General features: G+C 69.9%; 39 protein-coding genes (2 of these 39 cut by a window edge). 22 read left to right on the top strand and 17 right to left on the bottom strand.

What is annotated here, in order from left to right; all coding sequences use genetic code 11:
- The 7 genes from GF068_RS46885 to GF068_RS06045 all read left to right on the top strand — a co-directional run.
- Nucleotides 1-468, top strand: partial view of a CHAT domain-containing protein gene (locus GF068_RS46885; protein ID WP_153818276.1) — the 3' portion only. 2,868 nt of this gene lie to the left of the window's left edge; the window shows 468 of its 3,336 coding nt (coding positions 2,869-3,336); its start codon lies beyond the left edge, outside the window; the stop codon is at nucleotides 466-468.
- Between the two features lie 160 nt (nucleotides 469-628).
- Nucleotides 629-3,556, top strand: a complete 2,928-nt coding sequence (locus GF068_RS06070; protein ID WP_153818275.1) for a hypothetical protein — start codon at nucleotides 629-631, stop codon at nucleotides 3,554-3,556.
- Between the two features lie 104 nt (nucleotides 3,557-3,660).
- On the top strand, nucleotides 3,661-5,751 hold the full coding sequence (locus GF068_RS06065; RefSeq protein ID WP_153818274.1) for a S8/S53 family peptidase: 2,091 nt from the start codon (nucleotides 3,661-3,663) through the stop codon (nucleotides 5,749-5,751).
- A gap of 129 nt (nucleotides 5,752-5,880) precedes the next feature.
- Complete coding sequence (locus GF068_RS06060; protein ID WP_170319322.1) at nucleotides 5,881-7,572, top strand: ABC transporter ATP-binding protein; 1,692 nt, start codon at nucleotides 5,881-5,883, stop codon at nucleotides 7,570-7,572.
- Nucleotides 7,573-7,667: 95 nt separating this feature from the next.
- A complete protein-coding gene (locus tag GF068_RS06055) occupies nucleotides 7,668-7,871 on the top strand; it encodes a hypothetical protein (RefSeq protein WP_153818272.1) in 204 nt (67 codons plus the stop codon).
- 23 nt (nucleotides 7,872-7,894) lie between these two features.
- Nucleotides 7,895-8,878, top strand: a complete 984-nt coding sequence (locus GF068_RS06050) for an MvdC/MvdD family ATP grasp protein (RefSeq protein ID WP_153818271.1) — start codon at nucleotides 7,895-7,897, stop codon at nucleotides 8,876-8,878.
- On the top strand, nucleotides 8,875-9,873 hold the full coding sequence (locus tag GF068_RS06045) for an MvdC/MvdD family ATP grasp protein (protein WP_153818270.1): 999 nt from the start codon (nucleotides 8,875-8,877) through the stop codon (nucleotides 9,871-9,873). The genes GF068_RS06050 and GF068_RS06045 overlap by 4 nt, the downstream gene beginning before the upstream one ends.
- Here the strand turns inward: GF068_RS06045 and GF068_RS44155 are convergent.
- Nucleotides 9,857-12,601 carry an MGH1-like glycoside hydrolase domain-containing protein gene (locus GF068_RS44155; protein WP_153818269.1) on the bottom strand — a complete coding sequence of 915 codons (2,745 nt, stop codon included), beginning with the start codon at nucleotides 12,599-12,601 and terminating at the stop codon, nucleotides 9,857-9,859. The genes GF068_RS06045 and GF068_RS44155 overlap by 17 nt on opposite strands.
- 71 nt (nucleotides 12,602-12,672) lie before the next feature.
- Between GF068_RS44155 and GF068_RS06035 the strand changes: the two genes are divergently transcribed.
- Nucleotides 12,673-14,046: an MFS transporter gene (locus tag GF068_RS06035; RefSeq protein ID WP_153818268.1), complete on the top strand. Its 1,374-nt coding sequence runs from the start codon at nucleotides 12,673-12,675 to the stop codon at nucleotides 14,044-14,046.
- Nucleotides 14,047-14,052: 6 nt separating this feature from the next.
- Entirely contained in the window at nucleotides 14,053-15,063 is a 1,011-nt protein-coding gene (locus tag GF068_RS06030) for a D-alanine--D-alanine ligase family protein (RefSeq protein WP_153818267.1), read from the top strand.
- Here GF068_RS06030 and GF068_RS06025 read toward each other — a convergent pair.
- A complete protein-coding gene (locus GF068_RS06025) occupies nucleotides 15,026-16,063 on the bottom strand; it encodes an alpha/beta fold hydrolase (protein WP_153818266.1) in 1,038 nt (345 codons plus the stop codon). The two genes, GF068_RS06030 and GF068_RS06025, sit on opposite strands and share 38 nt — an antisense overlap.
- A 529-nt stretch (nucleotides 16,064-16,592) precedes the next feature.
- Nucleotides 16,593-16,724, bottom strand: coding sequence for a hypothetical protein (locus GF068_RS46110; RefSeq protein ID WP_275939084.1), 132 nt, complete (start codon nucleotides 16,722-16,724; stop codon nucleotides 16,593-16,595).
- Between the two features lie 41 nt (nucleotides 16,725-16,765).
- Between GF068_RS46110 and GF068_RS06020 the strand changes: the two genes are divergently transcribed.
- Both GF068_RS06020 and GF068_RS06015 read left to right on the top strand, forming a co-directional pair.
- Nucleotides 16,766-17,755, top strand: a complete 990-nt coding sequence (locus tag GF068_RS06020) for a hypothetical protein (protein WP_153818265.1) — start codon at nucleotides 16,766-16,768, stop codon at nucleotides 17,753-17,755.
- 65 nt (nucleotides 17,756-17,820) lie between these two features.
- The gene (locus GF068_RS06015; protein ID WP_153818264.1) at nucleotides 17,821-20,181 is read left to right on the top strand and encodes a hypothetical protein; all 2,361 of its coding nucleotides are present in this window, start codon (nucleotides 17,821-17,823) and stop codon (nucleotides 20,179-20,181) included.
- A 52-nt stretch (nucleotides 20,182-20,233) separates the two neighbouring features.
- Here GF068_RS06015 and GF068_RS44150 read toward each other — a convergent pair whose 3' ends face one another.
- Nucleotides 20,234-21,685: an SEC-C metal-binding domain-containing protein gene (locus GF068_RS44150; RefSeq protein WP_206079401.1), complete on the bottom strand. Its 1,452-nt coding sequence runs from the start codon at nucleotides 21,683-21,685 to the stop codon at nucleotides 20,234-20,236.
- Nucleotides 21,686-21,754: 69 nt separating this feature from the next.
- Complete coding sequence (locus GF068_RS44145; RefSeq protein WP_206079400.1) at nucleotides 21,755-23,260, bottom strand: YecA family protein; 1,506 nt, start codon at nucleotides 23,258-23,260, stop codon at nucleotides 21,755-21,757.
- 100 nt (nucleotides 23,261-23,360) lie between these two features.
- Between GF068_RS44145 and GF068_RS06000 the strand changes: the two genes are divergently transcribed.
- The 4 genes from GF068_RS06000 to GF068_RS05985 are packed head-to-tail and all read left to right on the top strand — an operon-like array spanning nucleotide 23,361 to nucleotide 28,248.
- Complete coding sequence (locus tag GF068_RS06000) at nucleotides 23,361-24,200, top strand: hypothetical protein (protein WP_153818263.1); 840 nt, start codon at nucleotides 23,361-23,363, stop codon at nucleotides 24,198-24,200.
- A 47-nt stretch (nucleotides 24,201-24,247) separates the two neighbouring features.
- A complete protein-coding gene (locus tag GF068_RS05995; RefSeq protein WP_153818262.1) occupies nucleotides 24,248-25,981 on the top strand; it encodes a hypothetical protein in 1,734 nt (577 codons plus the stop codon).
- A 45-nt stretch (nucleotides 25,982-26,026) separates the two neighbouring features.
- Nucleotides 26,027-26,599: a sigma-70 family RNA polymerase sigma factor gene (locus GF068_RS05990; RefSeq protein ID WP_153818261.1), complete on the top strand. Its 573-nt coding sequence runs from the start codon at nucleotides 26,027-26,029 to the stop codon at nucleotides 26,597-26,599.
- A 2-nt stretch (nucleotides 26,600-26,601) separates the two neighbouring features.
- On the top strand, nucleotides 26,602-28,248 hold the full coding sequence (locus GF068_RS05985; protein ID WP_170319321.1) for a serine/threonine-protein kinase: 1,647 nt from the start codon (nucleotides 26,602-26,604) through the stop codon (nucleotides 28,246-28,248).
- Here the strand turns inward: GF068_RS05985 and GF068_RS05980 are convergent, their stop codons facing one another.
- Nucleotides 28,249-31,413 carry a fused MFS/spermidine synthase gene (locus tag GF068_RS05980; protein WP_153818259.1) on the bottom strand — a complete coding sequence of 1,055 codons (3,165 nt, stop codon included), beginning with the start codon at nucleotides 31,411-31,413 and terminating at the stop codon, nucleotides 28,249-28,251. It abuts the gene before it with no gap.
- A gap of 127 nt (nucleotides 31,414-31,540) precedes the next feature.
- Here GF068_RS05980 and GF068_RS05975 point away from each other — a divergent pair, with 127 nt between their 5' ends.
- The gene (locus tag GF068_RS05975; protein ID WP_153818258.1) at nucleotides 31,541-32,521 is read left to right on the top strand and encodes a hypothetical protein; all 981 of its coding nucleotides are present in this window, start codon (nucleotides 31,541-31,543) and stop codon (nucleotides 32,519-32,521) included.
- Here the strand turns inward: GF068_RS05975 and GF068_RS05970 are convergent.
- Nucleotides 32,475-33,863 (bottom strand): dicarboxylate/amino acid:cation symporter, encoded by a 1,389-nt coding sequence (locus GF068_RS05970; protein ID WP_153818257.1) that lies wholly within the window; start codon nucleotides 33,861-33,863, stop codon nucleotides 32,475-32,477. The genes GF068_RS05975 and GF068_RS05970 overlap by 47 nt on opposite strands.
- A 256-nt stretch (nucleotides 33,864-34,119) precedes the next feature.
- On the opposite strand from GF068_RS05970, the gene GF068_RS05965 reads away from it, so the two are divergent.
- On the top strand, nucleotides 34,120-37,548 hold the full coding sequence (locus GF068_RS05965; RefSeq protein ID WP_170319320.1) for a WD40 repeat domain-containing serine/threonine protein kinase: 3,429 nt from the start codon (nucleotides 34,120-34,122) through the stop codon (nucleotides 37,546-37,548).
- 5 nt (nucleotides 37,549-37,553) lie between these two features.
- Here GF068_RS05965 and GF068_RS05960 read toward each other — a convergent pair whose 3' ends face one another.
- Both GF068_RS05960 and GF068_RS05955 read right to left on the bottom strand, forming a co-directional pair.
- Nucleotides 37,554-41,759, bottom strand: coding sequence for a GAF domain-containing protein (locus GF068_RS05960; protein ID WP_170319319.1), 4,206 nt, complete (start codon nucleotides 41,757-41,759; stop codon nucleotides 37,554-37,556).
- Between the two features lie 234 nt (nucleotides 41,760-41,993).
- On the bottom strand, nucleotides 41,994-43,670 hold the full coding sequence (locus GF068_RS05955) for a hypothetical protein (protein WP_153818254.1): 1,677 nt from the start codon (nucleotides 43,668-43,670) through the stop codon (nucleotides 41,994-41,996).
- 138 nt (nucleotides 43,671-43,808) lie between these two features.
- On the opposite strand from GF068_RS05955, the gene GF068_RS05950 reads away from it, so the two are divergent.
- The 4 genes from GF068_RS05950 to GF068_RS05935 all read left to right on the top strand — a co-directional run bounded on the left by GF068_RS05950 (nucleotide 43,809) and on the right by GF068_RS05935 (nucleotide 48,772).
- Nucleotides 43,809-45,251 carry a M16 family metallopeptidase gene (locus GF068_RS05950; RefSeq protein WP_153818253.1) on the top strand — a complete coding sequence of 481 codons (1,443 nt, stop codon included), beginning with the start codon at nucleotides 43,809-43,811 and terminating at the stop codon, nucleotides 45,249-45,251.
- A complete protein-coding gene (locus tag GF068_RS05945) occupies nucleotides 45,248-46,822 on the top strand; it encodes an insulinase family protein (RefSeq protein ID WP_153818252.1) in 1,575 nt (524 codons plus the stop codon). Before GF068_RS05950 ends, GF068_RS05945 begins: the two co-directional genes overlap by 4 nt.
- 12 nt (nucleotides 46,823-46,834) lie before the next feature.
- Nucleotides 46,835-47,758, top strand: a complete 924-nt coding sequence (locus GF068_RS05940; RefSeq protein WP_153818251.1) for a hypothetical protein — start codon at nucleotides 46,835-46,837, stop codon at nucleotides 47,756-47,758.
- A 234-nt stretch (nucleotides 47,759-47,992) separates the two neighbouring features.
- The gene (locus GF068_RS05935) at nucleotides 47,993-48,772 is read left to right on the top strand and encodes a YkgJ family cysteine cluster protein (RefSeq protein ID WP_170319318.1); all 780 of its coding nucleotides are present in this window, start codon (nucleotides 47,993-47,995) and stop codon (nucleotides 48,770-48,772) included.
- Between the two features lie 27 nt (nucleotides 48,773-48,799).
- Here the strand turns inward: GF068_RS05935 and GF068_RS05930 are convergent, their stop codons facing one another.
- From GF068_RS05930 to GF068_RS05905, 6 genes are all read right to left on the bottom strand, one after another.
- Complete coding sequence (locus tag GF068_RS05930; protein WP_153818249.1) at nucleotides 48,800-49,579, bottom strand: hypothetical protein; 780 nt, start codon at nucleotides 49,577-49,579, stop codon at nucleotides 48,800-48,802.
- Nucleotides 49,580-49,764: 185 nt separating this feature from the next.
- Entirely contained in the window at nucleotides 49,765-50,277 is a 513-nt protein-coding gene (locus GF068_RS05925; protein WP_153818248.1) for an SMI1/KNR4 family protein, read from the bottom strand.
- 24 nt (nucleotides 50,278-50,301) lie between these two features.
- Complete coding sequence (locus GF068_RS05920; RefSeq protein ID WP_153818247.1) at nucleotides 50,302-50,622, bottom strand: ribonuclease E inhibitor RraB; 321 nt, start codon at nucleotides 50,620-50,622, stop codon at nucleotides 50,302-50,304.
- Nucleotides 50,619-51,746 (bottom strand): hypothetical protein, encoded by a 1,128-nt coding sequence (locus GF068_RS05915; RefSeq protein ID WP_153818246.1) that lies wholly within the window; start codon nucleotides 51,744-51,746, stop codon nucleotides 50,619-50,621. Before GF068_RS05915 ends, GF068_RS05920 begins: the two co-directional genes overlap by 4 nt.
- 244 nt (nucleotides 51,747-51,990) lie before the next feature.
- Nucleotides 51,991-53,058 (bottom strand): tRNA (adenosine(37)-N6)-threonylcarbamoyltransferase complex transferase subunit TsaD, encoded by a 1,068-nt coding sequence (gene tsaD / locus GF068_RS05910; protein WP_153818245.1) that lies wholly within the window; start codon nucleotides 53,056-53,058, stop codon nucleotides 51,991-51,993.
- Nucleotides 53,046-53,597, bottom strand: a complete 552-nt coding sequence (locus GF068_RS05905; protein ID WP_240806610.1) for a hypothetical protein — start codon at nucleotides 53,595-53,597, stop codon at nucleotides 53,046-53,048. The genes tsaD and GF068_RS05905 overlap by 13 nt, the downstream gene beginning before the upstream one ends.
- A 99-nt stretch (nucleotides 53,598-53,696) precedes the next feature.
- On the opposite strand from GF068_RS05905, the gene GF068_RS05900 reads away from it, so the two are divergent.
- Nucleotides 53,697-55,274: a PAS domain S-box protein gene (locus GF068_RS05900; RefSeq protein ID WP_153818244.1), complete on the top strand. Its 1,578-nt coding sequence runs from the start codon at nucleotides 53,697-53,699 to the stop codon at nucleotides 55,272-55,274.
- Between the two features lie 28 nt (nucleotides 55,275-55,302).
- Here the strand turns inward: GF068_RS05900 and GF068_RS05895 are convergent, their stop codons facing one another.
- Together GF068_RS05895 and speA are read right to left on the bottom strand one after the other, a co-directional pair.
- Nucleotides 55,303-56,502, bottom strand: a complete 1,200-nt coding sequence (locus GF068_RS05895; RefSeq protein ID WP_153818243.1) for an MFS transporter — start codon at nucleotides 56,500-56,502, stop codon at nucleotides 55,303-55,305.
- A 125-nt stretch (nucleotides 56,503-56,627) separates the two neighbouring features.
- A protein-coding gene (gene speA / locus GF068_RS05890) for a biosynthetic arginine decarboxylase (RefSeq protein ID WP_240806609.1) crosses the window boundary here: on the bottom strand, nucleotides 56,628-57,671 show its 3' portion. It continues 891 nt past the right edge of the window; only the last 1,044 of its 1,935 coding nucleotides appear in the window; its start codon lies beyond the right edge, outside the window; the stop codon is at nucleotides 56,628-56,630.

Below are 57,671 nucleotides of genomic sequence, written 5' to 3'. Positions count from 1 at the left end.
GAGCTCCGGGGCCAGGCCGCGACCCACGACGCCGTTCGAGACGCGCTCGAAATGCCCTCCGTGCGCATCGTGCATTACGCCGGGCATGCCACGTTTGATGGGCCGGACGGGCTCGAGGCCTCGTTGCGCCTCGCCCGTCGGGGTCGTTTTTCGGTGGCCGACGTGATGGCCCTCTCGCGTGTCCCCGACGTCGTGGTCCTCGCCGGGTGTGACACCGCGCGCGCCGCCGCGTCCCTCGCCGAGAGCGGCGGGCTCGGCCTCGCACATGCTTTCCTCTTGAAGGGGGCGCGCGCCGCCCTCGCGACGCCGCGCCCGATGGGCGACGCCCTCGCCGAGCAGGCGACGCGCCTCCTTTATGCCGAGCCGATCGAGCGAGACCCTGCGACGGCCCTGCGCGCCGCCACGCGCGCCCTTCGCCTCGTGTCGCCCGAGCTCGACTGGGCCGCCTTGCGCCTGCTCGGCGAGTGAGCGGAGTCACGCGCCAAATTTTTTTCGGTCGTGTGTCCAATCGGGTGACCAGGGCGCGTAAGGCCCGCTGAACAACACGCCGCACGTTGCCTTGGGCGCGCACCGTAGGGTCTGGCGCTGCCCGTGGTCTTCGTTTGGCCTTTCTTCACGAGGTCGAGACATGGCTCGCACGTCGAATCGGACGATTTTGTCCACGCTCCTTGGTGGTTTTCTCCTTTTGCCCAGCGCGCCGGCCTTCGCGGACGTCGTGCTCGAACCGAACATCGTCAAAGGCCAGGCGCGATTCTCCAATACGAACCCCACCATCGTCGCGCTCCTCCAGCAGCTCGGGATGGGCTGGGCCAGGGTGGCCGCCACGAGCACCTCGCCCTCGGGGTACCAAAGCAACACGAACGCGACGCTCGGCACGCTCCTCTCGCGTAGCTTCGAGCTCTCCGCCGAGTCCGGCGCCGGTGGCCCCGGCGGCGTCACGTACAACCTGAGCGCGACGGGTTACCTCTATGCCGCGGCGCCGTATACCGCGACGGGGGAATACTGGTTCCAGACGGTCGGCGGCGTCGTCCTCCAGCCCGTCGCGCAGCAGCCCGGCGGGACCACGGCCGACATCGCCGATTGTATCGGCCTCGTGCACGTCCGGTTCGGCCTCGATCCGCAATGCGATACGCCCCTCGTCATCAATGATGGCAAGATCAACACGAGTTACGGAAAGAGCACCTTCCAGAACAGCTCCGAGCATTACATCCTCCAGCTCGGGGGCACGAGCGAGACGCGCTCGCTCTCCATCACGACGGGCAACGACCCCACGCAGAACACCATCACCTTCGAGTTCCCCCTCGACCTCCACCCGAGCTGCGACGAGATCCAGGAAATCTGCATCGACATGTCCCCGTACCAGGGCGGCGGCGGCGGCGCGCTCGGCGCGTTGACCGGTCCGTTCGACGTCCTCGGCGAGATCGAGCAGGATCAGACCCACATTCGCGCGAACTTCGGGCCTTCCGGGAACCTGCGTTACGGCGATTTCGTGCCCCCCGAGATGCCCGAGGCCTCGCCGGCGACGTGGTGGACCCTGCCGAACATGGTCCCCGGCGATTACTGGGGGTATGCCAGGGGCCTCGTCCGCACCGGCCGCCTTACCACGGAGCTCATCACCCCGCGCATGGGACCCGGCACCCCCGCGGGCCCCATGACCGTCCAGTCCGGCGTGACCTCCGACCTCCAGCAGAACATCGGCGGCCAGCTCCGGTATCCCTTCGTCATGAAGCCCGCCCGGTTCCACGGCGGGATCCTCCTCGCCGATCCTTTCGTCGCGGCCCATCCGGGCGCCTACAGCTCGCTCTCGGCCCTCTGGTTCTCCGCCGATCCTCCCTGGTCGAGCACGTATCCCGCGGGCACCACCATCCGGGCAGTCGACGTCGATACCTGGGGCGGCTACAGCACCACCTCGTTCGAGGGCAACTTCGATCCGGCCACCGGCGCGCTCTCCTCCGTCTACGAGCAGCTCGTCGTCAATACCTACGACATCCCCACGCAGTGGCGCCAGCAAGGCCTGATGCTCGGTTTCCACGATCCGGCGGCCCAGCGACAGGGCAACCTCACGCTGCAGCGTGACAGCACGGATCACCTCCTCGCCCCCGGTGACGCCGCGATCATCGATCATGCTTATTGCTTCAACGAGGTCGAGCTCCCTTACTCCATCACGAGCGGCCTGCTCTTCTATCCCCAGGCGGCGGTGACCGGCGGCCATAACGGCACCGACTGGCAGGGCAATGCCACGACGTACACGGCGTCCGGCAGTTTCTACGGGTGGCCGGAGACCCAGGCGACCGCCGCCACGAATGGCGTCGTGCGCCTCGCGCTCCCCCAGGGCACCTATACCCTCCAGCCCGGCGCGAGCGTCGTGTCCAGCTCCGGCGCGGTCAGCACCGCGACCTTCGCCCAGACGACGCTCGAGCTCGGCTGCGGCCAGCGCGTCAGCGTCTCCCCGGGCCTCAGCGTCTCGGCCCAGCTCCCCCTCTGCGCCACCTCGGCGGCGCCCGACATCACGGGCAGCGTCGCGAGCAGCGGCAACCCCGTCGATCGAATCTGGTACCAGCTCAACGGCGGCCCCGAGATCGACATCTGCGCCTCCGGTTGCGGCGCCGACCCGACGTTCTCCGCCCCCGTGAACCTCGCCGCCTGCGGCAATACGATCCAGGTCTTCGCCAGCTCGGGCGGACAGACCGCCTCGGTCACCACGCAGACGACCTGGGAAGATCCGGACGACGGCGTCGATTGTGACGGATCCTGCGAGCCGCCGCCCCCGCCGCCCGGCGACGCGTGCGCCACCGTCTCGACCTATCCGCTCGCCTGCTCGGGCGGGGACGGCGGATACGAGGTCACGATCAAGATCTCGAACGACACGGATCAGCCGATCGCCCACGTGCTCCTGCCCGATCCGCACGTCTCGCCGAACGTCGTCACCTTGCCCACGCCGCTCCAGCCCGGGGAGGGGACCACGGTCACGGTGAACGTCTCCGGCGTCAACCCCGGCGCGGGCTTCTGCCTCGACGTCGGGATGACGAATGCCTCGCACGAGGAGTGCTGCTCGCAATCGGTCTGCTTCGAGATCCCGGCCTGCTGCTTCTCCGTCGTCGGCGAGAAGACCTCGTGTATCCCGGGCGCGCCGGGCGGGGAGTTCAACTACTCCTTCAAATTCGAGAATCGCACGCTCGACACGATCGAGCACGTCTTCATCTTCCCGCCGAGCGGCGTCGCCGTCTGGCCGCAATACGTGGACGTCCCTCCCACGCCGCCCGGCGACATCGCGCACGTGGGTGGGCTCTCGTTCGCGGGCGCCACGCCCGGCGAGGAGCTCTGCGTCACCGTGGGCATCCACGACGAGGAGATGAACGAGTGCTGCGCCGAGGAAGTCTGCTTCACCGTGCCCGAGCCTTGTGGTGAGAATGGGCTCGTGGCGGAGGCCACGGCCAAGTCCATGCCCGCCGAGAGCTGCTCCGTCAGCGCGGCAGGCACGTCGCGCGGCTCACTCGCTGGCCTCGTCCTCGGGCTCGCGGCCGCGCTCGGGCTCGCGCGGCGCCGCCGCCGGTGAGGACGGGCGAATTTCCTGTCCAGTCCTCCTCGCGCACGGCGTAAGTTCCTCGGATCGTCCGAGCACCAGCGACATGGTGCTCGGGCGATCCCCGTGGAGGTCCCGTGTCCCGCTTCGTCTCCAGCACCCGCGTTCGCCTCACCGTGGTCGCCCTCGGCATCACGCTCTCGTCGGGCTTCGCCTGCGGCCCCACGTCGCCGCCGCCGCCGCCGTGTCCTCCCGCCGAGGACGACCCGGGCTGCACGGGTCATCGTTTTATTGCCGTCGTCAATCCGAGCGGCGATTGCCCCAAGGATCCCCTCGGCATCTGGACGGAGGCGAAGCTCTTCAAGGGCCCGGCGAGCGGCCCGCCGCCCGCCCTCGCGCGTTATTGCGTCTATGAATGGACCGGCGCCCGCGTCAACCCCGGCGCGACCCAATGCCTCACCTACGGCCCGAACGGGCCCGGAGAGGACGAGCTCCAGCAGCTCGACGCCGTCCTCGGCGCGGGCGCGGAGCTCGGCGAGGATTGTATCGACACCGCGCCGCTCGCCTTCGAGGACGACGCCGCGACCTGGGCGCGCAAGCAGCTCTTCCTCCGCGCGGGCGGCGTCGCCTCCTTGCCGCCGCCCGACGCCGATCCATCACTCCCGCGCCCGGCCCGGCTCGTCGCCGTCGATACCTCCCCCGACGCGCTGCTCGGCGGCATTGCGATCGGCCAGAGCCGCCACGGCGACGCTGTCGCGCACGTCGCCCGTGATCTCGCCTGCCCCAATGGCGAGGGCGCGCCTTGCGCGGCGCACGTCACGACCGCGCTCGGCTTGCCTCGCGTGGACCTCGCCAATCCGCTCGCCACCTCCCCGACGCAGGGCGGGTTCTTCGGCACCGAGGGCGACCTCGCGCAGGCCCTCGAGCGGCTCGTCCTCGCCTGGCGCGCCGAGATCCTGAACAACCAGGGCGATCCGCGCCTCGTCATCAACCTGAGCGTCGGCTGGGAGGACGATCGCCGCCGGGCGAACTGCGCGCCCCTCAACTATGCCGCGAACCCCGAATTGCTCGCGCCACCCGCGCGCGCCGTGCTCGACGCCATGCGGTATGCGACCTGCCACGGCGCCCTCCTCCTCGCGGCCGCCGGCAATGACACCGGCGGCATTTCGCCGAAGACCGGCCTCGTCTGCCCGGCGCGCTGGGAAGAACTCGCGGCCCCCGACCCCCAGACGTGCGACGCGCTCGTCGGCACCCCCTTCGCCGCCGCGTGGGCGGAGCTCTGGCCGACCTTCCCGCGTCGCCCCGCGCAGAACCAGGCCCCTTACGATCGAGTCGTGTATGCCGTCGGCGGCGTCGATTACGGCGACGAACCCCTCGTCCCTCCGCGCCCCCTCGCGCGCCCTCGCCTCGCGGCCCTCGGCCTGCTCGCGTCGGCCTGGGACACCTCCCCGAGCGCCTCGGCCACACCAAACACGAATGGCGTGCCCCCCGCGCCGCCGCCCTTCCTCACCGGCACCTCCATCTCCACGGCCGTCGCCAGCGGCATCGCCGCGTCCTTGTGGGCGTATTCCCCGACGCGCACCGCGCCCGAGATCCTCGACACCATCTATCAACGGGGCGTCTCGCTCCAGCAAAATGGCGCCGCCATCCCCGCCGACCCGGGCGCTTGTTCTGGCGCCCCCTCCTGCGACGTGCGCCGCCTCTCCCTCTGCCGCGCCCTCCAGCTCCCCTGCGACGACGCCGCGCCCGTGGGATCGCAGAATCAACCCCTGCAAAACCCACCTTTGACCCCGGCCCTCCTGAGCCTGCTCGACAGCGAATTCCAGGCCGCGCAAGCCTCGACCGTCTCCTTCCCCGACACCCAGCCCATCCCGCATTCTCGTTACGCCACCGTCGCCGCCTCTCCCTGGACCTTCCCGCAGCCCAACTGGCCGGCTTGCCCGGCGTGTGTGCTCCGTGTCGACGGCCCGAACAGCCTCATCCTCGAGGCCCGCCCCGGCCTCACGATGACGGATCTCACGCTCGTCCTCGTGGACCTCGGCGGCACCGTCCGCTCCGCCCGCGTCGCGGCCACCGCGGCGCGGAATGATTCGATGCGGATCACCCTCAACGGCCAGGCCGGCTTCGACGCCACGAGGACACGATTCGCTTGGATCGCGGGCGCGACCACCACGACGACCGGCACGAACGTCTCCGCCGTCCAGCAAATCGCCATCACCGGGCCCTGAAGCCCCCGCGCCAATGCCATGGGCACAGCCTCCTCTCCCGCGCCGCCTTCGCCCGGCTCTGCCCTTCGGTCTCGCCTCGTCCGCACCGCCGCGCTCGCCTTTCGCGCGAGCCCCTTTGCCCTCGCCGTCATGGTCCTCGCCGCCCTCGTCGCGGGCGCCGCGCCGACCGGCATGGCTTTTTATGCCCGCCGCGTCCTCGACGGCGTCGCCCGCGGCGATCGGCGCGTCGTCCTCGCCTCCATCCTCGTCGAGGCCGTCCTCCTCTTCCTCACCTATCTCGTCGGCGGCCTCCATCAATTCGCCTCCGCGCGCCTTCGCCTCGCGCTCGGCTTCCGCCTCCAGCGGGCGATCCTCGAGAAGGCGATCGGCGTCCCTTATGCCTGCTTCGAGGACGCCGGCTTTTACGACGCGCTCACGCGTGCGCGGCGCGAGGCCGTCTCCCGCCCGGTCGCGCTGCTCGCCGGCTTCTTCGCCATGGCCCAGGCCCTCGTCGTCCTCGCCGGCTCGGCCGTGCTCCTCTTTCAGTTCTCGCCCCTCTGCGCGCTCGCCATTCTCCTCGCCGCGCTCCCGAGCTTCCTCACCGAGACCCGCTTCGCCGCCGCGGTCTTCCGCCTCCAGAACCGGCGCGCCACCGAGGCGCGCGAGCAAGCCTATTTCGAGCAGGTCCTCACCCGCGACGACCACGCGAAAGAGGTGCGCCTCTTCGGCACGGGCCCCACCTTCCTCGCCCGCGCCGAGCGTGTCTTTTCGCTCGTCTTCGACGAAGACCAGTCCCTCGCGCGCAAGCGCCTCCTCGTCGGCCTCGGCGCCGACCTCGTCGCGCTTGGCCTCTTTTATTCCGTCTACGTCTACGTCGCCCTCCGCGCCCTCGCGCTTGAGCTCACCGTCGGGGATCTCGGCCTCGCGCTCGTCACGTTCAAGCAAGGCGACGGCGCGCTCAAGCAGGCCCTCGGCGGCTTGCGTGGTCTCTACATGGACCAGCAATACCTCGGAAACCTCTATGGCTTCCTCGATCTCCCCGTCCCCCCGCGCAAGGACCTTCTCCTCGCGGCGCCCGCGCGCGACGAGAAGGGGCTCCGCTTCGAGAACGTCGGCTTCACCTATCCGGGCTCCAAGCGGCCGGCCCTCGCCGGCGTCGACTTCTTCCTTCCCCCCGGCAAAAAGCTCGCCCTCGTCGGCGAGAATGGCTCCGGCAAATCGACCATCCTGAAGCTCGTCGCCGGCCTGTACGAGCCCACCACGGGGCGCGTCCTGCTCGACGGCAAAGACCTCGCCGCCTGGGATCCCGACGCCCTCCGGGCCCGCCTCGCCGTCGTCTTCCAGGATTTCGTCCGTTATCAGCTCACGGTCCGCGAGAACGTCGCGCCTCGCGCCGACGAGGCCCCCGTGTCCGACGAGAGAATGGCCCGCGCGCTCGCCCGCAGCGAGGCGTCCCCGGTCGTCGGCAGGCTCGCGGGCGGCCTCGAACAGCGGCTCGGCAAATGGTTCCCCGGCGGCGTCGAGCTCTCCGGCGGCGAATGGCAGAAGCTCGCCCTCGCGCGGGCCTTCCTCCGCGAAGACGCCGACCTCCTCCTCTTCGACGAGCCCACCGCGGCGATCGATCCTGCCGCCGAGGCCGCGCTCTTCGAACGCGTCCGCGCCGAGACCGAGGGTCGCATGGCCCTCCTCGTCTCGCATCGCTTCTCCACCGTCCGCCTCGCCGACGAGATCCTCGTCATGGAGGGCGGGCGCGCCATCGAGCGCGGCGACCACGAGGCCCTCCTCGCCGCGAAGGGCCGCTACGCGACCCTCTTCCACCTCCAGGCCTCCGGCTATCGCTGAAAAATTATCTCGGCGGCCTGTCCAGAACGACGGGCCGGGCGCGTAAGGCTGGGTGTCGAAGCGATTCGACGTGACCGGATCGAAGGAGAGACACCATGTCCCTGCCGAACGACGACGAAAACATGACCCCGCTCTTCGCCCACCTCCTCGTGGACGACCAGCCGAACCAGTCGACGGAGCTGAACACGAGCGGCGGCCCCGCGCCGACGTACCATTGCCTCGACAGCGAGTGCACGAAGAAGTACCCGTCCGACGACGACGACTGCTTCACGTACAAGCCGTACTGCGATTACGGCTGATCGCGTGAGGGCCTGGGAGGAGCGTGATTCTTTACCCGGACGAGGTGACGGTTTTGGTATCGAAGACGGTCCTCCTGCTCTCCCACGCGAAGGAGCCCTTCGTCACCGAGCGCGTCGCGGAGGAGCTACGCCTCCGCGGCGCGCGCCCCCTTCGCCTCGACACCGATCGCCTCTTCGAGGACGGCACCTTCGGCCTCTCCCTCGCCGCGGACGAGCCCGGCGCGGTATGGGCGCGCGGCGAGCACCTCCGGCCCGACTCCATCTGGCTCTGGCGCGCGTGGCCGCGCATCCAGGCGAAGGCAATGGCGGAGGCCGACCTCGCCGCCGTCAATCGCGAGGCGTTTACCCTCTTCTGGGGCGCGCTCTCGCTCCTCGAAGGGCGCTTCGTCGACCCGCCCGATCACGTCCGGGCCGCGGAGAACAAGCCTCTCCAGCTCCGGCTCGCGCGCGCGTGTGGCCTCCGGATCCCGGACACGCGATACACCTCGGACCCGGACGCCGTCCGCGCCCTCTTCGAGGCCCACGACGGGCGCGTCGTCTGCAAATTGCATTCGCCGCTCGAATACGGGATGCGATCGGCCCGCGCCTTCCCCACGCGCCGCCTTCGCCGCGACGACCTCGCCCGCCTCGACGCGCTCCGCCGCGGGCCGATGATCTTCCAGGAGGAGATCCCGAAGGCCCTCGAGCTCCGCGTCGCCTGGGCCGGCGGGGCCGCGTGGACGGGCGCGCTCGACGGGAAACAATGCGGCGCCGACTGGCGCTTCTCCGGGGCGGGAGCCTGGACGCCGCACGTCCTCGACGCGTCGATCAAAAAGAAACTCGCCGCGCTCATGCGCCGCCTCGGCCTCTCGCAGGGTTGCCTCGACCTCATCGTGACCCCGAGCGGCGAGACCGTGTTCCTCGAAGTCAACCCCACCGGCGAATGGGGCATGCTCGAAGCCGAGCTCGGCCTCCCCATCGCCGCCTCCATCGCAGAGACCCTCCTCCGGGAGAACGACGAACCATGAAAGTTCTCATCCTCACGCACAAGAATGACGCCCCTCCCTTCATCGAGCGCGTGGCCGACGAGGTACGTGGGCGCGGCGCCGAGCCCGTCGTCTTCTACCTCAGCGATTTTCCGGTGAAGGCGAGCATCACCTTCGGCCAGGAGCCGGAGGGCGAGGTGTTCCTCTTCAATGGCCACGCCATCGGCGCGGGCGACGCCATCTGGGGGCGCCGCTATCACAAGCCCGCCCTTTTGCCGGAGGCCATGCACCCGGGCCACAAGAAAATGGTCTTTGCCGAGACCGAGCGCTTCCTCCAGGGCGTGCTCGCCGCCTGCCCCGCCTTCAAGGTCGACCCCTACGCCCGCGTCCGCGGCAGCGACCACAAGCCATTGCACCAGCGCATCTTCCGCGAGGCCGGCATTCGTACGCCGCGCACCCTCGGCACGAACGACCCGGCCAAGGCGCGCGCCTTCCTCGCCTCGTGCCCCGGGGGCGCCATCGTCAAGATGCTCAGCCCCGAGCCCTTCGTGAAGGACGACGGCAAGCTCCAGGTCGTGATGACGACCGAGGTCGGCCCCGAGACGCTCGCGCGGCTCGAGCAGCTCCGCCTCTGCCCGATGTATTTCCAGGAGCGGGTCGAAAAAGCCTTCGAGGTGCGCGCCACGGTCTTCGGCAACAAGATCTTCGCCGCGCGGATCGACTCCCCGCGCTTCGAGGGCGCCGACGTCGACTGGCGGAACAAGGGGCTCGAGACGATCGACCAGTGGCGCCACCACGACCTGCCGCGGCACGTCGAGGAGGCGCTCGGTCGTTATCAGGACATGGTGGGCATGCAATACGGCGCCGCCGATTTCATCGTGACGCCCGAGGGGGACTACGTGCTGCTCGAGGTCAACCCGGCCGGCGAGTTCTTCTGGCTCGAGGCGAACCCGCCGCACCACCCCATGGTCGCCGCCCTCGTCGACGTCCTCGTCGGCGCGTCGGGCGCGCGCCGCGCCTTCACGGGCCCCCGATAGCGAGCACCTTCAGCTCCGCGATGTTCACCTTGTTGAACCGCCCGCCCTGGCCGCCCGTCCCGTTGTACGAGCTGAAATGCTCGAAGTCGCTCATGTTGCTCGACGCCGCGTCCTCCCGGATCACGATCGAATACGTCTTTCCAGCCACGAGATCCACCGGCACGAAGTTCGAATCGCGCCAGTCGTCCCATTTCGCGAGGTGCGGCATCGTGAGCTGCCCGCTCCCCACGAGCGTCGCCCCGTCCCAGACCTCGATCGCCTTCACGCCGCAGGTGATCCCCGTCGTGTAATCGCCGGCGCCGTTGCCCGCCGTCACCTGCAGGAGGTGCCTCCCCGATTGCTTCGCGCTCACGTTCGCCACCGTGATCGTGTGCCCGGGATCGCCCCAGTTCTCGTGATGCCAGCGGCCGTGGTTGAAGACGAGCGTCCCGCCGTTCGCCTGGAAGCTCGCCTGCGCGCCGAACGACTGGATCCGCCCATTGCTCGGCCCCCAGTAACACCACGGCCGCGCCCGCTGCGAGGCATTGCCCGACGCCTTGAACACGGCCTCCACCGTGTAGCAATACGTCCGCGTCGCGTGCTCCGCGCTGCCCGTGTCCACGTACGACGTCGTGCCCCCGGGCAAATCCTGCGCGATGCGTGTCCCGTCGCGATACACGCTCAGCGTCACGTCGTCCGCGTTCTCCGCCACGGAGAAGCTCACCTGCACGCGATCGTTCAGGAGGCCGACGCCCGTGATCGACGGCGCGCGGGGGCCGAAGACGTTTTTGTAATCGGCGATCGCCGCGTCGCCGAGCGACGTGATCCCCTTCGGCGACGGCGCCCCCGCGCCGAGCTCGATCTCGAAGACGTGTTCACCGGCGAGCGCCACCGCGTCGACGAAGCCCGTCCCCACCTCCTGCCCGTCGAGCCGCGCCGAGACGACGTCGAGCACGCCATTGTCCCCGGGCGCCGCCGCGGGCAATTTCACGCGCACCGAGAGCGTCCGCCCGCGGTACCGCAGGCCCGACAGCGTGATCTCGTCCATCCCCGCGAGCAGCGTATTCCTCATCTTTCGCGTGATCTTCGGCGCGAACCGGATCCCCGTCTGCGTCGCCTCCAGCCCGAAGATCACGTCGTGCACCACCCCGAGGAACCCCGCCACGCTCCAGAGCTGCCGCTGTGAATTGACCACGGGCCCGCTCATCGGCCCTTCGTCCTTCCAGTTCGCCCCCGTCACGGCCTCGAAGTTCTCCATGTTCGAGAGGTTCAGCGCCGCGCCCCGCACGAGCGAATGCACCGCGTGATCGATCGCGTCCGCGTTCTGCGCCTTCGCCGCCGCCTTCGCCCAGAACGCCGTCACGAACGGCCAGATCCCGCGGTTGTGGTAGATCCGCGTGTCCTGCTGCTGCGGCCAGATCACCGGCGCGCCCTTCGGCAGGTGCGGATATCGCGCCACGACCTCCTTCGCCTCGGCCTCCGTCGCCACGTCGAAGAGCACGGCGAACGACGACCCGAGCAGATCGTATTGCAGCGTCGGCGCTGGATCGAGGTACGTCGTCACGAACGTCGAATACATCTGCCGCTCGGGCAGGTAGAGCCGCGCCCGGATTGCGTCCTTCAGCGCCGCCGCCCACCCTGCGTATTTCTGGCTCGCCGCCGCGTCCCCCTTCTCGCTCGCGAGCTTCGAGGCCACGTCGAGCATCACGTAATGCCCGATGTTCGTCCCGAGCGCCTTGCTCATCCCGATCTGCGCCGTGTCGTTCGCGACCCACGCCGGATACGTCTGCTCGCGCCAGTCGAGGAACGACTGCTCGCCGCGATAAAGCCCGTCGGCCTTGTCCCACACGACGAGCCGATCGCGCTCGGCCGTGTTCACGATCGCCTCGTACGCGAGGTCCCGGAACGCCGTCCGCTCGTCCCCGGCGAGGTATTTCAGGAGCTCGAGGGCGCCCATCGCCCAGACCACGCGGTCCGACGAGATCGGATAACTCCCGCCCGTGCCCGTGTCCTGCACGATCTCGCGCTTCGTCCCGTCGCGCCGCGGGCTCGTCTTGAACTCCATCGAGTTCCGCGCCCGCGTCGGATCCAGCAGCGAGAGCCCGAGCGCCACCGCGTACGACGTATCCCGCGTCCAGACGTACTTCCAGAGCCTTCCCGTCTCGAAGCAGCCGCCCGGGGGGCAGGGGAGGGGGTTCCCGCCATTGAATGCGTAATCGCTGATCGCCGCGACCGAACACTCGCGCGACTCCTCCACGGCCAGCGCATACAACGCGTCGAGCATGTCGTGCCCGCTGCGCAGCACGGGTTGTCCAGGCTGCTCGGTATAGATCCGCGGGTTCGCGGGGTTATCGTCGCGCAGCGGCCCCGTGGTCGAGAGCGTGTACGTCCGCGCGCAGCTCGCCGCGTTCTCGACGACGACCTTCGCCTCGTTCGGCGCGTCGTACCACGTCCCCGTCCCGGACGCCGGTGTCCCCGCGGGCGGCAAACAATCAACGACGCTGCCGCCGCCGCTGCCGCCGCTGCCGCCGCCGCCGCCGCCGCTGCCGCTGCTGCTGCTGCTGCTGCCGCCGCTGCCGCCGTTGCCGCCGCTGCCGCTGCCGCTGCTCGCGCTGCTGCTGCTGCCTGCGCCTGTGCCGAGGGTCGTGCCCGAGGTCGTACCGCCCAATTCGTCACCTCCGCATCCGAGGGCCGCGAGCGCGGCGAGGGAGACGAAGCAAGAGCCCAGGGTGTTGCGAAGCACGTTCATGGGGAGAAAACACGTCGTGGTTTCGACCCACTTGTCAAGCCCGAACCGGTTCGGGGTATCGTGCTCGGCCGATGACCGCCCTCGCCGCCGCCGTCCCTCGGGCCAGGCTCTCGCTTTTCAGGAAGCTCGTCTACGCCGCGGGGAACACCGGGAACGTGCTCGGCTACCAGCTCGTCACGACCTACGTCCTGCGCCTCTACGCGCCGCCCGACGACAAGGGCACGGCCTTGATCCCCGCCTTCCTGGCCGGCGCGATCCCGACCTACCTCCTCCTCAACCTCGTCGCGCGTGGCTTCGATACCTTCTGGGATCCGATCGTCGCCAACTGGTCCGACCGCAGCCGCCACCGCCTCGGCCGCCGCCGCGCCTTCATGCTCGCGGGCGTCTTTCCCCTCGCGCTCACGGGGGGCCTCATCTTTTTCCCGCCCACGCCCGCCTCCTCGCTCCTCAACGTCGTCTGGCTCGGGGCCATGCTCACGGCCTATTACGCGATGTATTCGGTGTACGTCGCGCCGTACCTCGCGCTCCTGCCCGAGATCGCGCCCGACAAGCAGGAGAACACCTCGCTCTCCACCCTGCTCGCCGCCGCGGCCCTGCTCGGCGCGCTCTTCGTGATGGTCGTCGCCCCGGCCCTCTTCCTCGGCAAAGGCGGAGATGTTCGAGACGAGCTCCAGACGATGGCCGCGGCCCTCGCGATCCTCTCGTTCGTCCTGATGCTCCTGCCCGTCCTCTTCGTCGACGAGCGGCGCCTCTCGGTCCGTGGAGACGAGATCGAATCCGCGCCGAGCCACCTCGGCCTCGTCGCCTCGCTCCGGGCCACGTTCGCGGACCGCGCCTTTTTGCCCTACGTCTTCGGCTACACGTTTTATTTTTTCGCCTTCAACATGATCTCGACGGGCGTGCCCTTTTATGTCGAGGTCCTCATGGGCCGACCGCTCGCGGAGGTGGGCAAGCTGCTCGGCCCGATGTTCGGCGTGGCCGCGCTCGTGTTCCCGCTGCTCGGCGGCATCACGCGCCGCATCTCGAAGAAGGGCGCGATGATCGCCTCGGCCCTCCTGTTCGGCGTTCTCATGGCGCTCGTGCCCGTGGTCCGCGACGTGCGGATCGGCATGGCCGTCTTTGCGCTCGCGGGCGTGCCGATTGCCATCTTCATGGCCATCCCGAACGCCATCCTCGCGGACGTGTGCGAGGCGTCCACGCGGCGGACGGGCGAGCGGCGCGAGGCCATGTTCTTCGGGGCGCAGGGCTTCTTGCAGAAGATCTCGCTCGGCGTCTCGACGGGCGTGTTCCAGTGGGTGAAGGACGCGCTCGGCAGCTCGGCGGACAGGCCGCTCGGCGTGCAGGTCACGGGGCCCTTGGCGACCGTGATCCTGCTCTTCGCCGCGTTATCGTTCGCGAGGTATCCCGAGGCGCGGGTGACGAAGGACATGGAAGGGCAGGGCTGAACGAGCATGCGTATCTGCGTCCTCGTCTCGCCTTACGAGGCGGGCTCGTCGCCGGTCGCCGCGTACGACCCGCTCCCCGAGCCGCATCGATGGCTCTCGGGGCACGAGGTCGACACCATACCCTTGCGCAAGGGCGAGGCGGCGTCGAAGCTCCCGGCGCTCGTGGCGAAGGGATACGACGTCTTTCTCAACCTCTGCGACGGGACCTGGCTCGAGGACATCGCGGGCATCGAGGTCGTGCAAGAGCTCGAACGCCGCGCCTTGCCCTTCACCGGCGCGACGTCGCGCCTCTACGCGCTCACGAAGGCCGAGATGAAACAATCCGCCCTCGAGCTCGGGGTCCCCACGCCGGCGTTTGTCTTTGCCCGGAGCGACGAGGACATCGAGCGTGCGGCGCGCTGCTTGCCATTCCCGCTCATCGTCAAGCATTTCGACGGCAGCGGCAGCGTGGGCATGACGGCGGCGTCGCGCGTCCGGACGCCTGGCGAGCTCGCGACGCGGGCGCGTGAAATGTTATCGCTCGCCGGCGAGGCGCTGATCGAGGTGTTCATCGAGGGCGACGAATACACCGTCCTCGTGGCGGAGAACCCGGACGACCCCGCCGCGCCGCTCCTGTTCACGCCCTTCCGCTGCGCCTTCCCGGAGGGCGAGACGTTCAAGCATTTCGACCTGAAATGGGTGAACTACGCCGGGCTCGCATGGCGCCCGTGTGAAGACGAGGGCCTGGCGGAGCGGCTGAAGGAGCTCACGCGGCGGGTCTTCGTGGGGATCGGGGGCGTGAGTTACGCGCGTTGTGATTTCCGCGTGGATACCCGGGGGGAGGCGTGGTTCCTGGAGGTCAACACGAACTGCGGGATCTTTTATGCCCCGGGGGCGGAGGGCAGCGCGGACATGATCCTGCGGCACGATCCGATCGGGCATCGAGGGTTTCTGGAGCATGTGCTTCGGTGTGCGATCGGGCGGGGGGGGCGTGAGGGTGTCACTCCCCCTTTTCGAGCCGCCGCCTCGCTTCGGTGAGCGTCTCGCCGATGAGCTCGGCCACGCGCTCCGCGTGATCCCGCGTGGTGAGGATCGACATGTGGTCGGCGCCTTTGATGGACACGTGCCGGCCGCGCGTGGAGAGCGCCGCGATCTCCGCGTGCATTTGCCGGCCGAGGTCGAGGATCTCCCGGCTCATCCCCTGCATGGGCTCCGTCGCGCTCAGCACGAGGAGGGGTCGATCCCCCAGCGTTCGATTGGCGCGGGCGGCCTTCATCGTCGTGTCCCAGGCGGCGAGCTCTTCCCCGGAGGCGCCGAGGTGCTCGGGCGCGGAGGAGAACATGCATGCGGCGCGGTAATCGTCCTCGGGCAGGCCGGCGTTGAGGCGCCCGACCGCGTTCGTCAGGCGCATCAGACCGACGTAAGAGAATGCTGCGGAGGCTTTCATCACCCTCGCGACCCGTGCTTGCGACGCCCGCACCTCGGTGGGATAACGATCGAGCTGATCGGGGTGCGACGGGTCGACGAAAGCGAGGGCGACGACGTCTCCGGGATATCGCGCCGCGAAGATGCGGACGAGCGCGCCGCCCATCGAATGCCCGACCAGCATGTAGGGGCCCTCTTCGCCCGCGTTTTCGAGCAGCGCCCGTAATCGCGCGGAAGCGGCGGCGCCGTCATGCGTCGCGGCGTCTTCGCTCCAGCCGAGCCCGGCGCGGTCGTACGAACAGACGCGCGCGCGCTCGGCGAGCTTCGGCTGCACCCACGCCCATACCTGCGTGAAGCCCATCGCGCCCGCCTCGAGGACGACCGTCGGAGACCCCGCGCCCGTGCAATGGAGGTGCATCGCGGCGCCGTGGACGGTGATCATACGGCCCTTCGCGACGACGGCGCGGCGATCCAGCGACTGGCCGATCTGCTGGTACACCGCGCCGATCAGGGAGAGGGCGACGACGACACCGAGCACGGCCACGCCGAATTTGCGCGCGCGTCGCGCCATCGTCTTCCGGTTCGAGGTCTTGGGCGAGATGGGTGCACGCATCCGCACCCGAGACTCCCACGGGGCCGCGAGGACGATCAATGTTTTTCACGAGCGGCGAGGCCCCACGCAGGCCCCCCCTCCGACATCGATCGACCCTTCCTGCCCTCCCGCAGCTTCCACCCATTCGATCGATCTCGCCGCTGCACCCTCCGCCGGCTTGTTTTGGCTCCGCGCACGTACCCCCCGGGCCCACCTCCCGGGTGTCTCGACGAGGTGCATCCGCCGTCCGCACCCACCGCCGGGGTGTGTCGTCGAGGTGGATGCGCCACGCGCACCCCTCCGGAGGGTGTCGGGACGACGTGCATCGAAGGGCGCGAGCGTCTTTCAGGGCGCCTCGGCGAGGTGGACGTGAATCCGAGAGCCACCCCGAGGCGATTCGAGGCTGATCGATTCATGAAAGGCAACCACCCTCGGGGTGGGTTGCGGCGCCGAGGGACGCAGGGACGACTCTTTGCAGGGGCTCTTCGGCCGAGGTGTGTCGTGCAGCGGACCCGGGGCGGGGTCTTCGAAGGCCCTTCACGTCGGCCGATCAGGGGCTCTTCGGGCCGGCTTCGGCGGTCGAGCTCGTCGCAATGCCCGCCGGGGGGGTGGCGGGCGCGTCGGCCTTGTCCTTGGCGGGCTTCGTGCTCTCCCATTCGCGTACGTGGGGGTCTTCTGGCAAGGTCGTCCTCCATGCGAGCACGAAGGAGACGGCGCTGGGGCATGCTGGGCGGGCTGGTCGTGGGCTTCGTGGGGGCAGGTCTGACGATGGGGGCGTGCGGGGAGGGCGGGCCGGGGCCTGTCGACGCGTGCCAGGCGTCGGCGGAGGAGACGCCGGCCGAAGAGCCGTCGACCGGATGTGCGGAGGCGATGACGGAGCCGTGCAAGCGTTACTATCTCCCGCTTCTGGGCAATCCGACGATGAACCCAGAGCTACGCGCCAAGTACAAGGCCGCGTTTGGCTCGGCGTGTTACGTCGCCGCGGACGGGAACTCCACCTTCAACTGCTTCTACAAGGAGGCAGACGTGGCGGGGCCGAAGAAGGACGGGAAGGGGCAAGCGTGCCAGGACGCGAAGAAAATCGGAGAAGTGTCGGGACTCGCCCTATACGACCAGGACGAGAAGTACACGTGCGCGAAGGACGAGGCCACGGGGGACTACTGGCTGCAAGTCGGCTCGGACTCCGCGAACAGGATCTACATCAAGCTCGGGGACGCGCCTCTGGAGACGTCGCTCGTCGATGTCGACGGCGTCCCGACGGAGATCAATGGCCCCTACCGCAATTTGGTCGAGGTGACGAGCGTCGAACCGGGGAAAGAGTTCTACTGCACCAGCGGTCAACCCGGCCTCGACGGCGGTACCCTCGACCAGCGGGAGTGGATCCTGCAGGTCAACCGCAACGCGAACGGAGGCAAGATTCGCTCCGATCTCGCTGGCTTCACGTATCCTTGTAAGAAGGGCTGTCCACAGCTCTGCACCGAGCCGGAATTCCTCAACGAGCCACCCCCCCCAGATGTCGGGGTCTATGACCCCAACGCAGCGCGGGTGCACCACGTCGTGCGCAAGAAGGACCTTCGCAGCTGCGACTGGGGCACGAACGCATACAAAAATGCGGCCGTCATTTCGGACAAGCTCAACATTCAACTCAAGAACTACTACCCGTCGGCTAACGAGATTAACCAAATCAACAAGGTTGCGCCTCACTCCCCGTGACGGGTCGGGTGCTCGTTTGTCACGAGCACGTTGACGCCAAGACCAATGTGGTCTAGGCAAGCCAGATGATCGAGCGGGTCATCCCTCGTTTTGGACGCCTCGTTTTCGACCAAGACGCCATCGTGCGCGCCGCGCTGCGCGCCTACGTCGAAACCTCCCTTTATCGCATCGCGCGATTCGAGTTCCCAGCCTACGATTGGGCGGGGTGGATGGGCGACATCGAGCGGGGCACCTTGTTCTACATCCGCGATTGGCGCGACTGGGTGGTCGTGGCGTGGACCGAGGCAGGCATCGTGGGCCTCGCGTACGATGGCTGGGGTTCGATCCAGCACCGCACCCTTTCGGCCGACGCGGTGACGGGTGGCCCGGACGACGTGCGCTGGGCCTTGCCAGGGCTTCCCGAAGAGCTGGAGCCCGCGCTCGTGCTCGCCACCAGCACGCTCGGCGTGGGATGCGACCATGGGGAGAGAAGTGTGGGTAGCGGCTTCTGGCTTTCCGGCGGTCGCATTGCAGGCAGGTTCTTCGAGGACCCGGACGATGGCGGAGCCTCGTGGCTCGCCGCGTGGGGCTTGCTCCACAAGGGGCGGCTGCTGCCGCGGTATTGTCATCCACGCCCTGGGAAGATCGTGGTCAACCACGCCCGCCCGCAAGATGCCCCCGCCCACGCGATCATGGACGCCGTGGTCGATCGGAGGCTGAAAGGCCCCACGGAGTTCACGCCCGCCGAAATCGAGATGCTCCTTCTCCCCGCGCCCGATCCCAAGCGCGTGCTCGACGCTCAGCGCAGCCTTCAGGAGGTCGGCATCACCTGGCCCGGCTCGCCCGCACTCCCCCCCGAGAAGCGGCAGCCATGGTTCAACGGCTTCACGGCCCATGAATACGTGGGGCCGCCGCACTTCACGCAATATTTCGGCCCCGTCGCCTTCAACCGCGACGCCATCGTCCGCGCCGCATTGCGCGCCTACGTCGAGACCATTCTCGCGCCGCTCGACCCGCTCGCGCGCCACGTGCTCACGGCCTGCGTCGTGCCGAAATGGACGGGCGACCTTCAGCGGGGCGCTTTCTTCAACGGCGACGGCTGCGGTGATTACGACGTCGTCGCGTGGACCGAAGCAGGCGTCGTCGGCCTCGCGTACAAGCGCGGCGCTGTTCCCGGTGAGCAACTCGGCGCGCTCTTGCCAGGCCTCCCCGATGAGCTCTTGCCCGCCCTCGAAATGGCCGCCGGGCTGCTCGAAAGGGGAGCGCAGGGGGAAAAGCTCGCGACGATCGGCTTCTGGCTTTCCGGCGATCACACCGGGGGCACGCTCTTCGACGACCCGACCTTGCCGGGCGCACGCCGGCTCGTCGCATGGGGCGCGCTCGACCGTCTCGTCCCGTGGGGCACGCAGGACGAGACGGGAAAAGGGCGGCTCCCGCTGCTGGGTGATCGAGACATCGCGGCGCTCGCCGTGATGCTCGCCCGCACGATGGCCTCCCCCATTCACGCGCTCATCGACGCGGTGACCGACCGCGCCCTGAAAGGCCCCACGGAGCTCTTGCCCGACGAGCTCGCGACGCTTTTTCCCACGCCACCCGAGCCCGAGGAACGGCTCTCGGCGCAAAGGATGCTTCAGAAGGTGGGCATCACCTGGCCCGGAATGCCCGAGATGCCCGAGGTGCCGCAAGGCGCGGGCCGCTCTCCGTTCTTGGCTTCGCCCAGGGCGATTGGGCGGTGCCATCCCCTCGGATACCTCGTCTTCGACCGGGATGCCATCGTCCGTGCTGCGTTTCGCGCCTACGTCGAGGTCACCTTGGCATATCTCGATCCGCGCCAGTGCCATCCAATACCACCCGACTGCGGCCGAACGTGGACGGGCGATCTCCAGCGGGGAGCGCTCGCCGGCAGGACGACCGTCGCGTGGAGCGAGGCGGGCGTCGTGGCCATCGTGTTCGAGAGCCGCTGGCGCCCATCCGAATCGGTTCCGGAAGGGCCGGTCGCGACGAACCCGGACGACGTACGCAGGGTCGTGCCGGATCTTCCCGACGCGCTGTTGCCCACCCTCGAGATGGCTTGCGGCCTGATCGACCAGCGACACCATATCCAGACCGCGCGCGTCGGCTTCTGGTTGTGCGGCGACAGCATTGGAGGCACGCTCTTCGATACGCCGACGGCCGATGGCGCCTGGACGCTGGCCACTTGGGGCCGCGTCGGCCGGGGACGGCTCCTCCCTCGGTATCCGCATAACGGCGCGACCATCACGGCAGACACCTTCAAGGCCTACGCCCCCTTCCTCGCGGTTGTAGACGCGGTGGTCGAGCGCGCCCTCAAAGGCCCCACGGAGCTGACGCAGGACGAGTTCACGACGTTGTTTCCGCTGCCACCGCTCCCGGGCCCAGCGCTGCCGGCTCAGCGCAAGCTGCAACAGGTCGGCATCACCTGGTCCTGATCGCTCGGACGAGCTTCATGGCGGGCAAGGGCGTCGCGCGCCCCCGCCTCCGCTACTCCGCTTCCGCCTCCGTCTCCACCTCCACCTCCGCCTCCTTCTCCTCGCAGCAACGCTTGTACTTCTTCCCGCTCCCGCATGGGCAGGGGCCTTTGCGCGTGGGGCCTTCGGGGCGGGTTTGCGTCACGGGGGCCCGGTGGTCGAGCATCTGGCGCAGGACGTTGAGCGCGAGCTCCGTCCGGAAGGGCATGTGGATCGCCGCGACCGCGGCGCGCGGGAGGTAGAGCTCCTCCGGCGCGGCGCGCGCGGCCCACGGGACCAGCGTGAAGAGCCAGGCCAATGCGTCCGAGAGGCCCTTCGATTGGCGAAGATAACATTGCATCGTGTTCGCCATGACCGCGCGGGACAGGTCGTCCGGCACGTCCTCCGGGCGCTCGTACCGCAACGGGCCCGCGGGCCTCGGCTTCATGATCTGCACCCAGAGGTGCGCCCCGAAATTACGGATGCTCGCGAGCAGCGCCTCCGGATCGTCTCGCTCGCTCTCCGCGACCGACCGCGCCATCTGCCGTATCGCGCGCGTGAACTTGCCAAACGCCGTGTCCCGCCACTTGACCGGGATGTCCGTGCCGAGCGCCTTCTCGGCCTCGGCGCGTAGCCGCGCGTGGCGCATGCCGATCGAGAGGAGCGCGAGCGAGCCGTCGATGTTCTGGAGCTCGCTCTCCGCCTCCTGATAAAAACGCTTGTACCTCCCGAGCAGGGGCTTGCCGATCCGCGCCGCGGCCCAGGCGCCTCGAATCGCGAGGGGCAAGTACCCTTGCCGCGTGGTGGGCCAGGTGAACGTGCTGCCCTGATCGAGCAAGGCGAGGATCGACGGCGGCAAGACCTCGCGGCCGTCGAGGGCCGCGAGCACGGCGAAATGGCTCATCGCCCAGAGCGTCCGCCAGTACGCGAGCAGCGCGTCGTCATAGGCAGGCTTGAGTTTGTCGGTCTTGCGGAGCAGCGGCAGGAGCAGGTCGCGCGCGTCGTTGAGCTCACACGCGGCGTGGAGGTAGAGGCGCAAGAACTCGAAGCCATACAGCGGCTGGAGCGCCGAGATGGCCAGGAACTCCTCCCGCGAGAGCTCGTCGGCCGCCTCGTAGATGCGGCGGAGCAGCGCCCGGAGGCCTCTCCCCCCGGTGAGCGCCTTGGCTGCCACGAGGCGCTCGCGCAGCTCCCCGGCCCTGGCGGAGATCGCGTCGATTTGCCCGCGGGTGACGACCGGCAGGTTCGAGACCTTCATGCCCTCGCCGAGGCACGTGACGAAGCGGCCGGCCCGCGTGACGATGAGGAAGGGCCCGTCCTCGGGGTGATCGAGCGAGAGCGCGACACGCTCGGCGCCGTCGGGCACGCGGGCCCGGTCGAAGATGTACCGGAGGAGCGATTCGTCCCGGTAGAGGGAGAGCGCGAGCTCGACGTGCGGGAGCGCGACACGATCGAGCCGAGAGAGGAAGTGGTGAGCGTGCCCCATCGAGGTGATGAGAGGACAAACGCGCCCGGGGCGCAAGGAGCGTCTCGCGGAACAAAAGGTGCGCGCCCTTCACGTCTCCGTGGAGCTCGCCGCTGCGTCCTTCTCCTCGCAGCAACGCTTGTATTTCTTCCCGCTCCCGCACGGGCACGGGCCTTTGCGGGCCGGGCCTTCGGGGGGCGCCTGGCGCTTCATGATGCCTTCGTGGTCACGCATCGAGCAGAGCAGGTCGAGCGTGTGCTGCGGGCTCCAAGGGATACGGAGCGCGCGCAGGGCGTCGCGGGGCAGGTAGAGCTCCTGCGGCGCGGCGCGGGCGACCCAGGGGATCATGAGGAAGAGGAGGGCGATCGTGTTTCCTCTGCCCTCGGCCCTGTGCAGATAACACTGGATCGCGTTGGCCATGAAGGCGCAGGCGAGGTCCCCCGGGACGTCCTCGGGCCTTTCGAATCGGAAGGGGCCCGGAGGGCGATCGGCCATGTAGGAGACCCATATCTCCGCGCAGAAGTTCTCCAGGCCCTTCTGCCGCTCGGCGCCCCACGTGCGCTCGGTCTCCGCGACCTTGCGCACGACGCTCCGCAGCGCGAGGGCGAAGTTGCCGTGCGTCGTGCCCTTGATGGTCGCGGGGACATCCGCGCCGAGCGCCTTTTCAATCTCGGCGCGGAGCCTCGAATGGCGGCACCCGAGCGCGAGCAGGCCGAGCCCGCCGTCGATGTTCTGCAGGAGGCTCAGCGCGTCCGCGTAATAACGCTTGTAGCGGGGGAGCAAGATCTTGCCGACCCGCGCCGTGGCCCACGCGCCACGAACGGCGAGGGGCACGTACCCTTGCCGCGTGGCCGCCCACGAGAGCGTGGCGCGCTCGCCGAGCCAATCGAGGGCCTTCGGATGCAAGGTCTCCTGGCCGTCGAGGGTCGCGAGGACGATGAGGTGGCCGAGGGCCCAGAAGGTCTGCCAGTAGGCGCGGAGCGCGTCCTCGTACGTGGAGCGGAGCTTGTCGGTCTTGCGGAGCTGGGGCAGGAGGATGTTCCGCACGTCCTCGAGCTCACACGCAGCGTCGAAATAGAGGGCCATGAACTCGTGCGCATACAGCGGCTGCAGCGCCGTGATCGCCAGGAACTCCTCGCGGGAGAGCTCGTCGCCGGCCTCGTAGATGCGGCGGAGCAGCGACCGGACGCCCTTGCCGCCGGTGAGCGCCTTGGCGGCCTCGAGGCGCTCGCGTAGCTCGCCGATCTTGGCGGAGATCGCGTCGATCTGGCCGCGGGTGACGACGGGCAGATTGGAGACCTTCATGCCCTCGCCGAGGCACGTGACGAAGCGGCCGCCTCGCGTGACGATGAGGAAGGGCCCGTCCTCGGGGTGATCGAGCGAGAGCGCGACACGCTCGGCCCCCTCGGGCACGCGGGCCCGGTCGAAGATGTACCGGAGGAGGCCCTCGTCCCGGTAGAGGGAGAGCGCGAGCTCGACGTGCGGGAGCGCGACACGATCGAGCCGGGAGAGGAAGTGGTGGGCGTGCCCCATCGAGGTGATGAGAGGACAAACACGCCCGGGGCGCAAGGCGCCGAAAAAAAATTCGCGAGGCATGTCGGGCCGGGGCGAGGTCTCGCGGACGTAGGGGGGAACGGCTCTTCGGCGCGCTCAGGGTGAGCGCGCAAGAGGGCCTTCACGGCCCCGGAGACGACCCATGAAGCCCAAGATCCTGAAGACGTTCGCGCTGCTCGCCCCCTTCGCCGCCCTGCTCGCCGCGCCCGCGCCCGCCGCCGCGGGGACGAGCTGCGTCGACCTGCGTTGCTCGAGCTCGGCGAGCTGGAGCGACAGCAGCTTCGGCGCCTCGTACCAGCTCTGGGCCGGCATGATGACGAAGAAGGATTTCCCGACCACCACGAGCTACGGCGCCGATTACCTGCGGCTCGGCGCCGATATCTACGGGACGGCGAAGGCGTTCGGCGTCTCGAAGTCGATCGTCGATTCGTACGCGATGATCTACAACAACAACGGGTCCGCCACCGGGAAGATCCAGGTCGCGACGCTCGGGATCGTCCTGTATTCGGCGTCGATGTCGAACAAGCTGGAGCTCGGCTGGACCCGCTCCTTCTTCAAGGCCGACGACGGCATCAGCATCCTCGGCGTCAGCATCGACCTCGACGCCGAGGTGGGCGGCGAGCTCGGCGTCAACGTGTATCCACAATTCCTCGACGGCGTCGTCTCTCTCCAGGCGGATCCTTACGTGTCCGCTTATGCCGACGTCGACGCGCACGTGGGCGCGTCCTGCGCGAGCGTGGGCGTGAGCGGCTCGCTCACGGCCCTCGACCTGCACGTCCCGGCCTCGATCGGCACGACGATCCCCGAGGACAACAGCGTGCACTTGATGATGGCGCTCCCCTACGAGCTCCACTCGCTCGACGGAAAGCTCAAGGTCAAGCTCAAGTATTGCCTGGACGAGGACAGCAAGACGATCGTCAATTTCGACGGGTTCAGCACCTCGGCGACGCTGCTCTCGAAGTGGGGCAGCTTCTCCTGGTGATCCTCCCGCATTGACGTCCCCACCCGACACGCACGCTGGAGGAGCCCATGAAGCGCCGTTTTCCCAAGCTCGCCGCCCTTCCCCTGCTCGCCACCGCCATTCTGGGAGGAGTCTGCCTCCAGCGCGCGTGCGCCCCCGCCGCCCTTGCACCCGCCGCAGCCGCCGCGGGGGAGCTGCCGGCGGATACGTCGATCGCGCCGATCCACCCGCGGGCCGAGGCCCCGGAGCGACGCGTTTATGCGGTGACGCTCGCGCGACACGTGAAGGTCGGCGGCGAGACGTTCGTGAAGACCTACCTCGAAGGCCGCATTTCGTTTTTGCCCATCCCCGGAACGAACCTATGGGAGGCGCGGCTCGTGGATGTTTCGCTCGACGCGTCCGGCGGAGAGACGCCCACGATGGCCGATCTTCGCCGCCCGATCCTGCTCGCGCACGACGAGGAGGGGCGCCTCGTGGGCGTGCGGTTCGATCCGCGGACGGATTCACCCTCGCGCCTGCTCTTGACGAGCCTCGTGGCGGCGACGCAATACACGCGCGGGAAGGGCGCGGCCTGGTCCGCGGATGAGCTCGACGGGTCGGGCGTGTACCGCGCCGATTACGAGCGCGAGGGCGAGCGCGTGATCAAGCGGCACAAGCAGGGGTACGTGCGCATGCACGAGGGGCTGACGCCGCTCACGGCCGAGGGCGCGCTGCGTATCACCGTGGATGAAGAGGGGCGCATCGAATCGGCGAGCGCCCGCGAGGCGTCACGCGCGACCCGAAAGACGGCGCTCGGAGAGGTCGAGGGCACGCTCGAGGTCTCGCTGCGGCTCGTCGATCGCGGGGAAGCGACGAGCGCCGAGATCGCCGCGGCGCGACTGCTGGCCTTCGACCACGAGGAGCCGCGGATGGCCGCGCCGAAGCGTGATCGCAGCACGAGCCGGCGGGACATGGACGAGCGGCGCGCCGCGGGCCACGACCTCGCCGAGCTCCGCGCCGCATTCGCGGAGACGGACGGGCTGCCGAGGGACAAGGTCGGAGAGCGGCGCGCGAAGCTGATCCATACCGCCGGCGCATTGTTCCGCGTGAGCCCCGAGGAGGCGATCGAAGCGGGAAAGCAGCTCGCGGCGAGCGACGTGACGGACGCCGAGGCGAATTTCCTCGCCGGCGCTCTCGCGGCGGCGGGCACGGAGGAGGCGGCGCACGCGCTCGCGGAGACGCTCACGAGCGCGGAGGCGACGATCGAGGCGCAGAGGCAATCGGCGGTGAGCCTCGCGCTTTTGCCGGTCGCGGACGCCGATACGGTCGCGGCGCTGTCGAAGGGCGCCGAGAGCGAGGATCCGGCGCTGCAGAACCTGAGCACGATGGCGCTCGGGTCCGAGGCGCGTACACTCGCCGCGAACGGGGACGTGGGCGAAGGGCTCGATCCCGTGGCCGACTTGCTCGCTCGTTATACGAGCGCGACCGACGACGCGACGCGGGACATGTTGCTCGCCGCGCTCGGAAACAGCGGGGATCCACGGGCGTTCGAGGTCATCCGCGGGGCGCTCGCCTCCCCGCGGCTCGCCCCGACGGCGGCGTACGCGTTGCGGTTCGTCCCAATACCCGAGGCCGATACGTTGCTCCACGCGCTCGCGACGAGCTCGACGGAGGCCGTGGTGCGGCAGGCGGCCTACCGGGCGGCATTTTTCCGCGACGCGGCGTCGTGGTTACCCTGGCTGGAGGTGGCGCTCGGGAAGGAGAAGGATCCGCAGGTGATCGATGTGATCCACACGGTGATCGCGCACATGTCGTCGCCGTGAGGGGGTGAGGCGCGCGCGGGCTTTCCGTGGTAATGGCATTCTGCCATGCACCACGAGGTCACGCGTATCATCGCCGAGGTCGCCGCGGGGCGCGCCCAGGCGACCCAGGAGCTCTTGCCGCTCGTGTATGACGAGCTGCGGCGCATCGCGGCGGCGCAGATGGCGCGCCTGCGCCCCGGCGATACCCTGCAGCCGACGGCGCTCGTGCACGAGGTATACCTGAAGCTCGTCGGATCCCCGGCGCCCGGCTGGAACGGGCGGGGGCATTTTTTCGCCGCCGCGGCGCAGGCGATGCGCGAGATCACGGTGGATTACGTGCGCAGGAAGACCGCTGCGAAGCGCGGCGGCGGAAAACGAGCAGAGCCGCTCGACGTGGAGATCGCCGTCGACGCGGAGGCGCTGGGGCTCGACGACGTGCTCTCGATCAACGCGGCGCTCGCGCACCTGGAGGCCGAGCATCCACGCAAAGCGCAGGTCGTCGTGATGCGGTATTTCGGCGGATTGCAGGACCAGGAGATCGCGGAGGCGCTCGGCGTGACGACCCGCACGATCGAACGAGAATGGCGCTTCGCCCGGGCCTATCTGCACGAGGTGCTCTCCCGGGGAGCGCCCACGTGACGATGCTGCGGCCCGATGCGCGGCGGGTCGGGGAGCTCTTCGACGCGGTCGTCGATCTCGGGCCCGAGGAGACGCGGCGGTACCTGGACGACGAATGTGCAGGGGATCTCGCGCTGCGTGACGCCGTGGAGCGGCTCGTCGCGCATGATCGGAGGGCCGATGCCGATTTCCTCGCGCCGAGGCCGGCGCTGCTGTCGGCGGTGATGCAAGAGCAGCGGGCCCAGGCGGAGAAGGTCGCCCCGAGCGCCGCGCCCGCGCACGACGAGCCGATGGTCACGGCGCGGATCGGGCGATTCGCCGTGGTGCGCAAGCTCGGCGAGGGGGCGATGGGCGTCATTTACATGGGCTACGACGACATGCTCGATCGTCGCGTGGCCATCAAGCTCCTGCGCCCGAGCGTGACGGGCGCGGGCTGGATCCTGCGCGAAGGAAAGGCCCTCGGCCGCCTCGCGCACCCGAACGTGGTCGCCATTCACGAGGCCGGCGAACACGAGGGCCGCGTGTATCTCACCATGGAGTTCGTCGAGGGCTCGACGCTGCGCGCCTTCCTCGCCGAGCGCGAACGCCCCTTCTCCGAGGTGCTCGGCCTCTTCCTCGAGGCCGGGCGAGGCCTCGCCGCGGTGCACGACGCGGGCCTCGTGCACCGCGATTTCAAGCCCGACAACGTGATCGTCGGGAAGGACGGGCGGCCGCGGATCGTCGATTTCGGGGTCGCGTCGCTCGCCCGGCCAGGCGGCGAGAGGAATGGCGAGGCGCGGCAGGAGGTCGAGGCCCAAGGGCGCTCGGGCGCGCTCGAGGTATCCCTCTTGCCGAGGGGCGCGATGGCGGGGACGCCGGCGTTCATGGCGCCGGAGCAGCTCCGCGGCGAGCGCGCGACGCAGGCGAGTGATCAATGGAGTTATTGCGCGGCGCTATATCGGGCAGCCTACGGGGCTCCGCCGTTCTCGCTCGACGGTGATTTCGTGGCGCTCGCGCGTCGCGTGCAGGAGGGCGCGCCGGAGATCCCGGCCCAGCGCAGCAAGGTGCCTGCGTGGCTCGGGCCGATCGTCCTGCGCGGCCTCGGGAAAGAACCCGCTTCGAGGTTCCCCTCGATGCACGCGCTGCTCGAGGCGATCGAGGCACATTTGCCCCGGGACCCGGAGGTCGATCGCCGCGTGATGCGGCGCGAGCTCGTGATCCTGCGCGTGGGCCTGCTCGGCGTGGCGGTGGTCGTCGGCGCGTTCATTTCTCGCACGGCCATCCATTCCGGGGGGACGGTCGCGCTCGCAGCGCTGGCGAGCGCCGCGAGCCTGGCCATGGTGCTGCTCATCATCACGCTGCGGTGGCGCAGGTTGTCTCAGAATCGGCTCGGGCGGCGGACCGCCCGGATCTTGATCGGGGCAGAGGCGGCGATCTTCGTGCACCGCCTCATCGCGCTCCGATTCGGGACGCGGCTCGACCACGTCCTCGTGAACGATCTCGTCCTGCTCGCGGCGATCGTGGGGACGATAGCCATGGTTTCCGAGCGACGGATGGCCCTGGCCGCGGCGATCGCCATGGTGGGCGCGCTCGTCGGCCTCTTCCTGCCGAGCGCCGCGAGCGCGGCCTACGTCGTGGCGAGTGTCCTCGTGCTCGTGCTGCTCATCCACGACGTGATACGCGAGGGATGATCACAGGCACGAGAGCCAGGCCCGCCACCCCACACAAGCCGCCCGCTTCTCCGTCGCGCGGGAGGCCTCCGCCGCGAGCGGGTGCTGGAATTTCGCATAACAATCACGCCGCAGCCCGAGCACGCGCTCGTCCCACGGCGGGTGCGGTTCGAGCGCGGCGAACGCGGCCACGCACGCGTTCTCCTCGGGGAGGACCTCGGAGAGGTCGATACGCACGCCCCGCCGCGTCGATTCGAGCACGAGCACCGAGAAGGGCATGTCGAGCGCCTGAAAGAGGCGCCGCGCGTCGGAAGGCGCGCTCTGGCCGAGCTCACGCGCGAGCTCGAGGGCCCGGCTCATGATCACCGTCGAGGGCCAAGGGTCCTTGCGGTACGCGAGGAACGCGCGCTCGAGCAGCGACACGGCCTCGGCGCGCCGGCCCTTCGTGTATTCGTAGCGGGCGCGGATGGCGTCGGCCTCGATCGGGAAATCACGCGCGTGTCTTTCGAGCAGCGGGAGCACGGCGTCGTCGCCCTTCCACGCGAGCCCCTCGGCCACGAGCGTGGTCTCCACCGGCCCGATCGGGGCCTGCTCCTGGAATTGCCATTTCGCGAGCGCCCCTTCGAGGTTGCCCGCCGCGTAATTGACGAGCGCCTGCACCCGCACCTCCGCCTCGGGCGTGAGGTGCTCGGGCATGGCCGGATCCGAGCCGTCCCCCGTGACCTGCGCCGCGCGGTCCTCCGCCACGCGCACGAAATCGAGCGTGCCCGATTTCAAGGTCGGGCGATCCTCCTTGCGGTGCCGGACGGGCTCGAAGAAGGTGGACACGGAGGCGAAATTGCCGACGGCGCGCGCGAAGCCGAACTCGACGCGGTTCCGGTCGTCCGTGTTGTAGACCGCGCCGGGCACGTCGGCGATCGCCCGCGCGAACGGAGGCCCGGCGACGTAATGGGCGAAGAGGCCCTCGAGCCCCTCGGTGCGCCAGGCATTCAAGAGCGCCCGCCGGTAGGGCTCCGCGGCGAGCTTCGTCCGGAGGAGGTCCGGATCGTGCACGAGCGGCGCCTCCGAGGCGACGAGGACGAGATCACTCCAGCCGAGGTACCAGGTCTCGACCGCCGGAAAGACCGAGGCGAGCGTCGCGTAAATGGTGCGGAGCGTCTCGACGTCGATCTCGTAGATCTGGACCCATTGCAGGAAGAGGCCGCCCTCCTTCAACCGGCCGCGCACGGCCTGGTAATACTCCTGCGTGAAGAGGCTCGCGACGCCGGCTCGATACGGGTTCGAGGGCTCGGAGAAGACGACGTCGTAACGAGCCGGGACCGTGGGCAGGATCTCGCGCGCGTCGCCGAGGAGGACGCGGACCCTGGGATTGGAGAGGACGTCCTCGTTGACCGGCGCGCAGCGGCGGCCGATCTCCAGCATCGCGGGCTCGAGCTCGGCGACGTCCACGCGCTCGATCGCAGGCACCTTCCCGAGCCAGCCGGCGGAGCTGCCCGTGCCGAAGCCGATCACCATGGCGTGTCTCGGATCGGGGTGGAGCAAGGCGCCGAGCAGGCCTCCCATCACCTGCGTGGATGCGTCGCCGCGCGCATTGCCGTCGATCTTGCCATTGACGACCATCGCGATGCCGTCGGTGCCGTCGATGGCGACGCTGCTCTCGAGGCCCTCGGTTTGCCAGAGGATCGCGCGCTTGACGTCCTCGATCCAGGAGCGCGTGAAGGCCGGTGTGTCGAGCAAGACCCGATCGACGCGGCCCGCGCCGATGGGCGTGTGGCGGAGGACGGCCGAGGGGCCCGGCGAGAGGATCGCCACGAAGGCGAGGGCGGCCGAGGCAGGGGCGGCGATCATGCGGCGCAACGCAGGCACGCGGAACGCGAAGAAGGCCGCGCCCAGAGCCATGGCGAGCAGGCCGAACACGACGGCGCGAAGGGAGCCGAGCGCGCCGAGCGTGGGGACGAGGAAAAAACCGCCGGCGAGGGAGCCGACCATGGCGCCGAGCGTGTTGTGCGCGCCGACGGTGCCGAGGTGCGAGCCGACGCGGGCCCGGCCCCTGCCGAGGAGCGCGACGAGCAGCGGATATTGCGCGCCAGCCACGACCGAGGCGGGGAAGGCCATGAGGGCCGAAAGCGCGATCCAGCCCGGCACGTAATGGAAGAGCCCGGCGCCGGCCTCGGGCCGGAGCGCGAGCGCGAGCACGGCGAGCCGATCCCCGAGCGCAAAGGGAACGGCCACGAAGAGCGCCTCGAGCGCCGCCGTGAGCGCGAGGCCACGCGCCGACGGGGCGCGCTTGCGGAAGAGGACCGGATAAAGCAGCCCGCCGAGCCCGATCCCGAGGAGGACGACGGCGAGGATGACCCCGAACGTATACACCGTGCCGCCGAGCAGCGGGCCGAGGAGGCGATACCAGACGAGCTCGAGCCAGAAGAACAAAAACCCCGAGAGCGCCGCGAAGGCCAGGACGAAGCGCGGGGGGAGGCTCGCCTCCGCGGCCGCCTCGCCCTCGTTTTCCTTCGCGGGCGGCTCCTCGGTCATGGGGGCGAGCCGTTTGTCGACGAGGAGCGCGATACCCGCGACGATCGCATTGAGAAGCGCCGCGACCCAGAGCGCGCCGCGGGTGCCGAGCCGCTCGAGGAGGAGGAGCGTGCAGAGGCTGGCGCCCGCGACCGCGCCGAGCGTGTTCGCCGCATAAAGCCAGCCGACGGCCCGCCGCTGGGTGTCGGTCGGGCTCTCGGCCGAGCGCGCCGCCGCAGGCAACGTGCCGCCCATGAGGACGGTCGGCGCGCCAATGACGAGGGCGGCGAGCGCGAGGCGCAGCGTGGTGCCGAGGGTCATTCCGAGCAGAAACGTGCCGCCCGCGGCCCGGTACACGACACGGGCGAGGTCGATCGCGAACGGGCTCAAGGCGGCGAGCGATGCAATGGCGAGCTCGAGGCGCGCATAGAGGCGGAGCGGCCGCGGCGAGGCGTCGCTGCGCTTGCCGAAGAGCAGGCTGCCGGCGCCCGCGCCGCCGATGAAAATGGCGAGCACGGCCGCGCTCGCCGCCGTCGACGACCCGAACACGAGGCGGAGCTCACGTTGCCAGGCCGTCTGGTACACGAGCGCGGAGAGGCCCGAGCCGAAGAGCAGGAGCGCGACCTTCAGCGGATGGGCCGAGGAGCTCGGTGAGGAGGATCGAGGCTGGGTCATCGGGAGGGGCGCGCATCCTAGATCGAGACGAGGCGGGGGTGGAAGCGAGAGCGGAAGCGTGCTCCCCTTCCTCCCTCGAAGCGGATCGGGATTGCGGGCCACACGTACGACCGATTATACTGTCGGAATGCGACGATCTTATGTGCTTCAGCTCGCCACCGTCATTTTCGTGCTCGCTCCCGGCTGCGGACAGGACGGAGGGTCCGCGACCGGCGGATCGGGCGCGGGCGCGAGCGTGGCCAGCTCGGGACAAGGTGGCGCGGGGCAAGGCGGCGCGGGGCAAGGCGGCGCGGGGCAAGGCGGCGCGAACGTGGGGGGCAGCTTCGTCGGGAGCGGCGGCGCGGGGCAAGGCGGCGGAGGGGGCGGCGGGCCGGAGGTCTGCGACGGCATCGACAACGACAACGACGGGACGATCGACAACGTCGACGTGGGCAAGGACGGCATCTGCGATTGTCTACGCATCGCGACGCTCGGGCTCCCGGGCCAATGGGGCAGCGGTGACGTGTTCGCCACGTGGCTCGACGCCCGCAGCGACAATGGCGCCGTCTCGCTGAACGACCAGGAGCTCACGAAGGAGCTGCTCGACAAGTATCAGGTCATCGTGGCGCAGAACCTGAGCGAGATGAACCGGACGTATTCGGCCGCCGAGGTCGCGGCGTTGAGCGAATGGGTCCAGGCAGGGGGCGGCTTCATGACGCTCATCGGATACGGCGACCCCACCGAGCGGACGAACGTGAATACCTTGCTCGGAGCCTTCACCATGAGCTACGGCGCGCAGCAGATCCTGCCGAAGGGCGGGAGCTCGACGATCCCCGTCACGGGCTGGACGGCGCACCCCGTGACGAGCGGCGTGACGAGCATCGGCGTCGACAATGGGTATCCGGTCGAGGGGACGGGGCAGACGCTCGCCACGGAGCAAGGGCACGTCCTGCTGAAGGCGCAGGAGGTGGGCAGCGGTCACGTGCTCGTGTGGGGCGACGAGTGGATCACGTACGACAGCGAATGGACGGGGCACCCGGAATACCAGCTCGAGCTGTTCTGGCTGAACGCGATCAAGTGGCTCACGCCCGCGAAGAACTGCCAGGTGGACATCCCGAGCCCGAAGTGACGCCTTCCCCGGCGCCCGAGCCGTTTTTCTCCCCGCGGTCGCCGACGTCGAGCAGCACCGCGACCAGCATGTCGTTCATCACGTTCAAGACCGTGCGGCACCGCGCGATGATCCAGTCGACGGTCATCACGAGCGGTATGGCCGCGGCGATCAAGGCGTCCGGCAGGCCCGCGGCCCCGAGCACGAGCGGCAACACGACGAGCCCCGCCTCCGGGATCCCCGCGACGCCCGCCGCCGCCATCACCGAGGCGAGCGCGATCGTGAGCTCCCCGCCGAGGTCGAGCGGCGCGCCGATGGCCTGCGTCAAGAAGACGGCCGTCATCGCCTCGTAAAGGAGAATGCCGTCATTGTTGAGGTTCGTCCCGATACACGCCGCGAGGCGCGCCGATCCGGGCGAGACGCCCATTCGATCGAGCGCCTTCAGCGTGACGGGCACGGTCGCCAGGCTGGAGTTCGTCGAGAGCCCCGTCAAGATCGGGTCCGCGCCGATCCCGAGGTAGACGCGCGGCGGCTTCTTGCCGATGAACCAGGCGACGAGCGGGTAATACACGAGCGCATGCAGCGCCATCGCCGCGAGCACCGTGACCAGGAAGACCCAGAGCGATCGAAAGACCGAGAGCCCGGCCTTGCCCACGACGTCCGCGACGACCCCGAGCACCGCGATCGGCACCACGGAGACCACGATATCGAGCGTCTCGACGAGGATCGCATACACGCCCCCGATCGCCCGCTCGACCACGGAGAGCCCCGGGCCCGCCTCCTCGGACGCCCGCGCACGCGCGCGCCGGAGCGCGACGCCCGTGAGCACGCCGAGCAGGACGATCGTGATGACGCTGTTCTCGGAGAACGGATCGACGAGGCTCCTCGGCACGTAACTCGAGACGTTGTCGATGAGGCCGAGGCTGCCCTTCTTCGAGGCGGCGAGGATCTCCTGCGCCGGATCCGAGGTCGCGCCGTTCGGCCGCATGACCGCCGCGAGCGCGCCCGAGAGGTGCCGGCCCGGCGAGAAGCCATTCATGATCGAGAGGCCAATGCCGAGCGCCACCGTCGCATTGACCGCGCAAATGAAGAGCAGGCGCGTCCCTTTTCGCAGAGAGATGTCCGTCTTGACGAACGCGTCGAGGATCGCGAAAAAGACGAGCGGGACGGCCAGGGCCTTGAGGAGCTTCACCACGAGCAGCCCCAGCCGGCCGAGCTCGGCGTTGCCCAGGCCGAGGAGGTATTTCCGTTCCCCGAAGACGAGCCCGAGAAGGACACCCACGAGGACGCCGGCGAGGACGCGCACGTAGAGCGGGAATCGTCGTCTGGGTTGCTCTCCTGCGCGGCTTTTTTGCTCGCTCATGGCCTGGCTGTCTTCACGCGGGGCCGGAGCGTCGTCAATTGTTCATGGTGAGCCCCGTTCGTGGGGGCTAGCATGACGGCATGATCGGGCGTGTTTTCGCCTGGAGAGCCGCGGAGAGGGCCGGGCGATGAACGGGGAGCCATCGCGAGGAGCGGGGGAGACGGACCGAGGTCAACCAGCGACGAGCGCGCCCCACACGCGAGGCGGGAGCAAAAACGGCGCCGGGGCGGACCTCGGCGCGGCGCCGACGTTGCCCTTGAGCCAGGCGTCGTCGTCCGGGCAAACGACGAGCGTGCCTGCGTCGGGGCGGTGGAGCGCGGCGCGGCTGCCGCTCGTCGACCGGTCGAGTTATTCGGTCGAGGGCGAGGTCGCGCAGGGCGGGATCGGGCGGGTCCTGTCGGCGCGTGATCAGCGGCTCGATCGGCGGGTGGCGCTGAAGGAGCTGCTCGATACGGGCTCCGCCGCCGAGGACCGGTTCGTCCGGGAGGCGCTGCTCACGGCGCGGCTGCAGCACCCGTCGATCGTGCCGGTCTACGAGGCCGGGCGGTGGCCGACGGGTGAGCCGTTTTATTCGATGAAGCTCGTCTCCGGGCGCCCGCTCTCCGAGATCATCGAGGGCGCGGGCAAGCTCGACGAGCGGCTCCCGCTGCTCACCCACGTGCTCGCCGTCACCGACGCGGTGGCCTACGCGCACGAAAAACGCATCATCCACCGGGATCTGAAGCCCGCGAACGTGCTCGTGGGGGCCCACGGCGAGACGCTCGTGATCGACTGGGGCCTCGGGAAAGACCTTTCCGAGCCCGTCGTCGAGGTGAAAGCGCCGGCCGAGACCGAGGCCCCCGAGGCGGGCGGCGAGGTCACGTCCGAGGGAGGCGGCACGCTCGTCGACGGGATCACGCTCGTGGGCTCGGTGATGGGCACACCCGCGTACATGCCGCCCGAGCAAGCGGCGGCCGAGGCCGTGGACGAGCGCGCGGACGTGTATGCGCTCGGGGCGATCCTCTACCACGTGCTCGCCGGGCGGGCGCCGTACGCCGGCGTGAGCGGGATGAAGATCCTGCAGCGGGTGCTCGAGGGCCCGCCGGCGCCGCTGCCGGAGATGCAGGCCGGGATCCCGCTCGATCTCCTGGCGATCGTGGACAAGGCGATGGCGCGGGATCCGGCCGCGCGGTACCCGACGGCGAAGGCGCTCGCGGAGGATCTGCGCCGCTTTCTGGCGGGGCAGCTCGTGGGCGTGCACCTCTACACGACCCGCGAGAAGGCGTGGCGCTTCGCCCGCAAGCACCGCGCCGCGCTCTCCGTGGCCGTCGCGGCGCTCTGCGTGCTGATCACGGCCGGAGGGCTCTTCTTCGCCAAGGTGCTGAAGGAGCGGGATCGCGTCACGCGGGAGCACGCGCTCGCGGAGGAGGCGCGCAAAAAAGCGGTGGAGGCCGAGCACCGGGCGATCGCGCACGCCGACGAGCTCACGCTGGTCCAGGCGCGTACGGCCGTCCTCCGCGACCCGAACGAGGCGCTCGCGTGGCTGAAGGCGCTCTCGCCGACGTTCGATCAGTGGAGCCGGGCGCGCGTCGTGGCCGCGGACGCGTGGGTGCACGGGCCGGCGCAGGTGCTGCGCGAGCAGAAGGGCCCCATCAACCGGATCGCCCTCTCGCGTGATGGAAAGCGGCTCGTCACGGCGAGCGACGATCACACCGCGGGGATCTACGACCTCGAGGCCGGCGGCTTCCTCCCGCTGCGCGGGCACGAGGACGAGGTCTGGTTCGTCACGTTTTTCCCGGACGACAAGCGGCTGCTCTCGACGGGCAAGGACCGCACGATCCGCGTGTGGGACGCGGCGACGGGCGCCCCGATCACCACGCTGCGCGGGCACACGAGCTCCGTGCTGTTCGCCTTCCCGTCGCGCGACGGAAAGGAGATCATCAGCCAAGGCGACGACGCGACCACGCGGGTATGGGACGTCGCGACGGGCAAGAGCCGCCTGCTCGCGACGGGGGTCGAGACGAGCCTGAAATCGATCTTCGCCCCGGATGGCCGTTTTTTCCTGACCGCGGGGCTCTCCCGCACGATCTACCTGCACGATCGACGAGGCGGGGAGCCTCGCGTGCTGCCCGACATGCTGGTCCACCCGGCCACGATGCAGCAGCTCCCGCTGTATCCCATGCGGTTCTCCCCGGACTCGCGGCTCGTCGCGGCCGGGGCCTCGGACGGGACCGTGCGGGTCTGGGGCGTGCAGAACCCGAAGGAGTCACGCGTCTTCGAAGGGCTCAGCGAGCGCATCGTGCAGATCTCCTTCTCGCCCGACGGTCGCCTCCTCGCGGCAGCCACGGCCGACGGCGCCGTGCGGATCTGGGACCTCGACACGGGCGCGGGCACGTCGCTGCCGACGTACGACAGCGTCGTCCGCGCGATGGTCTTCTCCTCCGACGGGCGCATGCTCGCCTACGGCGGCAACGATCACACCGTGCGGCTCGTCAACCTCGCGACCGGCGAGCGGCGCAAGTTCGTCGGCATGCGCGACAACATCCCGGACCTGGCCTTCTCGCGAGACAACACCCGCCTGATCGTGGCGAGCGCGGACGGCACCACGCGTATCTTCCCGGTCGACGCCGCGCCGGGCCGCGTGCTCGGCAGGCACGTCGGGCCGGCCGTCGCGGTCGACATCTCGCCGACGGGGGAGCACGTCCTCTCCGCGGGGGCCGACGGCGTCGCGCGGCTCTGGCCCGTGCGCGGCGGAGAACCCGTGACGCTCGTGGGGCACGTGGGCGAGCTCTACCGCGCGGAGTTCTCGCCGTCCGGCGACGTGATCGCCACCTCGGGCGTGGACGGGACGGTGCGGCTCTGGGACACGCAGGGGCACGAGATCCGGGCCTATCACGCGGAGGGCGGGCAGGGGCCGAGGATCCGGTTCTCCCGGGACGGCGCGTCGATCGCGATCGGGGAGGTGACGGGCGCGGTGAAGCTCTGGGACGTCGACTCCGGCGAGGTGCGCGCGCTCGGTCGGCACGAGAAGGGCATCTACACGCTCGGGTTCTCCCTCGACGGCGCGAGGCTCGCGACGGGCAGCCACGACACGACCGCGCGTATCTGGGACCTCGCCACGGGCGAGAGCCGGGTCCTCGCCGGCCACGACGGGCGCGTCGAGTCCGTCGCCTTCTCCCCCGACGGCAAGACCGTCGCCACGGGCTCCGTCGACCACAAGGTGCGGATCTGGGACGAGGGCAAGGCCGAGGCCCGCACCTACGACGCGAGCGGGTACCACGTGTTCGGTTTGTCGTTCCTGCCGGACGGCGAGACGCTGCTCAGCCTGGGCGCGGATGCCACGGTGCGGCTCTGGGACGTCGCGACGGGCGCGGTCCGCCTGCTGCGTGGCCACAACGGCCCCACGAGCCTGCTCGACCTCTCGGAGGACGGCGAGGCGCTCGTGACGGGGAGCGAGGACAAGACCGTGCGGCTCTGGGACCTCACGATCGGCGAGGGGCGCGTGCTCGGCATGCACGAGGGCTCCGTGCGGGACGTGGACATCGCCCCCGACGGGAGCTGGGCCGTGTCCGTGGGCGACGACGGGACCGTGCGGGTCTGGCCGGACGATCTTCCGCGTGATCCCGGGGCGTTACGCGCATGGATCGCCCGATCGACCCCTGACACGGTGGAGCATTTCGCGGCGAGCTGCGCGCAATCCCACTGAGCGATTCACTCGGGCATTCGCCCGAGGATGGGCCGCCGCTCGGTGGGCATACGCCGGCCGTGCGGGGACGGTGGCCGGAGCTTCTGGAGCGCGTCCTTCAGCGACGCCCGGGTCTCGACGCGGCCGAGGCCGATGTCGAGCGAGACGAGGGTGCGCGCGACCTCGGCCTGGATCCCGACCACGACCGCGCGCGCGCCGAGCAGCTCGACGGCGCGCACGATGCGGAGCAGGTGCTCGGCCGTGACGGGATCGACGGTCGCGACGCCCGTCAGGTCCAGGATGGCGCAGTGGACGGCGCGCTGCGCGATCGTGCCGAGCAGGACCTCCATGGCCCGCGCCGCGCGGGACGCGTCGAGGGCGCCGAGGATGGGCATGGCGACGACGCCGTCCCACACGTCGAGCAGCGGCGTCGAGAGCGTGCGGATGTCCTCGCGCTGGCGGTGGATGATCTCGAGCTGCTCGCGCAGGGTCTCCTCGGCGTGCTTGCGCGCGGTGACGTCGAAGAAGAAGCCCGAGAGCAGCCGCTGGCCGCCTTCGCGCTCGGCGACGCTGACGACCATGTGCAGCCACACGGCGCGGCCATCCTTGGTGCACAAACGAACCTCGAGCCCGCCGGGGCTCTCGTGGGCGGCGGCGCGGGTGAAGGCGGAAAGGGCGAGCTCACGATCCTCGGGGTGCGCGTGATCTCGCAGGAAGTTCGGCTTGTACCAGGCGCTCGTGGGCCAGCCGAGCCGCTCCTCGGCCTGCGGGCCGACGTAGGTGAAGCGCTCGGTCTCGGCGTCGGCCTCCCAGGGGATCACGCCGGCGATCTCGACGAGGCGGCGCATGCGCTCCTCGCTGCGGCGGAGGGTCTGCTCGGTGCGGCGCCGCTCGTTGTTCTCGCGGGCGAGGTCGGCGTAGAGCTTGGCATGATCGAGCGAGATCGCGGCCTGGGCGGCGAGGAACTCGAGCAACGACAAGCGCCGCGGGGTGAAGGCGCCCGGGACGAGGTTGTTCTCCATGTAGAAGATGCCGACGAGCTCGGTCTGCCGCGTGATGGGCATGCAGAGGACGGAGCGGGGCCTGGCGCGCGCGATGTAGGGATCGGCGGAGAACATGGGCTCGGCGGTGGCGTCGTCGAGCAGGATCGGCTCGCGGGTGCGGCGGACGTAGCCGAGGACGGACTCGGGCAGGAGCGTGGCGAGATCACGGGCGCGCCCGCCGGGGACCTCGATGTCGAGGCCCTGCGAGGTCACGAGGGCGCGGCCCGCGTGGGCGAGCTCGCCGCCGTCGGTCGCGAGGAGCACGTGGCAGCGCTGGGCCCCGCCGTGCTCGATGACGATCCGCATGAGCGTGACGATGAGGCGCTGCAGGACGATCTCCTCGGCGACGGCGTGGGCCGTCTGCACCGCGGCGAGGACGTCGATGTCGAGGCCGGCGGCGCGGAGCGGGGGCTTCGAGTTGCCCGTGACCGGGTCCTCGGCGGCGCCGAGCTTGGCGTAGCGGCGATCGAGCCGCTCGACCTTGCCACCCGCGCCCCAGCGGGCGTAGGCGGCCCGCGCGAGGCGCAGGTAGGCCGCGGCGATGGTGGGGAAGCCGCGGCCCTCGTAGAACCGCACGGCGGCCTCGGCGGCGAGGCCCTCGCCGTGGGCGAACCCGTTGTCGCGGGCGGCGGCGATGGCCTGGTCGTAGAGGCGCATGGCGTCGACGTCGCGGCCGGCGAGGCGGCTCCGTTCGGCGAGGACGAGCGCGTGCTCGTGCTGGAAGTTCTCGGGGCACCGATCGGCCCAGCGCTCGAGGTCGGCGGCGAGCTCGTCGAGCGCCGAGAGGCGGGCGGCCAGCGTGCCGGCCGCGCGGCTGCCGCCCTCGGCGAGGGCCGTGAAGTAGCGCTCCGCCGGCAGGAGGACCTGCGAGGCGAACGCGGGGGCGTGCGCCCGGAGCGAGGCGCTCGCGACGAGCGCGTCGTCGTATTCGCCGGCGAGGACGAGGGCGCCGACGTCGAGCACGCGCCGCGCGAGCGCGCCGAAGCGGAGGGGCGCGGCCTCGTCCCTCCGCGCGGGCGGCGGCGCGGCGCGCCCCTTTTGCTGGACCACGAAGCGCTCGATCGCCTCGAGCAGCTCGCCGATCCCTTCGGGATCGTTCGGATCTCGCCGCGCCTCTTCGTGGCTCCGCACCTCGCGGGCGACGTCGTCGAGCGGGTCGCCTTTCAGGAGCATGAAGAGCGCGACGAGGGCGCCGCTCCGCCGGGCGCACGTGGTGTTGCCGGACGAGAGGGCCGCCTCGTGGGCGCGCCTCGAATAGGCGATGCTCGCGCGCAGGTGGTGCGTCCAGACGGAGATGTTCGTGGCGAAACACGCGCCGACGATGCCCTGGAGCAGGGCCGAGCCCATCTGCTCGCAGAGGTCCATGGCCACCTTGCCGAACCGGTAGCCGCCGCGGTGATCGCCGTGCCGCCCCACGAGCGCCGCGCCGAACGAGACGTGACCCACCACGGACGCGGGCGCGTTGCCGTGGAGCAGCGCGAGCCGCACGAGGTGACAGGCGACGATGTCCGCCGCGTCCGGCCCGAGCGCCTGCGCGGACGGGTGGACCGCGAAGAGCGCCGCCGTCGCCGCGAGCGCCTCGGGGTTCGTCATGGGCTCGAGGTCGGCGATCTCCTCGATCGCGCGATCGCCGAGGGCGTCCCAGGTCGCTTCGAACGTGGCCCTCATGTCCTCGGGGCCCGGCCGCTCGGGCAGGCGCACGCCGAGGGGCGCGAGGCAGGACGCGGCGCGGGCGTAGGCCTGCTCGTGCTCGCCGAGGCCCGCGTGCAGGTCGATGAGGATCCGGGCGACGGTTTGTCGTTCCAGCTCGCCACGCGCGCGCCTCTGGAGCTCCGCGACGCGGGCCTCGGTCGCAGGCCGATCGCCCCGCTTGGCGGCGCACTCGGCCTGCGCGAGGAGGATTTTTCCGGCGAGGTCGGGCGGGATCTCCGCCGGATCGTCGTGCCCTTCGAGCAGGTCCCCCGCCGCGCCGAGGTAATCGGCGGCCACGGTCGAAGCCCCTGCGGCCCGCGCGCGCCGGGCGGCGGCGAAGGTGATCCTGCACAGGTGCGCCCGCTCCGCCGGCGCGAGGTGCGCGCGGGACGCGCCGCTCCTGCCGCAGAGGACGTGCCCTGCTGCCTCGTAGAGCCGCTCGTTCGGCTCGTCCTCCCTCATCCCGCGCATGAGGAACGCGGCGAGGCGGAGGTGCATCGCCGCGAGCCGCGCGTGGTCGTCCCGCGTGGCCTCCCGCCGGACGTCACGGGCTTCGAGGTCGCTTTCGAACACGTACGTCGCGCCCTCGCGGCCGAGCAGACCGGCCGCTTCGGCAGGCGCGAGGCGTGACCGGACCTCGTCGGGGGGCGCGCCCAGGGCGGCCGCGATGGCGTCGAGATCGGCCGTTCGTCCGAGGCATGCGGCGGCGGCGAGCGCCAGGCGGGACGGCTCCGGGAGGCTCGTGATCGCGGCGCGCTGGGCCCGGAGCTCCGCGTCGTCCGGCGGGCCGAGGTGGACGCCGTCCACGCGGGCCCGGCTGCCCTCCTGCAGCCACGCGCCGAGTGTCTCCTCCCACGCCGGGTGCGCGCGGTCCGAGAGCGTGGCGGCGATCAGCAGATACCGGCACGTGCTGCTCTCGAGCAGGCGCATGACGAGGCGTAACGTCGCGCTGTCGGCCGCGTCGAGGTGCGAGATCGCCAGCACGATGGGCCGCTCGGGCACGGCGAGCGCCGCGAGCAGGCGGAGCAGGGTCGTCGTCATGCGTTCGTCGGCGAACGCGGGGGGCAGGGGTTCGGCGGGACGATCGTCCGGCACGAGGGAGGCGAGCGCTGGGCAGAGGTCGAGCAGCAGGCGGCCGTTGCCGAGCATGGCCTCGGGGGCGCGCTGCCGGACGAGCGGGCCGAGGGATCCGGGCTCGTGGCCGAGCATCGGGGCGGCGCGGGTGAGCGCGGAGACGAGCGGGCCGTAAGGTTCGCCCGCGTGGATCAGGTTGCCCTCGCCTGCGAGCACGAGCGTGCACTGGCCGATCGCGCTCTCGCAGAACGAGCGCAGGAGCTCGGCGCGGGCGGCGTGTTTGCCGCCGCCCACGAGGAGGAGCTCGGGCGCGCCGCCGGCCGCGACGCGGAGCATCGCGCTTTCGAGCCGGAGGAGCGCATCGTCGGGGGGGTGGGCCGCGGCGGGCGGCGTCGCATTGCGGTGGGACGCTATCGATTCCACGAAAAGTTTCCTGGGACGCACGCGACCCAATCCCGTGTTCCCGGTCATAAGGTCGGCCTACAGACAAGCGAGGGGAACGCGTACGGTATCGATCCTATCGCGTTCGCGTCAACGTCGCGGCAAAGACGCTGGCGTGCGTAGGCGTGTTCGCCCCGTAGCGCAGCGCGTTTCGCGCGCGTCAAATTCGAATGGGGACGGCCTTATGGGGGAGTGGACAGAAAAAGGGAAGTTGCTTCAGCGAATGGCGCTCGCCGTGGCCTCGGCGGCCTTGGCGCGGTCTTCGGCGCTCTTGCGCTGGGCGGCGTCGCCGAGCAGGCCGGCGGCCTCCTTGAATCGCGCGGCGACGTCGCGGAAATAGGCCGCGTCCGCGCCGATGGGCGCCGTGATCTGCTTGATGAGCGCCGCGTCGAAGGCCGCCGCGCCCGCGAACGGGCCCTTCGCCTTCGTGATCGCGTCGAGGCCCGCGATTTGCCCCATGCCGAGCATCGGGACGGGCGCCGATCGGACCATCGTGGCGGCGTCCTCCGGCCCGTTGCGAAGCGCCTCGACGAGCGCGGAGAAAAATGCGTCCTCGTCCGTCCGTGCTCCCTCGGGCAGCCCCGCATACAGCGACGCCGCTTGATCAAAATCGACCGCGCGCAGATAGACGCGGCCGAGCTCGACGCGTGCTCGCGCGTACATGCGGCGGGCGTCGTCGACGGGCGTCTCGTTTTTCAGCGCAATCCGGTGCGGCAGCGGGATCCCACGCTCCATCAGCGCGCGCAGGACGCTCGCCTTCGCCGCGGCGTCCTTCGGCAGGAGCAGCCCCGCGTGGAACGTCGGCAGCTTCGTCGCGAGCCGCTCGGTGAGGTCCGCGGGCGCGACCTTGGGCAGCGGCGGCACGATCAGGGCGTCGAGCGCGTCGATGCGCCGGCCGCCGTAGAGGCGCGAGAGCAGCGCGCGCGCGCGGTCGAGGCGCGTGTCGCGCAGCACGCCCACGGCCGCGAGGTCTCGCATGCCGACGAGCACCGCGTCTCGGCCGCGGTCCTTGCGCGGGTCGAGGGTCTGATCGAGCTCGGCGTAGTAGATGTTCCGGGCGTCGGGCTCCTTCGCGAGCTCCGGCGGCAGCGGCACCGCGCGGACGGCCTCGACGAGCCTGAGATCGGCCATGCCGGCCTCGATGGCCGCGACGCCGCGGGCGTAGTACCGCAGGCCGGCGGCGTCGTTCGAGAGCGCCTGGATGGCCGTCGCCTGCTCGGCGACCCAGTCCTTCATCGGGCCGTTGATGAACGCGAGCAGCTTCTGCTTGTCGTAGGGCGGCGTGATCTTCGGGGGCGCGTCGCCGGCGCGGGAGAGCCGCGCTGCGGTCGCGAGGCCACGCATCGTCGTGTAGACGGCGCCGTCGATGCCCTTCGGGGGCGCGGCGATCACGGGCTCGAGGATCACGTCCGCGCACGCCATGGGCGCGAGCTCGGCGCGCAGGGCGCGCGCCACGCCGGGCGGCAGGCCCGCGCACGACTCGAGGCCGGCGAGCATCGCGTCACGTTTGTCCACGTTCCCTTCGGCGAGGGCCTTGTCGAGGGCCTCGAGCGCTCGCGCCGGCTCGGCGCAGGAGGGCGCCTCCGTGAGCTTTCGCTTGAGGAACACGTCACACGCCTTGGGCGCCGCGGCCAGGCCCTTCGGGGCCGGGGGCAGGGGCGTGATGACGAGGTCGAACTTCGGCTCGGCGAGCTCCTCCTCGCGGTAGGGCTTCTTGTCGCCGCCTGGCTTGCCCGCGTCGGGCTGAGCCGTCGCGCCCGGCGGGGTCGTCTTCGTGGGGGTGGGGGGCGTGTCGCCTGCGTTCGTGGGCGTCTGGGGGCCGGGGGTGGATGCCGCGGTCGGGGCGCATCCAGCCATGGCGACGAGAAGGATCAGAGGAAAGAGCATACGCATGGGTGTCTCGCTCTCGTTGTGCCTGGCTTAGGCTGGTCTTCGGAGCGCGACAACAGCTTGCTGCTTGGAGTTCCCGGAAGGCCCGGACGGCGCCGATCCTGGGGGCCGCCCGCCCGAGAATTTGCTACAAGGCCCGCAATGCTGCGTCGAAACTCGAGGAGGGCCGCCTTCGGGCTCGTGTCCCTCGCCCTTATCGCCGTGCCGACGGGCCTCTCGCTGGCCCAGGCCACGGCCGACGCGCCGCCTGCGACCGCCGCTGCCGCGGGGTCGAGCATGCGCGTGTCTTTGCCTTTCGAGAAGTTCGTCCTTCCGAACGGCCTCGAGGTCATCCTGCACGAGGATCACCGCACGCCCGTGGTCGCGGTGAACGTCTGGTACCACGTCGGCTCCAAGGACGAGGGCCCCGGCCGCAACGGCTTCGCGCACCTCTTCGAGCACGTGATGTTCCAGGGCTCGCGCAACGTCGGCGAGGACCAGTTCTTCCGTTACCTCGAGCGCGCCGGCGCGAGCGACAGGAACGGCACGACGAACACGGACCGGACGAACTACTACGAGACCGTCCCGTCCGGCGAGCTCGGGCTCGCGCTCTGGCTCGAGAGCGACCGCATGGGTTACCTGCTCGACCACGCCAACGACGAGACGTTCAAGAGCCAGCGCGAGGTCGTGAAAAACGAGCGCCGGCAGAACTACGAAAACGCCCCGTACGGCCTCGTCCGCCAGTTCATCCGCGGCACGCTCTTTCCGAAGACGCACCCCTACCACCGCCTCACGATCGGCACGCCCCAGGACCTCGACGCCGCCACGTTCGACGACGTGCGCGACTTCTTCAAGCGGTACTACGTGCCGAACAACGCGACCCTGGTCATCGCGGGGGATTTCCAGCCGGCGAAGGCGAAGGAGCTCGTCACCAGATATTTCGCGGGCCTCCCGCGCGGGGCCGATCCGAAGCCCGTCCGCGGGCCCGTGCCCTCGCCGCTCACGAAGGAGACGCGGCTCGACGTCGAGGCGGGCGTCACGCTCCCGCGGCTCGTGATCTCCTGGACCACGCCGCCGCATTTCGTGTCCGGCGACGCGGAGCTCGACATGGTCTCCGACGTGCTCGCGAGCGGCAAATCGAGCCGCCTCTACAAGCGGCTCGTCTACGACATGCAGATCGCCCAGAGCGTCAGCGCGGCGCAGGAGTCCGCCGAGCTCGGCAGCGTCTTCGAGATCACGGTCACGCTCCAGAAAGACAAGAACCTCGACGAGGTCTTCAAGGTGGTCGACGAGGAGCTCGACAAACTGCGCGCCGCGCCGCCTGCGGCCGAGGAGCTCGATCGCGCGAGGACACGTACGCTCTCGGGCCTCGTCTTCAGCGCCGAGCGCGTCACGGGGCGGGCCGATCTCCTGAACATGTACAACAGGCGCGTCGGTGATCCCGGGTTTTTCGAGAAAGACCTCGCCCGGTACCAGAAGGTCACGGCCGGCGACGTCACGAAGGCGCTCGCGACGTACCTGCCCAAGGACAAACGCGTCGTGACGTTCGTGCGGCCCGTCGCGGATGCGCCGCGCGCCGGTCGCCTGGTGGGAGGGACGCCGTGAAGAAATTCGCTCGAAGCTCGCAGATCCTGGCCCTCGTCGGCCTCTCGCTCGCCGCCTGCACGACGCCGCAGCCCGTGGTGCCGCCGCCGTCGTCTCCGCCGGCCGAGCCCGTGGCCACGCAGGACAAGCCCCAGGAGGCGGCGCCGCCGTCCGAGGATCCCTCCTTCCGCAAGGCTCCGCCCCCGAGCGGGCCCGTCATGCCCTTCATCGCGCCGAAGATCGAGGAGGCGCGCCTTTCGAATGGCCTGCGTGTCCTCTACGTCATGCGCCGCGAGATGCCGGTCGTCGCGATGAACATCGTGGTCGATCGCGGCGCCGAGCAGGAGAAGACCCCGGGGCTCACGAGCACCATGGCGTCCATGTTGCTCGCCGGCACGAAGTCGCGCTCGGCGATCAAGCTCTCCGAGGAGCTCGGCGCGCTCGGCGTCCGGTACGGCGCGTGGGCCGATCACGACGGCGTGGGCGTGACGGCGACCGCGCTCCGCGACAAGGCGGCCGACATGGTGTCGATCCTCGCCGACGTCGTGCTGAACCCGGCCTTCGACAAGGTCGAGCTCGAGCGCGAGCGCGCGCGCAGGCTCACGGCGATCCTGCAGCAGGCCGATCAGCCGTACGCGCTCCTCCAGAACGCCATCACCGAGCGGCTCTACCCGATCGGCCACCCGTATCGGGTGCCGCTCATCGGCACCGAGGCCGCCGTCAAGGCGCTCTCGCCTTCGGATCTCGCGCGCCATCACCAGGCGCTCTTCCGGCCGGAGCACGCGACGGTCACGATCGCGGGCGACATCGACAAGGCTGCGGCCCTCGCGCTCGTCGAGAAGAGCTTCTCCGCGTGGAAGGGCAAGGCGACGAAGGCCTCGGCGCTCAAGGTGCCGCCGGCCGTCGGCAAGGGCGAGAAGCGCGTGTTCGTCGTGGATCGTCCGGGCGCCACGCAATCGTACGTCGCCGTGACCCTCGTGGGTGTGCCCCGGAAAAACCCGGACTTCGACGCCCTGATGGTGATGAACACGCTGCTCGGCGGGCAGTTCTCGAGCCGGCTCAACCTGAACCTGCGCGAGAAACACGCCTACACGTACGGCGCCCGGAGCAGCTTCGACATGCGCCACGGCTCCGGGCCCTTCACCGCGGGCGGGGCGATCATGACGCCGGCGACGGCCAAGGCCGTGAAGGAGATCTTCGCCGAAATCGAGCGGCTGCGGCAGGAGAACGTGCCCGCCGAGGACCTCGACGCCGCGAAGGCGAACCTCGTCCGGCAGCTCCCGGCGCGCTTCGAGACGGCCGGGGAGACGGCGGGGACGCTCGCGGCCCTCGCGGTCCATGCCTTGCCGCTCGACGAGCTCGCGACGCGGCCCTCGCGGATCTCGAAGATCACGGCCGAGGACGTGAAGCGCGTGGCCGAGAAGTACCTGCGGCCCGATCAGATGCGGGTGATCGTGGTCGGCGACGCGGCCGTCGTGGAGAAGGAGCTCGCGGCGCTGGATCTCGGCGGCGTCGAGGTGCGCCGGGCGCCGGCGAAGAAGGAAGCGCCGAAGGGCCCGACCGGGCGGCCGAAGGTCACCCTCGGGCGGTAGTCGAGCCCTGCCTTGCTCCTCGACGCCATTCCGCCTGCTGCGAAGCCCGATACGAGCTTTCGCCATCGTCGGGGCCTCGTCGCGCCTTCGCTCCGGCCGACGGGGCTGCCTGCGGTGCCCGTGAAGCGGGCCTTGATGACGGGCGGGCTCGCGGCGCTCTTGATGGCGTACCTCGTGTGGGGCTCCGTCGTCGACCGGAGCTTCGAGGACGAGGACATCTACCTCATCCCGCTCGTGTTCGTCGCGGTCACGCTGCTCGCCGCGGCGATCCTGCTCGTGCGTCCGTTCTTGCGGGCCCTGCGCGTCGAGCTCGCGCTCGACGAGGCCGGCGTGCGTTGCGCGGCGTCCGGGTTCGTCACGTATTACCCGTGGGTGCTCCTCGGCCCCGCGCAGATCGAGCCCGATTGGCGCGGCATTCCGACGTTGACCCTGATGAACGAGGGCGGGCGCGTATTCGCGCGGGTGCCGCTGCTCGGCGCGGGCGCTCATGCGAGCGGCGCCTCGCTCCTGCAATCGTACAACCGGCGCCGCGCGGGGCCGATCTCGGCTGCGCCGCCCGTGGCGCGGGCGCTCGCGCGGCAGGGTCGGCCGATCGTGGCGTGGATCGAGGCGCTCGCGGCGGTGGGGGCGGCGGGGGACAAACGGGCGGGGTATCGCGAGCAGGCGCCCGTTGATCTTGGCGAGCTCCCGGCGATCGTGGCTGACCTTGGACAAGCCCCGGAGCTCCGCGCGGCGGCGGCGTACGTCCTGCTCGCGAAGCGCGCGCCGGACTTCGACGTCGTGAAAAATGTGGTCACGGAGGCGGCGCCTCCGCTCGTGCAGCTCCTCGTCCACCTGGCCCCGGGCGGCGAGGTGATCGTGTCGCGTGACTCGATCGAGGCGTTGCGGTGTTTCCTCGAGCCGGACGAGGCGGCGGCGCTCGATCGGGCTGCGTAAATCGAGGCCACGAACGACGCGCTTCTCCCGCCCCGCGTGTTCTGGCATCATCCTGCGCCACGTGCCCTCCTCCCTTCGATGCCTCGTGCCTCTGCATCTGCTGGGTAAACTGCGCACCGCGCAGTTTTCCCACCCCGCGTCCAGGGCTTGCCCTGGTCCGGGGGTCGAGGGGGGCGGACAGCCCCCTCGCGGGGTCCGGGGCGGCGCCCCGGGCGGGCTGCCCGCGGTGTGCCCGTGAAACAATCTCGCAAGGCGTACGAGGACGCGAAGGTGCACCTCCACGTGCTCGGCGAGGAGCACGAGGTCGATTGCAAGGTGCGGGTTGGTCGCACCGCATTCCATGAGCTCTTGCCGCTGGCGCGCTCGCTCTCCGCGTCGATCCTGGCCATCACGACGGCGCATGCGCGGGCGGAGGGCAAGGAGATCTCGTGCCAGAAGGGCTGCACGTCTTGTTGCCGCCAGCTCGTGCCGGTCTCGCCGATCGAGGCGCGGCGGCTCGCGGAGGTCGTGGCTGCGATGCCGGAGTCGCGCCGGGCCGAGGTGCGTGAGCGGTTCGTCCGGGCGATCGAGCGGCTGGAGCACGCGGGGCTCGTGGATCCTCGGGCGCCGAAGGGCAGGGCCGCGCTTGTTTCGAGGGAGGCGACGCCGAGGGCTGCGTGGGACGACGTGAGCCGGCGGTATTACGAGCTCCGGATCGATTGCCCGTTCCTCGAGGGCGACCTGTGTAGCATTTACGAGGAGCGCCCGATCGCGTGTCGCGAATACAACGCCGTGACGGACCCCGCGCTCTGCGAGGCGCTCGATCCTGGAATCGAGATCGCCCCGCGGCCTGTGCCGATGGGCGACGCGCTCACGAAGGTCACGGCGGAGCTCACGGGCAAGAGCCAGGCGGGGATCCCGCTGGCGCTCGCGCTGGAATGGGCGCGCGCGCATGGGAAGACGCTCGAACGGGAGCGCGACGGCGAGGCGATGTTCTGGGCGCTGATGCGGGTGATGGAGGAGGATGGAGCTTGAGGCGCTTTCCGTGCCTCGTCGCCCCGTTTACGCCCCCGAATCCCCGTCCTCCCCGTTCGCCTCTTCCTCCGGCTCTGCCACGCGACCTGGGCGCCGTCCTGACGGCCGCACCTGTCGCGCGAGCGTGTCCTCCTCCACCAGCCGCAAGAGCCCTGACAGACATCCCGCCGACCGGGAGAATACGTCGTCGTTATGGGCCATCGCCGTGGTCTTCGCGTCGCTCGCGGCCTGCGCCTCTCGCGCCTCGCGCGCCACGTCCGTCAGCGCTTTCTCCAGCGTCATGATGGGAGCCACGAGGTCGGCGACCCACGCGGCGGGGTCGATGGTCACGCCCTTTCGTCGCGGCTTTGGCCAGGCGCTCGCGGGTTTCCCCAGCGCGTCGACGAGCCGCTTCGCCTTCGCCAGGATGGCCTTGGGCTCGACCTCGGTCTTGCCATCGAGCCCGACCTCCCGCAGGATCCCCGGGCCGAACGTCGCTTCGAGCGTGCTTCGGATCTCGACGACCTCGCTCGTCAACGTCGCGGCCGCCTCGTCCCGCCGCTCGCGGGGCCCTGCGTCATCGGAGAGCTCCTTGTCGTAGGCGTCGCTCTTCTCGACGAGCGCTGCATTCACCGCGCGGAGCCGCCTCCCCACGAGCGCGGCCACGAGCGCGACATTGGGCATCACCTCACCCGGCTTCAGATGCTCGGCGAACGCCGCCTCGAAATTCTGTTGCAGCCGCGCGGCGTGTGTATCCGCCGCCGACGCGACGAAGAGCACCGCACCCTGCCTATCCGTCACCTGCTTGGCCATACGGCCAGTCAGCATGGAAAGGTGCGCCCCGTCAAGAGGTGTGTGGGGGCGCTCTCTTGGATTGCGGAGGGCGAATCGGATCCCACGGCACCCCGAACGCATCGAAGCTCCGCCGAAGCGGCGCGTCGGGCGGCGAGGCGACGGGGGGCGCGTACACCGGCCCGAGGTCGAGTTTGGCGTCCATGTCTCTGCCGGGCACCCTACTCGACCGGTTTGTCGGGGTCAAGCTCCGCGTTTGTCGCCGCGTTCGCCGCCGCGAGCTGCTTGATCTCGGCGAGCTCCTCGGGCGACAGCGAGCGCAGCTTCTGGAGGAAGGCGTCGAAGTCGCTGGCGACGAAGTAGGGCTCCCATTCCGCGTAGTAGTCGAAAAAGTACACGCGGCCTCGCTGCTCCCCCTCGGTGACGATGCCGAAGAGGCTTCCGCCCGAATCCCGCGCGATCGCGAGCACATCATCGCCAATGCTAGCCGCCCGCTCCTCCTTGAGCCAGAGAAGCTCCTCAACTTCGTCATCTCTTCCCACACCGAAGAACCCCTTGACGTCCGCGCCCCCGAAGGGGGCTCCGGGGATGTCGAGGATGTCCGGCTCTGGCCTGCCACCATTATACTCTTGCAGGAAGCGGCGATAGGGCTCGGGCAGGCGCACGCCGAGCTTTTCCTCCAGCTCTTGGAGGGCCTGTTCGCTCAGGGGTTCTCCGCGGTCGTGGATCTGCATGTCATTGCCTATTCTCGTCGACGCTCACTCTCCGAATGTCCCCCATCCATCGGAGTACCCCCCCACCTCTGCGCCCAGCTCATCGAGCTCCCGCTGCGCAGCAACGACCGCCTCGTATGTGGGAACCATCAGCTTGGCGCAGTAGCAGATCCATTCCTCAGCTTCTTTGTCGAACTCGAGTGACGGAACATAGCCACGTTTCGCCACCAAACGCGCCAATTCCGCGCCCGCAGCTCGATCCGGGACAGATACGACGAAGTCGATATCCATCGGCTTCGACATGTCGCGCCGTGTCGCTATGCGACGCAGGGCATCTCCATCGGCATCGTCGGGGTAATCCATCATTTCTCCTGCTCGATCAACTTCTTTCCGGGAGACTCGATCTTGTTATGATTGTCCGGGCGACCCGGACCACCATGTTCCTTCAGCCGGCGTGCCTCTTCCTTGAAGGCCTCTCTCCCGTTCGGCGCGGGCCTCCAGTCTGTTGCTACGTGCTGGTCTCCGGTTTTCCGCTCGATGCGACGACCGGAGACCTGGGAGCGCTCTCGACTACCTTTCCCATCGTACGTTTTCCCGCTGGCGTGCGTGTTCGTATAAGATCCTGTGTCGCCGCTGGTGCTGCTCCCCGACGCGGGCCGCGTCGTCGCCTTGACCGTCGTCTTCGGCGCTGGCTGCGGCGCAGGCGCGACCTTGGCCGCCTGCTTCGGCGCAGGCGCCGGCGCCGGCGCGGCCTTGGCCGCTGGCTTCGGCGGCGGGGCCGCAGGCTTGGGTGGAGGCGCTGCCCCACCGCGGCCGCTCCCCGTGGACTTCGACACCCCGTCATACAGCTTGACTCGGTGCTTCCAGTCCTTGCGGAAGTTCTGATGCCGAGCATGGCAAGCCCCCTTGAGGCACTCCTTGACCCGGTTGTCCTGGAGCGCGGCGGCCTCTTCCGGGCTGAGCTTCCAGTCATCCCCCGCAGGAGCCGGCTCGGGCGCAGACGCCGTTTGCCCGATGAATCGTCGATCCGGTGGCCTCTTCCCCGCCCGCCGAACCTCGGTCCGGACCGTCGTGCGCTTGGCCGGCGCCGCTTCCGAAGCTTTCGCCGCAATCTCCTCCTCCGGTGGCGGCGGCGGTGGTGGTGGCGGCGGCGGCGGCGGCGGTTTATCGCAGGGCAGATCCTGATGAGCGATCCCGAGCAGCCTCCGACTCTCGGGCGGCGCATACGGGTCGTAAACAAAAACGGCCTTGACCGGGCCACTCTCGAGCAGCTCCTCGACCGGCTGAAACGCCGTTCGAGGCGTCCCGTCCCCGAGCTCGTACCAAGCACGCGCATTCGGATCGACGCCGGGGTGGCGCCGGCAAACACGAAACACGCGCTTGCCATCCGGCGTCGCTTGCGCCCACGCCTGCGTATTCGCCGACGTCGCGCCACACCCGAGGAGCCACGCCGAGACGAAAAAGGCGACGAGCAGGACGACCCAGCGCATGACGGGCATTCCGACAGCGAGCGGGCGTACGTGTCAACCGGAAGCCCCTCGCCCCCTTCTTCCCCGAGAAGATCCCCCCTCTCCCCGGGAAACACCCTTCCCCCTTACAGAACCACGCTCCCCGCCCGCGCCCCCTCCCGGCCTTCCCGCGGTGGGAGCCCCCTCGCCACCTCCCGCTCGTCCTCCTCCCGCTCCCCGAGCCCCCGGGCCCTCCCGAACCTCCCTTCCTCCCCGGAAAAGAGCCCTACCGTATCCCCGCCCCCTTCCGCGTCACCCGCGGCAGCGCCGTCTTCGTCGATGGCTCCAGGCCGAGGTCGTCCCGCTCACCCGCTGCCAGACGCAACGCGCCGGCGTAGGCGATCATCGCCGCGTTGTCCGTGCAGCTCGCGAACGACGGCACGAACAACGTGAGCTTCTGCCGCGCGCACGCCTCCGCCATCTTCGCGCGGAGCCCACGGTTCGCCGCGACGCCCCCGCCCAGCACGATCCGCGGGACGGCCTCGACCTTCGCCGCGCGTACGGCCTTGTCGACCAGCGTGCCCACGACCGACGCCTGGAACGCCGCGCAGAGGTCCGCGAGCGCTTGCCCCTCGGGCGGCTTGCCCCGCGTCGCCACGTGCCGCATGACCGACGCCTTCACGCCCGAGAAGCTGAACTCCAGGCTCTCTCGATGCGCCATCGAGCGCGGCACCGCGTCCTTCGCCCGGGAAGCATCCCCCGTCGCCGCCAGCCGATCCACCACAGGCCCGCCCGGATACCCGAGCCCGAGCAGCTTCGCCGTCTTGTCGAACGCCTCACCCGCCGCGTCGTCCCGCGTCGCCCCGAGCTCCCGGATCGCCGAGAGCCGCGGCGCGTCCACGCGATACAGCGCCGTGTGCCCGCCCGAGGCCAAAAGCGCGATGAACGGATACGCCGGCACCGGCGCCTCGGCCTCGGCCTCGCCCCGCCGCAAGAACACCGCGAGCAGGTGCCCGACCAGGTGATCCACGCCGACGAGCGGTTTCCCCGTCGTGAACGCGAGCCCCTTCGCCGCCGAGAGGCCCACGAGCAACGCGCCGAGCAGGCCCGGCCGGGACGTGACCGCGATGCCGTCGACGTCGCCCGGCTGCATGCCCGCCCGCGCGAGCGCCTCGCGGATCACCGGCACGATGGCGCGCGCATGGTCGCGGGAGGCGATCTCCGGCACGACGCCGCCATAAGGCGCGTGCGCCTCGACCTGGCTGCGCACGACGTCCGAGAGCACGACGCCCGCCTCCGTCACCACGGCGGCCGCCGTCTCGTCACACGACGTCTCGATCCCTAAAACCCGCATTGGCCCTCCCGGCGCGTGAGCGAAAACATCCCGAACACGGTCCTCCGACCCTCGCCCGCCTCCTGCGCCTCGGAGCCCGCGCGCACGAGCCGCACCTCCACGCCCCTGTCCGAGCGGAGCGACAAAAACGCGAGCATCGCCTCCTCCGCAGGATCACTCGGCGAGACCGCGAAGAGCGTGTTCCGCTCCCGACCGTCCCCCATCTCGAAATGCGAGAGCGCGTCGTGCGCGAGCGGCCGGATCGGGCGGAGCGCGGCGCCGTCGAGCAGCCGCCGCTCGGGCCTCGTCTGCGTCGCCGCCTCGAACGTCCAGAGCCTGCCAGGCGGCAGATCGGAGTCGAGCAAGCTCGCGTCGAGCGTCAGGCGCATCTGCACGCGCGGGCTGAGCCCCTCGCGGAACGGGCTGCCCAGCGTGATCGCGCCGCAGTACGCCTCGTCGGGGCGCGTCGAGAAGCGGTCCACGTCGTTGCAACCGGAGGTGATCGACGCCAGGGCGAGCAGCGAGATCGTGCTCCCTCGTCGCGCTCGCTCCCCGGTCATCCGCTGGTTCTCGACGTGCATCGCGCGCCGATTGTGCCCTCGGCCCCTCTCTCCCGCCACCGCTCTCCACGTGCCCTTGGTAGACTGTCGGACGCTTCGATGGAAACCCAAGCCCAAGGCCAGAGGATCGATCCGCGGGACTTCTTCGATAAGGCGCCGGCCTTGTTTTGTGTGCTCGATCCGGACAACCGGATCCACCAGCCGAACGGGGCATGGGAGCGGGTCACGGGGTTCTCGGTCGCGGCCCTCGAGGGCATGAAGCTCGAGGATCGGCTGCACCCCGAGGACCGTGATCCAGCCCGGCGCACCTCGCGTATCTCGGTCGAGGCCCAGGGCGCCATCGTGCAGGAGACGCGCTTCCGGTGCGCCGACGACTCGTACAAATGGCTCGAATGGACCATGCGGGTCGTCTTCGAGCACGGGCTCGTCGTCTGCATCGCCCGCTCCATCGAGCAGCCGCGGCGCGCCACCGTCACCGCCGCGCGGCGCCTCGACACGTACCTGCGGAGGGCCCCCGTCGCGATGATCGAGATGGAGCCCGGCGGCCAGATCGTCGAATGGAGCGCCGGCGCCGCGCGGCTCTTTGGTTTCGCGCGCTCCGAGGCGCTCGGCCGGATGCTCTTCGATCTCATCGTCCCCCCCGCCCACCGGGCGAGGATCCGCGAGGAGTCGGATGCGTACCGCGACGGCAACTTCACGCCGGGGCGCTACGGCGTGGCCGAGAACATCACGAAGGACGGCCGGACGGTCGTGTGCGAGTGGCACAACGCGCCGCTCGCCGACGAGGAGGGGCGCCTGCGTGGTGTGCTCAGCATCGCCCTCGACCGGACCGAGGTCGAGCGGGAGCGCGCCCGCGCCGAGGAGAGCCTCTCGCGCTTCGATCTGCTCATGCGAGGCTCGAAGAACGGGCTCTGGGATTACGTGCCGCGGGACCCGAAGAACCCGTCCGATCCCGCGCAGCCCATCTACGTGTCCGACGGCCTCTTGCGGCTGCTCGGCATCACGGCCGACATGGCCCCGAAGACGCTCGCTGACTGGGCGCCCTTCGTGCACCCGGAGGACCTCGAGCGCGCGCGGCTGCTCTTCATCGAGCACATCGGGGCGCGCCGCGACGAGACCTCCTTCGAGGCGCGGCTGCGGCGCGGGGACGGCTCGTACCTCTGGGCGTCCAGCACCTTTCAATCGCTCTGGAACGAGGCAGGAGAGCTCATGCGGTTCGCCGCGGCGCTCGTCGACATCACCGAGCGCAAGCACGGCGAGGCGGAGCTGCACGACAAACTCGCGGTCATCGAGCGGCAAGCCGCGTCGATCCGGGAGCTCTCCACGCCCATCCTGGAGGTGCAGGAGGGCGTTTTGTGTTTGCCCGTGGTCGGCGTCGTCGACAGCGGTCGCGCGGCCGAGATGATGGACGCGGCGCTCGGCAGCGTGGTCGACCGCGGGGCGCGGTTCCTGATCATCGACCTCACGGGTGTACCGGTGGTCGATACGAGCACGGCCGATCGGCTGCTCGCGATCGCCCGCGCCGCGGGCCTCGTCGGCGCGAAGACGGTGATCACCGGGCTGCGGCCCGCGGTCGCGCAGACCGTGGTCACGCTCGGGGTCGCGATGGGCGAGGTGAAGACGCTGCGGAACCTGAAGGATGGGCTCCGGTACTGCCTGCGCGAGGCGGGGCGGTGATCAGCCTTCGGTCTTCAGCCTTCGGCTTTCAGCCTTCGGCGGGCGCCTGCTCCACGGGGCGATCGCCCTCGCGGCGCTGAAGCGCGAGCAGGAGGCCGAGCAGGCTGAAGCCGGCGCAGAAGAGGCCGTACATCACGACCTGGTTCCGATCGAGCAGCCAGCCGGCGGCCGCGGGGCCCGCGATCTGCGCGAGGCTGCCGAGCGACTGGCTCACGCCGAGCACGGCGCCCTGCTCGCTCGTGTGCACGCTCTTCGTGATGAGCGTGGTCACGCTGGGGCGCACCACGGCCGCGCCGAACGAGCCGAGCACCACGAGCACGAGCAGGAACCCCATGCTCGTCGCCAGGCCGAGCAGGCAATACCCGAGGACCATGGTCCCGAGGCCAATCGCGGTGAGCCGCTCCTCGCCGAGCTTCTTCACGAGCCGCTTGAGCAGCCCGCCCTGCACGATCGCGCCGATGAGCCCCGAGAGGCCGAAGACGAGCCCCGCCTCGTGCAGCTCGTAGTTGAACTGCCGCTTGAGGTAGACGCCGAGCGCGCCCGTGAGCGCGGCGAACGAGACGCTGAAGAAGAAGAACTCCGCGAGGTGCTTGCGAGGCCCAGGGCGCGCGAGGTACTCGGCCATGCCCGAGAGGCGACGCGCCGCGACGGCCGTGGGCTTGCGCGCCGGCAGGAAAAACGCCGTGAGCAGGATGGCGAGCAGGCTCAAGCCAGCCGCCGCGAGCGTGGGCGGCTTGTACTTGAAGAGCGGATCGGGGTGATCGCGGAAGAGCCAGGAGAGCAACGACGTGATGCCGGGGCCGAGCAAGAAGCCCGTGCCGAAGGCGATGCCGAAGAAGCCAAAGGCCTGCGTGCGCTCCTCGTTGGGCTTCGTGACGTCGGAGATGTACGCCTGCGCGATGCTCAGGTTGCCCGCCGTGAGGCCCGCGATGATGCGGCCGACGAAGAGCATCTCGAGGTTGGTCGCGGCCGCGAGCGTCAACCAGCCGACGAGCGTGCCCGCCTGGCTGAGCAGGAGCACGGGCTTTCGGCCGATCCGATCGGAGAGCCGCCCGAGCATCGGCCCCGAGACGAACATCGCCGCCGCGTAGACCGAGGTCAAAAGCGTCGCGTGCAGGTCCGACGCGCCGTAGTCCTTCGCGTAATACGGCAGCAGCGGGAGGATGAGCGTCAGGCCGAGGACGTCGACGAAGACGGTGAGGAATATCGGCAGCAGCGGAGATCGCATCGACGGATCGCCTCAGTGGTGGCGCTGGGCGGGCATCCTGACACAGGCCGTACGAACATGCCCTTCCGTCGCGTCGAGTTCTCGGCGGGAATGCCCACCTTTCCCGGACCCGGGCGGGGGCGCGCTCAGAAACTCAGGTAGGTCTGATCCTTCAGGCCACGCTCGTAGTCGGCGAGCAGGCGCATGCCCTCGGTGGGCTTGAGGAGGTCCTGCTTGATCGCGCCGTCGACCTGGGCCTTCACCTTCGCGATGAGGCTCTGCGTGTCGTACTGCGTGAGCGCGAGGACCTCGCGGATCTGGTTGCCCGCGATCGTCTCCTCGATGTAGTAGCCGCACTCCTCGTCGTCATCGAGGAAGACGTGCACCTCGTTCACCCGGCCGAAGAGGTTGTGGATGTCGCCCATGATGTCCTGGTAGGCGCCGGTGAGGAAGATGCCGAGGTAATACGGCTCGTCGCCGCGCAGCGCGTGCAGCGGCAAGGTCTCCTTCACGTCGGAGAGGTCGATGAACTTCGAGACCTTGCCCTCCGAGTCGCACGTGATGTCGACGAGCGTGCTCTCCGCGGAGGGACGCTCGTGCAGCCTGTGGATCGGCACGACGGGGAAGAGCGCGCCGAGCGCCCAGTGATCGAGCAGCGACTGGAACACCGAGAAGTTGCAGATGTACTGATCCGCGAGCTTGGCGCGGAGCAGGACCACGTCCTCCGGGACCTCGGCGGGATCGAGCACCGCGATGAGCTTCTGCATGCGCTCCGCGGTCTCCCAGAAGAGCGCCTCGACGCGCGCCTTCACGTCGAGGTTCAAGAGCCCGAGCTCGAACATCTTCTGCGACTCCTCCTTCACCTGGAGGATGTCGTGCCACGACTCGGCGAGGTTCTGCATCGACAGGCTGTCGCGCGTGTCGAGCAGGTTCTTGATGAGCTTGTGCTCCTCGGTCTGGATGTCGATCGGCGCCTCGGGGGTCTTCTCGATCGAGCCAAACGCCTGCACCACGAGCACCGAGTGGTGCGCCACGATCGCGCGCCCCGACTCGCTCACGATGTTCGGGTGCGGGACCTTCTCGTCGTCGCAGATGTCCGCGATGTTGAAGACGATGTCCCGCGCGTACTCCTCCACGGAGTAGTTCATCGACGAATGAAACGTCGATCGCGAGCCGTCGTAGTCGATCGC

Origin of the sequence: Polyangium spumosum, assembly GCF_009649845.1 — a bacterium.
In the GTDB taxonomy this organism is placed as follows: Bacteria; Myxococcota_A; Polyangia; order Polyangiales; family Polyangiaceae; genus Polyangium; species Polyangium spumosum.
The sequence above is the reverse complement of the archived record's forward strand: the minus strand, read 5'-3'. Positions and strand labels throughout refer to the sequence as shown.

What these genes read in the sequence shown, in the direction of transcription:
- GF068_RS06070 (WP_153818275.1), top strand. Translation starts at nt 629, where the DNA reads ATGGCTCGCACGTCGAATCGGACGATTTTGTCCACGCTCCTTGGTGGT.
- GF068_RS06060 (WP_170319322.1), top strand. Translation starts at nt 5,881, where the DNA reads ATGGTCCTCGCCGCCCTCGTCGCGGGCGCCGCGCCGACCGGCATGGCT.
- GF068_RS06055 (WP_153818272.1), top strand. Translation starts at nt 7,668, where the DNA reads ATGTCCCTGCCGAACGACGACGAAAACATGACCCCGCTCTTCGCCCAC.
- GF068_RS06045 (WP_153818270.1), top strand. Translation starts at nt 8,875, where the DNA reads ATGAAAGTTCTCATCCTCACGCACAAGAATGACGCCCCTCCCTTCATC.
- GF068_RS44155 (WP_153818269.1), bottom strand. Translation starts at nt 12,601, where the DNA reads ATGAACGTGCTTCGCAACACCCTGGGCTCTTGCTTCGTCTCCCTCGCC.
- GF068_RS06035 (WP_153818268.1), top strand. Translation starts at nt 12,673, where the DNA reads ATGACCGCCCTCGCCGCCGCCGTCCCTCGGGCCAGGCTCTCGCTTTTC.
- GF068_RS06030 (WP_153818267.1), top strand. Translation starts at nt 14,053, where the DNA reads ATGCGTATCTGCGTCCTCGTCTCGCCTTACGAGGCGGGCTCGTCGCCG.
- GF068_RS06025 (WP_153818266.1), bottom strand. Translation starts at nt 16,063, where the DNA reads ATGCGTGCACCCATCTCGCCCAAGACCTCGAACCGGAAGACGATGGCG.
- GF068_RS06020 (WP_153818265.1), top strand. Translation starts at nt 16,766, where the DNA reads ATGCTGGGCGGGCTGGTCGTGGGCTTCGTGGGGGCAGGTCTGACGATG.
- GF068_RS06015 (WP_153818264.1), top strand. Translation starts at nt 17,821, where the DNA reads ATGATCGAGCGGGTCATCCCTCGTTTTGGACGCCTCGTTTTCGACCAA.
- GF068_RS44150 (WP_206079401.1), bottom strand. Translation starts at nt 21,685, where the DNA reads ATGGGGCACGCTCACCACTTCCTCTCTCGGCTCGATCGTGTCGCGCTC.
- GF068_RS44145 (WP_206079400.1), bottom strand. Translation starts at nt 23,260, where the DNA reads ATGCCTCGCGAATTTTTTTTCGGCGCCTTGCGCCCCGGGCGTGTTTGT.
- GF068_RS06000 (WP_153818263.1), top strand. Translation starts at nt 23,361, where the DNA reads ATGAAGCCCAAGATCCTGAAGACGTTCGCGCTGCTCGCCCCCTTCGCC.
- GF068_RS05995 (WP_153818262.1), top strand. Translation starts at nt 24,248, where the DNA reads ATGAAGCGCCGTTTTCCCAAGCTCGCCGCCCTTCCCCTGCTCGCCACC.
- GF068_RS05990 (WP_153818261.1), top strand. Translation starts at nt 26,027, where the DNA reads ATGCACCACGAGGTCACGCGTATCATCGCCGAGGTCGCCGCGGGGCGC.
- GF068_RS05985 (WP_170319321.1), top strand. Translation starts at nt 26,602, where the DNA reads ATGCTGCGGCCCGATGCGCGGCGGGTCGGGGAGCTCTTCGACGCGGTC.
- GF068_RS05980 (WP_153818259.1), bottom strand. Translation starts at nt 31,413, where the DNA reads ATGACCCAGCCTCGATCCTCCTCACCGAGCTCCTCGGCCCATCCGCTG.
- GF068_RS05975 (WP_153818258.1), top strand. Translation starts at nt 31,541, where the DNA reads ATGCGACGATCTTATGTGCTTCAGCTCGCCACCGTCATTTTCGTGCTC.
- GF068_RS05970 (WP_153818257.1), bottom strand. Translation starts at nt 33,863, where the DNA reads ATGAGCGAGCAAAAAAGCCGCGCAGGAGAGCAACCCAGACGACGATTC.
- GF068_RS05955 (WP_153818254.1), bottom strand. Translation starts at nt 43,670, where the DNA reads ATGCGTATGCTCTTTCCTCTGATCCTTCTCGTCGCCATGGCTGGATGC.
- GF068_RS05950 (WP_153818253.1), top strand. Translation starts at nt 43,809, where the DNA reads ATGCTGCGTCGAAACTCGAGGAGGGCCGCCTTCGGGCTCGTGTCCCTC.
- GF068_RS05930 (WP_153818249.1), bottom strand. Translation starts at nt 49,579, where the DNA reads ATGCTGACTGGCCGTATGGCCAAGCAGGTGACGGATAGGCAGGGTGCG.
- GF068_RS05925 (WP_153818248.1), bottom strand. Translation starts at nt 50,277, where the DNA reads ATGCAGATCCACGACCGCGGAGAACCCCTGAGCGAACAGGCCCTCCAA.
- GF068_RS05920 (WP_153818247.1), bottom strand. Translation starts at nt 50,622, where the DNA reads ATGATGGATTACCCCGACGATGCCGATGGAGATGCCCTGCGTCGCATA.
- GF068_RS05915 (WP_153818246.1), bottom strand. Translation starts at nt 51,746, where the DNA reads ATGCGCTGGGTCGTCCTGCTCGTCGCCTTTTTCGTCTCGGCGTGGCTC.
- tsaD (WP_153818245.1), bottom strand. Translation starts at nt 53,058, where the DNA reads ATGCGGGTTTTAGGGATCGAGACGTCGTGTGACGAGACGGCGGCCGCC.
- GF068_RS05905 (WP_240806610.1), bottom strand. Translation starts at nt 53,597, where the DNA reads ATGACCGGGGAGCGAGCGCGACGAGGGAGCACGATCTCGCTGCTCGCC.
- GF068_RS05900 (WP_153818244.1), top strand. Translation starts at nt 53,697, where the DNA reads ATGGAAACCCAAGCCCAAGGCCAGAGGATCGATCCGCGGGACTTCTTC.
- GF068_RS05895 (WP_153818243.1), bottom strand. Translation starts at nt 56,502, where the DNA reads ATGCGATCTCCGCTGCTGCCGATATTCCTCACCGTCTTCGTCGACGTC.